Annotated in this window: 63 protein-coding genes and 1 pseudogene (2 of these 64 only partly in view); 21 read left to right on the top strand and 43 right to left on the bottom strand. The window is 46.8% G+C overall.

From position 1 onward, the window contains the following. The 4 genes from argS to speE all read right to left on the bottom strand — a co-directional run. Window positions 1-1,607, bottom strand: the 5' portion of a protein-coding gene (gene argS, locus RG959_RS04935) for an arginine--tRNA ligase (protein WP_342796186.1). 64 nt of this gene lie to the left of the window's left edge; the window shows 1,607 of its 1,671 coding nt (coding positions 1-1,607); its start codon is at window positions 1,605-1,607; the stop codon falls past the left edge of the window. After that, window positions 1,604-2,038: a YwiB family protein gene (locus tag RG959_RS04930; protein ID WP_342796185.1), complete on the bottom strand. Its 435-nt coding sequence runs from the start codon at window positions 2,036-2,038 to the stop codon at window positions 1,604-1,606. The genes argS and RG959_RS04930 overlap by 4 nt, the downstream gene beginning before the upstream one ends. A 161-nt stretch (window positions 2,039-2,199) precedes the next feature. Next, window positions 2,200-3,069, bottom strand: a complete 870-nt coding sequence (gene speB, locus RG959_RS04925) for an agmatinase (RefSeq protein WP_342796184.1) — start codon at window positions 3,067-3,069, stop codon at window positions 2,200-2,202. A 1-nt stretch (window position 3,070) separates the two neighbouring features. Next, a complete protein-coding gene (speE, locus tag RG959_RS04920; protein ID WP_251271543.1) occupies window positions 3,071-3,898 on the bottom strand; it encodes a polyamine aminopropyltransferase in 828 nt (275 codons plus the stop codon). A gap of 276 nt (window positions 3,899-4,174) precedes the next feature. On the opposite strand from speE, the gene RG959_RS04915 reads away from it, so the two are divergent. Beyond that, entirely contained in the window at window positions 4,175-6,097 is a 1,923-nt protein-coding gene (locus RG959_RS04915; protein WP_342796183.1) for a transglycosylase domain-containing protein, read from the top strand. 50 nt (window positions 6,098-6,147) lie between these two features. On the opposite strand, the gene RG959_RS04910 is transcribed toward RG959_RS04915, so the two are convergent. The 4 genes from RG959_RS04910 to RG959_RS04895 all read right to left on the bottom strand — a co-directional run bounded on the left by RG959_RS04910 (window position 6,148) and on the right by RG959_RS04895 (window position 9,000). Next, on the bottom strand, window positions 6,148-6,660 hold the full coding sequence (locus RG959_RS04910) for a YwhD family protein (RefSeq protein WP_342796182.1): 513 nt from the start codon (window positions 6,658-6,660) through the stop codon (window positions 6,148-6,150). A gap of 16 nt (window positions 6,661-6,676) precedes the next feature. After that, a complete protein-coding gene (locus RG959_RS04905; protein WP_342796181.1) occupies window positions 6,677-7,315 on the bottom strand; it encodes a site-2 protease family protein in 639 nt (212 codons plus the stop codon). A 13-nt stretch (window positions 7,316-7,328) separates the two neighbouring features. Continuing rightward, entirely contained in the window at window positions 7,329-8,669 is a 1,341-nt protein-coding gene (locus RG959_RS04900; RefSeq protein ID WP_285880076.1) for an HD domain-containing protein, read from the bottom strand. 106 nt (window positions 8,670-8,775) lie between these two features. After that, window positions 8,776-9,000 (bottom strand): YuzB family protein, encoded by a 225-nt coding sequence (locus RG959_RS04895; RefSeq protein WP_242232723.1) that lies wholly within the window; start codon window positions 8,998-9,000, stop codon window positions 8,776-8,778. A 137-nt stretch (window positions 9,001-9,137) separates the two neighbouring features. On the opposite strand from RG959_RS04895, the gene RG959_RS04890 reads away from it, so the two are divergent. Next, complete coding sequence (locus RG959_RS04890) at window positions 9,138-9,689, top strand: RsfA family transcriptional regulator (RefSeq protein WP_309089329.1); 552 nt, start codon at window positions 9,138-9,140, stop codon at window positions 9,687-9,689. A 2-nt stretch (window positions 9,690-9,691) separates the two neighbouring features. On the opposite strand, the gene lipL is transcribed toward RG959_RS04890, so the two are convergent. Next, window positions 9,692-10,522 carry an octanoyl-[GcvH]:protein N-octanoyltransferase gene (lipL, locus tag RG959_RS04885; protein ID WP_342796180.1) on the bottom strand — a complete coding sequence of 277 codons (831 nt, stop codon included), beginning with the start codon at window positions 10,520-10,522 and terminating at the stop codon, window positions 9,692-9,694. 111 nt (window positions 10,523-10,633) lie between these two features. Here lipL and hemQ point away from each other — a divergent pair, with 111 nt between their 5' ends. From hemQ to gerQ, 3 genes and pseudogenes are all read left to right on the top strand, one after another. Further along, entirely contained in the window at window positions 10,634-11,380 is a 747-nt protein-coding gene (hemQ, locus tag RG959_RS04880) for a hydrogen peroxide-dependent heme synthase (RefSeq protein ID WP_309089333.1), read from the top strand. A 162-nt stretch (window positions 11,381-11,542) separates the two neighbouring features. Beyond that, window positions 11,543-11,931: pseudogene (locus RG959_RS04875) on the top strand (cell wall hydrolase). 20 nt (window positions 11,932-11,951) lie between these two features. Next, entirely contained in the window at window positions 11,952-12,428 is a 477-nt protein-coding gene (gene gerQ, locus RG959_RS04870; protein ID WP_342796179.1) for a spore coat protein GerQ, read from the top strand. Between the two features lie 211 nt (window positions 12,429-12,639). Here the strand turns inward: gerQ and RG959_RS04865 are convergent, their stop codons facing one another. The 4 genes from RG959_RS04865 to RG959_RS04850 all read right to left on the bottom strand — a co-directional run bounded on the left by RG959_RS04865 (window position 12,640) and on the right by RG959_RS04850 (window position 14,333). Then, window positions 12,640-13,011 (bottom strand): DUF423 domain-containing protein, encoded by a 372-nt coding sequence (locus tag RG959_RS04865; RefSeq protein WP_251271527.1) that lies wholly within the window; start codon window positions 13,009-13,011, stop codon window positions 12,640-12,642. A 12-nt stretch (window positions 13,012-13,023) separates the two neighbouring features. After that, entirely contained in the window at window positions 13,024-13,302 is a 279-nt protein-coding gene (locus tag RG959_RS04860; RefSeq protein ID WP_251271525.1) for a YwdI family protein, read from the bottom strand. Next, entirely contained in the window at window positions 13,299-13,481 is a 183-nt protein-coding gene (locus tag RG959_RS04855) for a uracil-DNA glycosylase (protein WP_483298846.1), read from the bottom strand. Before RG959_RS04855 ends, RG959_RS04860 begins: the two co-directional genes overlap by 4 nt. Before the next feature lie 168 nt (window positions 13,482-13,649). Then, on the bottom strand, window positions 13,650-14,333 hold the full coding sequence (locus tag RG959_RS04850; RefSeq protein WP_342796178.1) for a uracil-DNA glycosylase: 684 nt from the start codon (window positions 14,331-14,333) through the stop codon (window positions 13,650-13,652). 101 nt (window positions 14,334-14,434) lie between these two features. On the opposite strand from RG959_RS04850, the gene RG959_RS04845 reads away from it, so the two are divergent. After that, window positions 14,435-14,806 carry a YflT domain-containing protein gene (locus RG959_RS04845; RefSeq protein WP_342796177.1) on the top strand — a complete coding sequence of 124 codons (372 nt, stop codon included), beginning with the start codon at window positions 14,435-14,437 and terminating at the stop codon, window positions 14,804-14,806. Between the two features lie 75 nt (window positions 14,807-14,881). Beyond that, complete coding sequence (pdxK, locus tag RG959_RS04840; protein WP_309089347.1) at window positions 14,882-15,679, top strand: pyridoxine/pyridoxal/pyridoxamine kinase; 798 nt, start codon at window positions 14,882-14,884, stop codon at window positions 15,677-15,679. A 40-nt stretch (window positions 15,680-15,719) separates the two neighbouring features. On the opposite strand, the gene RG959_RS04835 is transcribed toward pdxK, so the two are convergent. Next, window positions 15,720-16,271: a nitroreductase family protein gene (locus tag RG959_RS04835; RefSeq protein WP_342796176.1), complete on the bottom strand. Its 552-nt coding sequence runs from the start codon at window positions 16,269-16,271 to the stop codon at window positions 15,720-15,722. A 122-nt stretch (window positions 16,272-16,393) separates the two neighbouring features. On the opposite strand from RG959_RS04835, the gene RG959_RS04830 reads away from it, so the two are divergent. After that, the gene (locus RG959_RS04830) at window positions 16,394-16,741 is read left to right on the top strand and encodes a YojF family protein (protein WP_242232711.1); all 348 of its coding nucleotides are present in this window, start codon (window positions 16,394-16,396) and stop codon (window positions 16,739-16,741) included. A 17-nt stretch (window positions 16,742-16,758) separates the two neighbouring features. Continuing rightward, window positions 16,759-17,475 carry a bacillithiol biosynthesis deacetylase BshB2 gene (bshB2, locus tag RG959_RS04825; RefSeq protein ID WP_342796175.1) on the top strand — a complete coding sequence of 239 codons (717 nt, stop codon included), beginning with the start codon at window positions 16,759-16,761 and terminating at the stop codon, window positions 17,473-17,475. A gap of 33 nt (window positions 17,476-17,508) precedes the next feature. Here bshB2 and ilvA read toward each other — a convergent pair whose 3' ends face one another. Together ilvA and RG959_RS04815 are read right to left on the bottom strand one after the other, a co-directional pair. Continuing rightward, window positions 17,509-18,756: a threonine ammonia-lyase IlvA gene (gene ilvA, locus RG959_RS04820; protein ID WP_251271511.1), complete on the bottom strand. Its 1,248-nt coding sequence runs from the start codon at window positions 18,754-18,756 to the stop codon at window positions 17,509-17,511. 42 nt (window positions 18,757-18,798) lie between these two features. Further along, entirely contained in the window at window positions 18,799-19,671 is an 873-nt protein-coding gene (locus RG959_RS04815; protein WP_342796174.1) for an HAD family hydrolase, read from the bottom strand. 209 nt (window positions 19,672-19,880) lie between these two features. Between RG959_RS04815 and RG959_RS04810 the strand changes: the two genes are divergently transcribed. The 4 genes from RG959_RS04810 (at window position 19,881) to RG959_RS04795 (ending at window position 24,949) form a co-directional block, all read left to right on the top strand. Continuing rightward, the gene (locus RG959_RS04810) at window positions 19,881-21,218 is read left to right on the top strand and encodes a YjiH family protein (protein ID WP_342796173.1); all 1,338 of its coding nucleotides are present in this window, start codon (window positions 19,881-19,883) and stop codon (window positions 21,216-21,218) included. Window positions 21,219-21,294: 76 nt separating this feature from the next. Beyond that, complete coding sequence (locus tag RG959_RS04805) at window positions 21,295-22,389, top strand: AI-2E family transporter (protein WP_342796172.1); 1,095 nt, start codon at window positions 21,295-21,297, stop codon at window positions 22,387-22,389. 181 nt (window positions 22,390-22,570) lie between these two features. Next, window positions 22,571-23,926 (top strand): IS1182 family transposase, encoded by a 1,356-nt coding sequence (locus RG959_RS04800; RefSeq protein WP_342796171.1) that lies wholly within the window; start codon window positions 22,571-22,573, stop codon window positions 23,924-23,926. Between the two features lie 552 nt (window positions 23,927-24,478). After that, entirely contained in the window at window positions 24,479-24,949 is a 471-nt protein-coding gene (locus tag RG959_RS04795; protein ID WP_342796170.1) for a helix-turn-helix transcriptional regulator, read from the top strand. Window positions 24,950-24,952: 3 nt separating this feature from the next. On the opposite strand, the gene RG959_RS04790 is transcribed toward RG959_RS04795, so the two are convergent. Then, the gene (locus RG959_RS04790) at window positions 24,953-25,084 is read right to left on the bottom strand and encodes a hypothetical protein (protein ID WP_255821852.1); all 132 of its coding nucleotides are present in this window, start codon (window positions 25,082-25,084) and stop codon (window positions 24,953-24,955) included. 98 nt (window positions 25,085-25,182) lie between these two features. On the opposite strand from RG959_RS04790, the gene RG959_RS04785 reads away from it, so the two are divergent. Next, a complete protein-coding gene (locus RG959_RS04785) occupies window positions 25,183-25,986 on the top strand; it encodes an alpha/beta fold hydrolase (protein WP_342796169.1) in 804 nt (267 codons plus the stop codon). 75 nt (window positions 25,987-26,061) lie between these two features. Here RG959_RS04785 and RG959_RS04780 read toward each other — a convergent pair whose 3' ends face one another. Then, window positions 26,062-26,349 (bottom strand): hypothetical protein, encoded by a 288-nt coding sequence (locus RG959_RS04780; protein ID WP_242232703.1) that lies wholly within the window; start codon window positions 26,347-26,349, stop codon window positions 26,062-26,064. 113 nt (window positions 26,350-26,462) lie between these two features. Then, on the bottom strand, window positions 26,463-26,942 hold the full coding sequence (gene ybaK, locus RG959_RS04775) for a Cys-tRNA(Pro) deacylase (RefSeq protein ID WP_342796168.1): 480 nt from the start codon (window positions 26,940-26,942) through the stop codon (window positions 26,463-26,465). Window positions 26,943-27,006: 64 nt separating this feature from the next. Here ybaK and RG959_RS04770 point away from each other — a divergent pair, with 64 nt between their 5' ends. Both RG959_RS04770 and RG959_RS04765 read left to right on the top strand, forming a co-directional pair. Then, window positions 27,007-27,657: a LytTR family DNA-binding domain-containing protein gene (locus tag RG959_RS04770; RefSeq protein WP_251271497.1), complete on the top strand. Its 651-nt coding sequence runs from the start codon at window positions 27,007-27,009 to the stop codon at window positions 27,655-27,657. A gap of 144 nt (window positions 27,658-27,801) precedes the next feature. Further along, window positions 27,802-29,292: a succinyl-CoA:acetate CoA-transferase ScpC gene (locus RG959_RS04765; RefSeq protein WP_342796421.1), complete on the top strand. Its 1,491-nt coding sequence runs from the start codon at window positions 27,802-27,804 to the stop codon at window positions 29,290-29,292. A 395-nt stretch (window positions 29,293-29,687) separates the two neighbouring features. Here RG959_RS04765 and RG959_RS04760 read toward each other — a convergent pair whose 3' ends face one another. Both RG959_RS04760 and purU read right to left on the bottom strand, forming a co-directional pair. Beyond that, window positions 29,688-31,526: a cation:proton antiporter gene (locus RG959_RS04760; RefSeq protein WP_342796420.1), complete on the bottom strand. Its 1,839-nt coding sequence runs from the start codon at window positions 31,524-31,526 to the stop codon at window positions 29,688-29,690. Window positions 31,527-31,716: 190 nt separating this feature from the next. Beyond that, on the bottom strand, window positions 31,717-32,625 hold the full coding sequence (gene purU, locus RG959_RS04755) for a formyltetrahydrofolate deformylase (RefSeq protein WP_342796167.1): 909 nt from the start codon (window positions 32,623-32,625) through the stop codon (window positions 31,717-31,719). Between the two features lie 141 nt (window positions 32,626-32,766). Between purU and RG959_RS04750 the strand changes: the two genes are divergently transcribed. Beyond that, complete coding sequence (locus tag RG959_RS04750) at window positions 32,767-34,110, top strand: sodium-dependent transporter (RefSeq protein WP_342796166.1); 1,344 nt, start codon at window positions 32,767-32,769, stop codon at window positions 34,108-34,110. A gap of 82 nt (window positions 34,111-34,192) precedes the next feature. Here RG959_RS04750 and RG959_RS04745 read toward each other — a convergent pair whose 3' ends face one another. The 8 genes from RG959_RS04745 to RG959_RS04710 form a co-directional block, all read right to left on the bottom strand. Continuing rightward, on the bottom strand, window positions 34,193-35,080 hold the full coding sequence (locus RG959_RS04745; protein WP_342796165.1) for an SGNH/GDSL hydrolase family protein: 888 nt from the start codon (window positions 35,078-35,080) through the stop codon (window positions 34,193-34,195). A gap of 74 nt (window positions 35,081-35,154) precedes the next feature. Then, a complete protein-coding gene (locus RG959_RS04740) occupies window positions 35,155-35,667 on the bottom strand; it encodes a hypothetical protein (protein ID WP_342796164.1) in 513 nt (170 codons plus the stop codon). 195 nt (window positions 35,668-35,862) lie between these two features. Next, complete coding sequence (locus RG959_RS04735) at window positions 35,863-36,984, bottom strand: type II asparaginase (RefSeq protein WP_342796163.1); 1,122 nt, start codon at window positions 36,982-36,984, stop codon at window positions 35,863-35,865. Window positions 36,985-37,194: 210 nt separating this feature from the next. Next, entirely contained in the window at window positions 37,195-37,452 is a 258-nt protein-coding gene (locus RG959_RS04730; protein WP_251271488.1) for a hypothetical protein, read from the bottom strand. 16 nt (window positions 37,453-37,468) lie between these two features. Then, complete coding sequence (locus RG959_RS04725) at window positions 37,469-38,947, bottom strand: NCS1 family transporter (RefSeq protein ID WP_342796162.1); 1,479 nt, start codon at window positions 38,945-38,947, stop codon at window positions 37,469-37,471. Window positions 38,948-38,975: 28 nt separating this feature from the next. Further along, window positions 38,976-40,388 (bottom strand): dihydropyrimidinase, encoded by a 1,413-nt coding sequence (hydA, locus tag RG959_RS04720; RefSeq protein WP_342796161.1) that lies wholly within the window; start codon window positions 40,386-40,388, stop codon window positions 38,976-38,978. A 19-nt stretch (window positions 40,389-40,407) separates the two neighbouring features. Then, the gene (gene preA, locus RG959_RS04715) at window positions 40,408-41,670 is read right to left on the bottom strand and encodes an NAD-dependent dihydropyrimidine dehydrogenase subunit PreA (protein WP_342796160.1); all 1,263 of its coding nucleotides are present in this window, start codon (window positions 41,668-41,670) and stop codon (window positions 40,408-40,410) included. 15 nt (window positions 41,671-41,685) lie between these two features. Then, window positions 41,686-43,062 carry an NAD(P)-dependent oxidoreductase gene (locus tag RG959_RS04710; RefSeq protein ID WP_342796419.1) on the bottom strand — a complete coding sequence of 459 codons (1,377 nt, stop codon included), beginning with the start codon at window positions 43,060-43,062 and terminating at the stop codon, window positions 41,686-41,688. 174 nt (window positions 43,063-43,236) lie between these two features. Here RG959_RS04710 and RG959_RS04705 point away from each other — a divergent pair, with 174 nt between their 5' ends. Continuing rightward, on the top strand, window positions 43,237-43,728 hold the full coding sequence (locus tag RG959_RS04705) for a hypothetical protein (protein ID WP_342796159.1): 492 nt from the start codon (window positions 43,237-43,239) through the stop codon (window positions 43,726-43,728). A gap of 1 nt (window position 43,729) precedes the next feature. Further along, window positions 43,730-44,107, top strand: a complete 378-nt coding sequence (locus tag RG959_RS04700) for a hypothetical protein (RefSeq protein ID WP_342796158.1) — start codon at window positions 43,730-43,732, stop codon at window positions 44,105-44,107. 13 nt (window positions 44,108-44,120) lie between these two features. On the opposite strand, the gene RG959_RS04695 is transcribed toward RG959_RS04700, so the two are convergent. The 4 genes from RG959_RS04695 to RG959_RS04680 form a co-directional block, all read right to left on the bottom strand. Next, window positions 44,121-45,347 carry a Zn-dependent hydrolase gene (locus RG959_RS04695; RefSeq protein WP_342796157.1) on the bottom strand — a complete coding sequence of 409 codons (1,227 nt, stop codon included), beginning with the start codon at window positions 45,345-45,347 and terminating at the stop codon, window positions 44,121-44,123. A 150-nt stretch (window positions 45,348-45,497) separates the two neighbouring features. Then, window positions 45,498-46,328, bottom strand: coding sequence for a D-amino-acid transaminase (dat, locus tag RG959_RS04690; RefSeq protein WP_342796156.1), 831 nt, complete (start codon window positions 46,326-46,328; stop codon window positions 45,498-45,500). Window positions 46,329-46,366: 38 nt separating this feature from the next. Next, window positions 46,367-47,434, bottom strand: a complete 1,068-nt coding sequence (locus RG959_RS04685) for a class I SAM-dependent methyltransferase (RefSeq protein WP_342796155.1) — start codon at window positions 47,432-47,434, stop codon at window positions 46,367-46,369. 184 nt (window positions 47,435-47,618) lie between these two features. After that, window positions 47,619-47,741, bottom strand: a complete 123-nt coding sequence (locus tag RG959_RS04680) for a hypothetical protein (RefSeq protein ID WP_342796154.1) — start codon at window positions 47,739-47,741, stop codon at window positions 47,619-47,621. Window positions 47,742-47,854: 113 nt separating this feature from the next. On the opposite strand from RG959_RS04680, the gene RG959_RS04675 reads away from it, so the two are divergent. Further along, on the top strand, window positions 47,855-48,322 hold the full coding sequence (locus tag RG959_RS04675) for a GyrI-like domain-containing protein (protein ID WP_342796153.1): 468 nt from the start codon (window positions 47,855-47,857) through the stop codon (window positions 48,320-48,322). A gap of 392 nt (window positions 48,323-48,714) precedes the next feature. Here the strand turns inward: RG959_RS04675 and RG959_RS04670 are convergent, their stop codons facing one another. Beyond that, window positions 48,715-49,518: a ZIP family metal transporter gene (locus RG959_RS04670; protein WP_309091453.1), complete on the bottom strand. Its 804-nt coding sequence runs from the start codon at window positions 49,516-49,518 to the stop codon at window positions 48,715-48,717. A 190-nt stretch (window positions 49,519-49,708) separates the two neighbouring features. Here RG959_RS04670 and RG959_RS04665 point away from each other — a divergent pair, with 190 nt between their 5' ends. Then, window positions 49,709-50,584, top strand: a complete 876-nt coding sequence (locus tag RG959_RS04665; protein WP_342796152.1) for a cation diffusion facilitator family transporter — start codon at window positions 49,709-49,711, stop codon at window positions 50,582-50,584. 58 nt (window positions 50,585-50,642) lie between these two features. Here RG959_RS04665 and RG959_RS04660 read toward each other — a convergent pair whose 3' ends face one another. The 9 genes from RG959_RS04660 to RG959_RS04620 all read right to left on the bottom strand — a co-directional run. Beyond that, window positions 50,643-50,975 carry a bh protein gene (locus tag RG959_RS04660; RefSeq protein ID WP_242232675.1) on the bottom strand — a complete coding sequence of 111 codons (333 nt, stop codon included), beginning with the start codon at window positions 50,973-50,975 and terminating at the stop codon, window positions 50,643-50,645. A 128-nt stretch (window positions 50,976-51,103) separates the two neighbouring features. Then, window positions 51,104-52,393, bottom strand: a complete 1,290-nt coding sequence (locus RG959_RS04655; protein WP_251271464.1) for an NAD(P)H-dependent oxidoreductase — start codon at window positions 52,391-52,393, stop codon at window positions 51,104-51,106. Window positions 52,394-52,395: 2 nt separating this feature from the next. Then, a complete protein-coding gene (locus tag RG959_RS04650) occupies window positions 52,396-52,794 on the bottom strand; it encodes a PTS glucitol/sorbitol transporter subunit IIA (protein ID WP_342796151.1) in 399 nt (132 codons plus the stop codon). A 14-nt stretch (window positions 52,795-52,808) separates the two neighbouring features. Beyond that, window positions 52,809-53,846 carry a PTS glucitol/sorbitol transporter subunit IIB gene (srlE, locus tag RG959_RS04645; RefSeq protein WP_342796150.1) on the bottom strand — a complete coding sequence of 346 codons (1,038 nt, stop codon included), beginning with the start codon at window positions 53,844-53,846 and terminating at the stop codon, window positions 52,809-52,811. 21 nt (window positions 53,847-53,867) lie between these two features. Beyond that, the gene (srlA, locus tag RG959_RS04640; protein ID WP_342796149.1) at window positions 53,868-54,401 is read right to left on the bottom strand and encodes a PTS glucitol/sorbitol transporter subunit IIC; all 534 of its coding nucleotides are present in this window, start codon (window positions 54,399-54,401) and stop codon (window positions 53,868-53,870) included. A gap of 34 nt (window positions 54,402-54,435) precedes the next feature. Beyond that, entirely contained in the window at window positions 54,436-54,804 is a 369-nt protein-coding gene (locus RG959_RS04635) for a transcriptional regulator GutM (protein ID WP_342796148.1), read from the bottom strand. Between the two features lie 176 nt (window positions 54,805-54,980). Next, on the bottom strand, window positions 54,981-55,712 hold the full coding sequence (locus RG959_RS04630) for an SDR family NAD(P)-dependent oxidoreductase (protein WP_342796147.1): 732 nt from the start codon (window positions 55,710-55,712) through the stop codon (window positions 54,981-54,983). Continuing rightward, on the bottom strand, window positions 55,705-56,376 hold the full coding sequence (locus tag RG959_RS04625; RefSeq protein ID WP_342796146.1) for an SDR family NAD(P)-dependent oxidoreductase: 672 nt from the start codon (window positions 56,374-56,376) through the stop codon (window positions 55,705-55,707). The genes RG959_RS04630 and RG959_RS04625 overlap by 8 nt, the downstream gene beginning before the upstream one ends. 11 nt (window positions 56,377-56,387) lie before the next feature. Continuing rightward, window positions 56,388-56,405: the final stretch of a zinc-dependent dehydrogenase gene (locus tag RG959_RS04620; protein ID WP_342796145.1), read on the bottom strand. The gene runs 1,011 nt beyond the window's last position; 18 of the gene's 1,029 nt are visible here — the last part of the coding sequence; its start codon lies off the right edge, out of view — the gene reads right to left on this strand; its stop codon occupies window positions 56,388-56,390.

The following is a 56,405-nucleotide window of genomic DNA, read 5'->3' as shown; positions in this document are numbered from 1 at the left end:
GCCTGCACAAGAGCAAGGCGTGCTTTGGACGCTTCTTCATTTTCCTTGTCTACCACTTTATGTGCTCCGTAGAAGCTGTGGAAGCCTGCTGCAAGATCATGCACATAGTTTGTAATGCGGTGCGGAATGCGTTTGTCTGCTGCTTCGGCTACTACCTGCGGGAAGTCACCCAATTTCTTCAGCAGGTCTACTTCTTTTTCGGATGTTAACAGCGATACATTTGCTTCTGCCGATGCCGTTAAGCCTTGTTCAGCTGCCTGGCGCAGAATGCTGGAAATACGCGTGTATGCATACTGTGAGTAATAAACCGGGTTTTCATTAGACTGTGATACGGCAAGATCAAGGTCAAAGTCCATATGTGTATCGCCGCTGCGCATTGCAAAGAAGTAACGGACAGCATCCAGGCCAACTTCTTCTACCAGCTCACGCATCGTAACAGCTTTGCCTGTACGTTTGCTCATTTTCATTTTTTCGCCGTCTTTATACAGCTGCACCATTTGGATCACTTCTACTTCAAGCTGCTCCGGTTTCATGCCAAGTGCTTCAACGGCTGCTTTCATACGTGGAATGTAGCCATGGTGGTCGGCACCCCAGATGTTGATAACTTTATCGAATCCACGCTCAAATTTATCACGGTGGTACGCAATATCCGGCGTTAAGTATGTGTATGAACCGTCCTGTTTGCGAAGAACGCGGTCTTTATCATCGCCAAATGCTGTAGAACGGAACCAAAGTGCACCGTCTTCTTCGAATGTATGGCCATTTTGGTCAAGCGCTTTGAGCGCTTCATCAATTTTGCCGTTTTCGTATAAAGAGGTTTCGGAGAACCACACATCAAATTTCACACGGAAGTCCGCCAAGTCTTTTTGAAGCTTCGCCAGCTCCAGCTTTAAACCGTGAGCACGGAAAGCCTTGTAACGTTCATCTTCCGGCATATTGGCAAATTGATCGCCAAATTCTTCCGCCAGCTCTTTCCCGATATTGATAATATCCTTGCCATGGTAGCCGTCTTCCGGCATTTCTTTTTCAAGACCAAGCGCCTGAAAGTAACGGGCTTCAACAGACAGGGCCAGATTATGGATCTGGTTGCCGGCATCGTTAATATAATATTCACGCGTGACGTCATAACCAGCTGCATCCAATACGTTGCACAGCGAATCACCAACGGAAGCGCCGCGTGCGTGGCCCAGGTGCAAATCACCCGTTGGATTAGCAGAAACAAATTCCACTTGAATTTTTTCGCCTTTGCCGGCATTGGATCTTCCGTATTCGTCTCCCGCTTTCAGCACAGCCGGAACGAGATCCGTCAAGTAGCTGTTATTCATGTAAAAGTTAATAAATCCAGGTCCGGCGATATCAATTTTTTCAACGGAACTCTTTGACAGGTCCATGTTTTCCTGAATCGCTTCCGCAATTTGGCGTGGTGCTTTTTTGGCAATCCGCGCCAGCTGCATCGCCATATTTGTTGAATAATCACCGTGTGATTTATCTTTTGGTGTTTCAAGTAGGACAGCAGGAATTTCGCTCTCTGCGGCAAGTCCTGCTTTCAGGACAGCTTGTTTAATTTCTTCTTTGAGCTGTGCCTGCATTTGTTCTGCAATGTTCACAATTGTTCCTCCAGTTCATAGTGGATATTCATCTTATACGTGCCGACTGCATCGCCCTGCATAAGCAGGCTATATACTAACTCGGCTTGTCCGGTGCCCGCATCGTTCATGTTGTGGGTAAAGATTTTGGTGTCGGTTGTCAAAAGAAGCGTGCCGAACTGGCTTTCATATGAGCCGTTCAGCCGCTGCCCTTCTTCGAAAATCATCCGCATTTTCAAAGCACCGCTCCGCAAAATAAGCGCCCCTGCGTCTGCGAGCTTTACGATGGTGTGCACGACCCCCTCATCCTGCACTTCATCATATTTTAAAAATGTGGACCCATCTTTTTTAAAGAGCCGGCCAAACAGCGACAGCTCAAATGTTTCCTTTTCCCCTTCGTGCGCTACATCCGTCTTCACCCGGATTTTCACGGGCATCTGCTCATCTGCCACGCCGAATCACTTCCTTGTTGTAATGTGTGTTTATTTTAACACAGAAAGCGTGCTGGCTAAACGTCTGTTTTTGGCAGCCCATTCACCGTATCTGCCACACGTCATAAACAAGCCGCCTTACCACAAACAAAAAAGTGTCCGGCAAGAAGCCGGACACATGTTTAAAAGAAACCGAGCAGCATTTCCCGAATCAGCTTCGATGCTGTATTCGCTGTTTGTTCAGAGTTATCGTAGATCGGCGCTACCTCAACAAGATCGGCACCGATGACATTTACATCTGAGCCGGCAATGGCATGAATGGATGCTAAAAGCTCTTTCGATGTAATACCGCCAGCATCTACAGTTCCCGTACCTGGTGCATGAGCCGGATCAAGTACGTCGATGTCAATCGTTACATAAACCGGGCGCCCCGCAAGCGTCGGCAGAATTTCTTTCAGCGGCTCCAACACTTCAAATTTAGAAATGTGCATACCGTTTTCTTTTGCCCACTGGAATTCTTCCTTCATACCGGAACGAATACCAAATGAGTATACATTTTTAGGACCGATATGCTCGGCAATTTTGCGAATTGGCGTAGAGTGTGACAAAGGCTCACCTTCGTAATCTTCGCGCAGATCGGTATGCGCGTCAAAATGAATGATCGCCAAATCTTTATACTTTTTCGCCGCTGCTTTCATAACCGGCCATGATACCAAGTGCTCGCCGCCCATACCAAGCGGCTTTTTGCCGGCTTCAAGCAGTCCATCAATATATTCTTCAATGATGTCAAGGCTTCTTTGCGCGTTGCCAAATGGCAATGGAATGTCCCCTGCATCAAAATATGCGACTTCGTGCAGCTCACGATCTAAATAGGCACTGTATTCTTCAAGCCCGATCGATACTTCGCGAATGCGGGCCGGGCCGAAGCGCGAACCTGGACGGTAGCTTACCGTCCAGTCCATCGGCATGCCATACAGCACGACATCACTGTCTTCAAATGATGTTTGCGTTCCAATAAATACATTTCCTGAATATGCTTCGTCAAATCTCATCTTATGTTAAATCCTGCACGAATTTTGGCAGCGCAAATGCCGCTTTGTGTAGCTCTTTCGTATAGTATTTTGTTTCGATATCGTGGAAACGGCCCTCTTCCACTTGAAGCGGATCATGTTTTTTCGAACCAATTGTAAAGCACCAAAGGCCGCTCGGATATGTTGGGATATTGGCTGTGTACAGACGTGTAATTGGGAAAATTTCTTTTACATCTGCCTGCACCTGACGGATAAGCTCTGCTTTAAACCAAGGATTGTCACACTGCGCCACAAAAATACCGTCTTCTTTCAATGCTTTAGAAATGCCGGCATAAAAGCCTTTTGTAAACAAGTTAACAGCCGGGCCGACTGGTTCTGTTGAATCGACCATAATGACATCATACTCATTTTCAGACTCTGCGATATGCATAAAGCCGTCGCCTACTTTTACTTCAACGCGCGGATCATCCAGGTCGCCTGCGATGTCAGGCAGATATACCTTCGAATACTCGATGACTTTGCCGTCGATTTCAGCAAGCGTTGCTTTTTCAACAGATGGGTGCTTTAGCACTTCACGGATTACACCGCCGTCGCCGCCGCCAACAACCAATACATTTTTCGGGTTTGGATGTGTAAATAATGGTACGTGTGCCACCATTTCGTGATAAACAAACTCATCACGCTGGCTCGTCATAACCATGCCGTCCAAAAACAGCATGTTACCCCACTCTTCTGTTTCCACCATTTCTAAATATTGAAAATCCGTTTGTTCTGTATGCAAAGTACGTTTCACTTTCATCGTGATGCCGTAGCTGCCTGTCTGCTTTTCGGTATACCATAGTTCACTCATGATATTGCCTCCTTCTTAATGATAAGGATATTACTTTATTCTCTTGGAGAACAAAGGCTAAACCCATAGCATCCTGCTAGGACGCCTTTATGACCTGCATCCCGCAGGCCTCAAGAAAAAAGTATAGAACAATTTGACGAAAAATCATAGTGAATTTATATGAAGACGTTTAAAAATTCGCCATTTTTTTCATACTAATAAATAAGCAAGATACCTGGAACTGGACAAAATTTAAAATAGAGCTTTTTCATCTAAAGAAAAACGAGGTGATGCAGCATGAAAAAGTGGCTCATGGCGATACTTGTTTCAATCATCGGGGCCGTTATTGTCTTTTTTTACGCGTTGTATGCGGCCGGTCCCCCAGATATAACAGTGCCGCGTTCGACCCTTTTTTATGCGGCTGACGGAACAAAAGCCGCTGAAGCACATGGAGGAGAAAAGCGGTACTGGGTAAAGCTCGAAGACATCTCCCCTTATGTGATTGATGCGGTGATCTCCATTGAAGACAAGCAATTTTACAATCACTTTGGCCTGGACCCAAAGCGCATTGCCGGTGCCGCTTTGGCTGATATAAAAGCAGGGGCAAAAGTCCAGGGGGCAAGTACGATCACGCAGCAGTATGCGCGCAATATTTTTTTAACCCACGATAAAACGTGGACACGTAAAGCAAAAGAAGCCTGGCAGGCGCTTCGTCTTGAAGCGTTTTACTCAAAAGATGAGATTTTAGAAGGGTACTTGAATACCGTATATTTTGGCCATGGCGCTTACGGAATAGAAGCGGCCTCCCAATTTTATTACGGCAAGCCGGCCGCTGCCCTGAGTGTTTCCGAGGCAGCGCTTCTAGCCGGTATTCCAAAGGGGCCTTCGGTTTATTCTCCACTCATCTCACGAGAAAAATCTGAGCAGCGCCGCCGGCTTATTTTATCCGAAATGCATTTGTCTAAACATGAATATGAAAAAGCAGTAGCGGACGCCCCGCGGATCACCGGCGCTTTTGCCGATGACGAAAACAGTGCGCCTTACTTTATAGATGCCGTACGGGGTGAGCTTGAGTCACTTGGTTTTCGGGAGCAAAGCGGCTTGAAAGTGTATACAACCCTTCAGCCACGGCATCAAAAAGCAGCCGATCAAGCGATGACAGACGGCATTGCGAGCGGCGCTTCCATTCAATCCGCCCTTGTTTCCATTGATCCGGACACCCATTATGTAACCGCCCTGTCCGGCGGGCGCAACTATCGGGAAAGCCCTTTTAACCGGGCTGTTCAGGCGTTCAGGCAGCCAGGATCCTTAATAAAGCCTTTTTTGTATTATGAAGCGCTTGGGCATGGGATGACCCCTCTTACAAAAAGAAAAAGTGAGCCAACGACGTTTGAAGGAAATTATTCACCAAAAAATTTCAACAGCCAGTATGCAGAGCGTGCTGTGACAATGGCTGAAGCACTCGCCGTTTCCGACAATATTTATGCGGTCAAAACCAATATGCTGCTCGAACCGGAAACACTCGTGCAGACGATGGAAGAATTTGGGGTTACCTCCAAGCTTCAAGCCGTTCCCTCTCTTGCACTCGGTACCTCTGGGATGACCGTTCTTGAAACAGCGAATGCCTACGCAACCATTGCATCGGGAGGCACATTTGCGAAGCCTGTCTTTATTACAAAAGTGGAAAGTATGGACGGAGAAGTGCTGTACCAGTATGACAAGCAGCAGGAACAGCGGCTTGATAGAAACAAAATGGCCGTACTGACACGGCTGATGACGGGGATGTTCGATAAAACAATGAGTGATTATGCCTCACCAACGGGAACGGTGATCGCTTCTTCTCTGACACGGCCTTACGCCGGCAAATCCGGGTCCACTCCTTACGATTACTGGATGGCAGGCTTTACGCCTTCACTTGTATCCGTCGTGTGGACCGGCTATGACAATGGAGGGGAAATCACGAAAACCGAAGACCGGTCACGGGCAAAAGTGATCTGGGCAAAGTTTATGGAAGAAGCTCATAAAGGACAGAATCCAAAGGAATTTACCTGGCCGCGCGAGCTGGTTGAAGTTGAAGTAGATGTTAAAACGGGCACAGCCTGCAGCGGAGGGCACAAGCTTTTGTTTGAACCTGGCACCGAGCCGGAGACGAAATGTCCGAAGGATGAGGACCATACAGAAGATATGCGGTATCCCGAGCTGCCTGAATGGTTCCGATAATAAAAAACCCGGGAATTTTCCCGGGTTTTTCTGCGTTTCGTATAGGCTGTTTAAGCTTCTGACACGGTTAAACCGTTTTTTAGCTCATCCGAAGAAAGATGCCACATTTGCTCATTATGATTGATGAGGAAATCGCGCAGTATGGTTTTGGAACGATCATCCATCACATCTACAATAATGTGGCGCTTGAGCGATTTGTCCATCCGGTTAACATGCTCCGGAAGCGACTTGTACCCGCGCCGGATGTCGCGATTAATTGTCATTTCACATGCGGTTACCCCTGCATAATAAGGCCCTTCTTCTTTTCGGTCTACGGTTACCCAAACGAGCCAATAAGGTTTGGCATCCGGCACTTCTTCTTTTGTTTTTAAAAATTTAATGCCTTTTTCCACAGCACTCCGGGCATGCATCGCACCGATATCGATATGAGCTGATCCTTCTTCTACGTCAATAATGACCGGTGAAACCTCCTCTAAGCTGAGTGCACCTTTTCCAAATCCTTTATGCCCGTCGGTCGGATCATTTTTAATGATATTAAAGCCGACTTTCTTTTTTTGTTCCATTGTTTATTAGCCCTCCTTACAAGAATACGCTAAAAATAGCATTAAAGCCTGCTAAAACAGCTGAAGTCAGCTGGCTTAAAAATGGACTTACCGTATAATCTCCCAGCGGTGTAATTACTAAAATTAAAAACAGCAGTACACCATATTGTTCATACTGTGTCATTTTAACCCGCAGATTGGCCGGAGCCAAATCTTCTAAAATCCGGTAGCCATCCAGCGGCGGGAACGGAAGCAGGTTAAACACAAACAGAAGCACATTCAAATACATCATCATATATAACAGCTGAAAAACAAACTCATTCGCGTTTGCCCCGACCCCGTATAGAATGCCCATGGCAATAAACGCAATTAAAAAATTGCTGAGCGGTCCGGCAAGCGATACAAGCACGCCGGCCAGCTTCGGGTTTTTAAAATGGCGGCGGTTTACCGGCACCGGCCGCGCCCAGCCAAACCCGGCAATAAGGATAAAGATGGTGCCGATCGGGTCCAAATGATGCACCGGGTTCAACGTAAGGCGCCCTTGATTTTTGGCCGTATCATCCCCAAATTTATACGCCGTATACGCATGAGCAAATTCATGCACCGTAAAAGCCACCAGCAGCGAGACGATCACAAACGGCAGCTGTTCCAATTCAAATGCCAAAAATTGTTCCAATCCGTTGTCCCCTTTACTTTCGATATAGTTCTAATATACTTTTGATCTTCCGTTTAGCTGTTCGGTTTGAAGATTCATCCCGGAGCAGATCAATCGGGAAATAAAGCTTGTGATCTGTGCGCCGCTTGCCGGAGATCGCTTCGACGATGTCAGAGCGCCCGGATAATTCCTGCAGCGTTTCCCCGTCTTTCATCAATAGATAAATCGGCTGCCGTTCCGTTTCAATGCCCGGCCGGTAAAAGTCATACGGCAGGTCGGAGGAGGAATCATGAACGAGGTAATATTCCGGATCGATGCCTGCTTTTCGAAACAGCTCTTCCAGCTCCGCATATTTTTCCTGCTCGGCTTCCGGATCAAATTCTACGTATTTAAATAAATTCCGGTTCATAAACCGGCTGCATAAATCCTGCAAAATGGCATCATCTTCATCCTGCCAGACGTGAAAATAAAACATAATGACGGACTCATCCAAATTCACATATTCTTCAAGCGAGCATTCCCCGTCAAACAGGGAAATAAAGTGAACCGGCTTCTGTCGGAACGAATATCCCTGTTTATACAGCTGCTTTGCCCGCTGCAGGGTTTTAGAAAGCAGCACTTCGGCACTGCGCGTAACAGGATGGAAGTAAATCTGCCAGTACATTTGATAGCGGCTCATAATATAATCCTCTACCGCATGCATGCCGCTTAATTTAAACACAGCCTGCTCTTCGCGCGGACGAATCACCCGCAGAATGCGCTCCATATCAAAATGTCCGTAGCTTACACCCGTGTAATAGGCGTCACGCTGCAGATAATCCATACGGTCTGCGTCAATCTGGCTTGAAATCAAGCTGACTACCAGCTTATTCGGATATGTTTTGTTAATAACCGCTGCTACCTTTTCCGGGAAATCGTCGCTCACCCGCCGCAGCACCCGGTTAATATCCGTGTCACCGAGCACAATCTTTTTTGTATATTCTTCGTGATCGAGGCCAAACACTTTTTCAAATGAATGAGAAAAAGGCCCATGCCCGACATCATGCAGCAGTGCTGCGCAAAGGCTGACCAGCCGTTCTTCCGGGTTCCATTCTGATCTGCCCCGAAAAATGTCATCAACGATCCGGCGGACAATTTCATAGACACCGAGAGAATGATTAAACCGGCTGTGCTCCGCCCCATGAAAAGTAAAGTACGTCGTACCGAGCTGGCGAATTCGGCGCAGCCGCTGAAACTCTTTCGTGCCGATCAAATCCCAAATTACTACATCCCGCACATGAACATAGCGGTGAACCGGGTCTTTAAACACTTTCTCTTCTTTCAACTTCTGCTTCGCGTAGCTCACATGCGCGCCCCCCGTCTCTTTTTTGTTCATTATAACGGAAAAATCAATCATTATGGGAAAATTCGCATTGACAAATGCATATACTGCTAGCACATAGAAAAAAATCACCTTTTTTCGAAAGAAAAGGTGATTCACATTATGACTTTAATTTTTTCTGTATTTTCTCCATCAATTCATCTTCTGTCAATGCCGCAACTGGACGATTATTGACAAAAGCAAACGTTTTTTTTCGGCCAGGGCCGCAATAGGATTGGCATTTTACATCAATGGATGCATCCGGATCCAATTTTTCGAGCTTTGGAATCAGTGTTTTCAGATTCACTGCCTGGCAATCATCGCATACGCGAAATTCATTCGCCATATTAACTCTTCCTTTCCGTTCATTCATCCCGATATTTTACATGGAAAAAAGCATGTTTGCAAGCTTGCCGCGTATAAAAGAAATCCTATCTGGCAATCCTGTTCATAGAGACTATTTTCATAAGGAGAGATGATAAGATGAAAGTTCGTCAAGATGCCTGGTCAGAAGAAAACGATTTGCTGCTCGCCGAAACCGTTCTTCGTCACGTACGCGAAGGAAGCACGCAATTAAACGCATTTGAAGAAGTCGGCGACTTATTAAACCGCACGTCAGCTGCCTGCGGATTCCGCTGGAACGCTGTTGTGCGCACCCAGTACGAAAAAGCACTCAGCCTCGCTAAAAAGCAGCGCAAGCAGCGCAGCCGTACCATCGAGAAAAAGACCTTGTATACACCGCCGGCAGAAGGTTCGCTGGCGATCACAATGGCTGATGTGATTGGCTATTTGCAAAGTCTTGATTCTATCGATGCAGTTAAAGCAGAAAACGAGCGGCTGCGTGCCGAGAATGAGCAGCTGCAGTGCCGCTTGAATAAAATTGAACAGTCATCTGAAATTATGCAGGAAGACTATGAAACACTAATGAAAATCATGAACCGCGCCCGCAAGTTTGTCGCATTAGATGATGAAGAAGGCGCTGCGGTTACCTTTAAGATGGAACAAAACGGAAACCTGGAAAAAGTGGCAGAGTAATATTAAGCAAGGGCCCGGTCGTTTCGTTCGATTACACGCTGCAAATAACCGTCAAAGACATCTGCTTCAAATGACGTCATAGAGCCGCTTTCAAGCGGACCGCCAAGTTCTTGCAGCGACTTTAAAAATCGTATGATGACATCTTGGATGGTGAGCGGTTTTCTGATCAGCTCTTCAAGTGAAGCCATCACCTCGGGCTGAATATCAGGGTACACCCATTTTGTCTGAGCCTGCCGCTTGGCTGATTCGTAAAAAGAACGGACAGCTGCGGCACGCTCTGAGCCGCTTCCATTTACACACAAGTAGATTTGAACGGCTACACCTTTTTTCAAGCGGCGCTGCGAAATGCCAGCGAATTTCTTGCCGCCAATGCTAAGATCATAGCTTCCTGGACAGTAGGATCCAACAATTTCATAGGCATCGATATCGGCCTCCGGAAACATATGGCGAACGAGTGTATACATCGCTTCATAGCCGCGGTCAATATCGATGCCTTTTTCCGTGTCCGGCACCAAAAGCGATAAGTTCAGTACACCTTCGTCCAAAAGCACCGCAAGCCCGCCTGAATTGCGGACAATGACCCGATAGCCCTCGTTCTCAAGCACCTCCACCCCTTCTTTTAAATAAGGCAGCTTTGTATCTTGAATGCCAAGCACAATGGTGTCATGATGCACCCAGGCACGGGCCGTTGCAGGGCTTTGCCCGGCGCCGATCGCTGTTGCAAGGGCGTCATCAGTAGCAAATGAATGAATAGGGTTAAATCCTGGCCCGTAAGCGGATTGGTCGATAAACCGCCAAAGCGGACGGCGCAGAAGCGCTTCTGATTGATCCATAACGATTCTCCTTCACAAAATGTTCTTCTTTTACTGTAGCCTTCTGGCGGGAGTCGTTCAAGCTTTTTATGATATAGTAAGTAGGACTATACTACATAGGAGATGAAGAACATGAGTGAAGCAGCAAAAACGCTGGACGGCTGGTATTGCCTGCACGATTTCCGCTCGGTTGACTGGGCAGCATGGAAAATGCTGTCAAGCAGTGAACGAGAAGGTGCTCTGGCCGAATTCCGCAAATTCTTATATAAACTGGAAGAAACACAGGAAATGAAAGCTGGGAGCCACTCCTTCTACAGCATTATTGGCCAAAAAGCTGATTTTATGCTGATGATTCTGCGCCCGACAATGGCAGAGCTAAATGTAATTGAAACAGAATTCAACAAGCTGAAAATTGCCGAGTTTACCATCCCGGCGTATTCCTATGTATCCGTTGTCGAACTAAGCAACTACCTGTCTTCTGATGAAGATCCGTACCAAAATCCACAAATTCGCGCTCGTTTGTATCCGGAGCTTCCTAAAACAGAGTATGTATGCTTCTATCCAATGGATAAACGCCGCCAAGGCGAAGATAACTGGTACATGCTGCCAATGAAAGACCGCGGCAATTTAATGCGCAGCCACGGTATGATTGGCCGCCAGTATGCCGGCCTCGTGAAACAGATTATTACTGGTTCGGTTGGATTTGATGATTACGAATGGGGTGTCACGCTTTATGCGGATGATGTACTTCAGTTTAAAAAGCTCATCTATGAGATGCGCTTTGATGAAGTAAGTGCCCGCTACGGCGAATTCGGTTCTTTCTTTGTCGGCCATTTGCTGACAGACGAAAAGTTTACACAAATGATGCATATCCAATAACCTTTTCAGACGGTGTCTTTCAGGCATCGTTTTTTTATGTGCATTTTTTGCCGGCACTCCCCTTTTATTGTACGGCACATAATGGTTAGAGTTTATGGATTCAGGCCTAAGCCCAGCACCGACTTTACGCACTTTGCATAAAGTAAATCGGGAGGTGTTGATGTGGCTGTTGTTGCTCATACGGAAGAGGATGTAAAACTTCTGGCACGCTTGGCATGCTGATGGTTGGCAATGCCGGCGTAAACCGGACACGGTCTGACTGTCTTGATTTCAAAGATATCCGCACAATCCGCCAAATGGTTTTTCAGTCACCCGGCGGCTTTGAAGCAACACAGAAAGGCTATTTTTATCAAGGTGCCCGCCAGCAGGACATCGACCTGGCACGAAAAGTGTTAAGAGGCGGCCGCTATCATCCGGCTTCCAATGCCCTTTGGTTTTTTGAGCCAGCCGGCGGATGCCCTGCCCAGTGGTTTAACCAGCCGAATACCGGCCGATATAAATCCCACTGCTTTTTTAGTCCGCTTCGTTCTGTTTGTCCATCTGTTTACTAAATAAGGAGGCGTTTTTTTTCATGAATCCATTTCAGTATGTACCGGCCCAGGGACCGATGAATCAGGGAAGCATGAATCAAGGAAGTATGAACCAAACCGGGCCGCAGACACTGCCTCCAGTAGGTATGGGCCAAGGCCAAGGTATGGGCCAGGGCATGGGCATGGGTCAGGGTATGGGTCAAGGCATGGGACCGGGTATGGGCCAGGGCATGGGGCCTGGTGGACCTGGCGGAGGAGCCGGCCTGCCGCAAGTTGAAGAATCCTACATTGAAAATATTTTCCGTTTAAACCGCGGCAAAATGGTGACCGTGTATACAACGTTTGAAAACAATAAAGAATGGAATGCTAAAGTGTTCCGCGGCCGCATTGAAGCAGCCGGGCGTGACCATCTTATTTTAAGCAGTCCTTCAACCAACCAGCGCTTTTTAATTCCGCTTCTTTACCTTGATTATGCTGTCTTTGATGGAGAAATTGCTTACGAGTACCCGTTTAGTTAAAAAAGAGCGGCATGGAGGCCGCTCTTGTGAGCATGTAGACAAAGCAAGAAAACAGGCTGATTGAAAACGTCTGCTCTTCAAGGAGGGCCGCCTGCCCGGAAGCAAAGTGACCTCTTGGGTGAAGGTCATGAGCATTTACAGCCGGCAAGTGATGCCGAAAGCAGGCGATTGAGGACAGCTTGAAAAGAGCGGCATGGAGGCCGCTCTTTTCCTACATATTTTTAACGGCCGCTACAATAAGCAGTACCCAGGCAGCAAGAAATGCCACGCCGCCAATCGGCGTAATCGCACCAAGCTTACTGATGCCTGTAAGAACTAACACAAATAAGCTGCCGGAAAACAGCATGATTCCTGCAAACATAAGCCAGCCTGACCAGTTCAGTGCAGAGCTGCCCGCAAACTGCCCCATTAAAAAGCCGACGATTATTAAACCGAGCGCATGAAACATTTGGTATTGAACCGCTGTTTTCCAAATGTCTAAGTACTTCGCTTCTACTTTTCCTTCAAGCCCGTGGGAGCCAAAGGCGCCAAGCGCAACCGCTAAAAAGGCATGGATCGCCCCTAAAATAATAAATAATTTCATGAATCTGCTCCTTTAAAAATCAAAAATTGAATCGCCATTTGAACCGTCTTCTGTCGCGATCCGCTCTTTCTGGCCAACAATCTGCACAGGCTCCTGGACTGGCGGCGGCATGACGGCTGGCACAACAGAAGCCTGCTTCGGCGCAGGCATGTCCATTCCAGCTCCAATAAGCAAGTCGCACATCGACTTGATCGCATAAATATGCCGTTCCATTTCTCCTGGACCGGCGTTTCTTGCCGCAGCTATTTCCTGCTCCATTTTCTGTAGCACTTTCTCATGGGATACATTCACTTTTTAACACCTTCTTTCGGAGAAAATTGAAAACATGGATGGCCTGATGACCGTTTTACAACCATAGACGGCATCTGCTTTGTTTTAAATCCAAATGCCCGGCAGCCACGAGGAGCCTGCGCATCCCATGTGACAAAAAAATGCCGGCATTTCATACAATTCGGTTCCGCTGTCAACACGTCCCTTCCCCGTTTCACGTGAAACATCAGGCCGCTGGAAATATACGCACGTTTTTTTAAAGCAGATAACCTGAAAAAGGCTGGGCTGCATAGTGCAAAGCTTTGCTTATAAAAGAACAGACGCTTCCAGACAGCCTGCTTTTTTGCTTTCTTTGTTCTTTGAACAATTTATACGTTTGAATCGAGGCACCAATTAATCGGGCTTTCCCCTATAGAAGCGAGCGCTTCATTTGCCTTGGAGAATGGCCGGCTTCCGAAAAATCCGCGTGATGCTGATAATGGACTTGGATGAGGCGATTCAATAATAACATGCCTGTTTATGTCGATTAAGGCTTTTTTGCTTTGTGCCGGTCTTCCCCAAAGTAAAAATACAACCGGCTTCTCCCGCTCGCTGATAAGTCTGATTACCTGATCCGTAAACGTTTCCCATCCCTTGTTCCGATGAGAATTTGCTTTTCCCTCTCGAACAGTTAAAACAGTGTTTAACAGCAGAACACCTTCATCTGCCCATTGTTTTAAATATCCATGATTCGGAACTTCACATCCAATATCTTCCTTCAATTCCTTATACATATTTTTTAAAGATGGCGGCGGTTTAATGCCAGGCTGAACCGAAAAGCTTAAGCCGTGCGCCTGGTTCGGTCCATGATACGGGTCCTGGCCAAGAATGACGACCTTTACATTTTGGTACGGCGTAAAATGAAGGGCATTAAAAATATCATCCATATCAGGATGAATCACCTGTGTACTGTATTCTTCTTTTAAGAATGACCGCAGCTCCTGGTAATAAGGTTTTTCAAATTCACCTTCAAGCAGCGGTGCCCAGTCATTTGTTAAGATTTTTTTATTCATGCGGCTCACCTCCTTCTTCATTATAAAGGAATGAGCCGCTGTTTAAAAATAAAGCGGGCGGGTATAAGAAAGCGAACGTGAAAATACGAGGAGGTCTTTCTGTGTATACCGCAAAAATTGTTCGAAACCATACAGAAGCGGCCAGTGCCGTAACGGCTTTTTCACAAAATGGATTTCCCAAAGAAGCGATTTATGTGTTTGCCCGCGATAAAGCTGAATCTAAACAGTTAACCGACGCGACCAACAGCGGCTCAGTCGGCTTCAAGGAGCAGGGCTTGGCCGACACAGTCGGCAATGTATTTAAAAACCGCGGGGACGAGCTGCGTTCGAAGCTCCACAGCCTCGGAATGAGCGAATCCGAAGCAGCCGAGTATGAAGAACAGCTTGACCGGGGGCTTATTGCCGTCGTTGCGACAGATAAAAATCCGGAGGACCGAAGTTCGGCCAATTCCAACGATCAAAGCGTCCTTTAAAAAGGGCGTTTTTTCTTGTACATTTCCCTTTTGTTTCTTAAACTAAAAGAAGTGTTAAAAAGGAGGAATTGCATCATGAAAAAAACATTAACCATTGCAGGATCAGATACAAGCGGCGGCGCTGGCATCCAAGCCGACTTGAAAACCTTCCAGGAGCACGGCACATATGGCATGACAGCCCTCACAACAATTGTCACAATGGACCCCGATAACGGCTGGAACCACGGTGTGTTTCCACTAGCGATCGACACGCTTCAGGCTCAGTTAAAAACAGCCATGTCCACTGGCATTGATGCGCTGAAAACAGGAATGCTTGCTACGCCTGAAATTATCGAAACGGCAGCAGCTTCTATTAAAGAGAACGATATTCAAAAAGTCGTCATCGACCCGGTTATGGTCTGCAAGGGCGAAGACGAAGTACTAAATCCGGAAGCAGCCGAAGCAACACGCGACTCTCTTCTTCCGCTTGCGACCGTTGTCACACCAAACTTATTTGAAGCATGGCAGCTTTCTGGTGTCGGTCCAATCCGCACGATCGATGATATGAAAGAAGCGGCTCAAAAAATTCATGCACTTGGCGCAAAAAACGTAGTGGTTAAAGGCGGCAAGCAGCTGCAAAGCGAAAAAGCGGTTGACCTTTTCTACGATGGTAGTGAATTTGAGCTGCTAGAAGGTGAAAAGCATAACACCACATACAATCATGGTGCAGGCTGCACGTTTGCGGCTGCTATTACGGCCAACCTGGCAAACGGACAGGACGTAAAAACAGCAGTCCATAATGCGAAGGATTTCGTAAATGCGGCGATTAAACACGGCTGGAAACTGAACGAGTATGTCGGTCCTGTTATGCACGGTGCTTACAACCATAAATAACACATAAGAAAATCCCGCCTGCTTGGACGGGATTTTCTTTTTATTTAAAATACGTAATTTTCTCTTGAACCGGCATCCGTTCTTTTGCTTGCGGCAATTCGTCGTAATAGCCGAATTGCAGCAAGGCCAAAATCCGCTCGCCCGGCTTTACACCAAGCGCTTCACGAAACTTTGGCGCATCCAGCCAGGCTGGTGTTTTCCAGCATGTGCCGATGCCCTGCTCCCAGGCAAGCAGCTGGGCGTTTTGAATAAGGGCGCTTGCAGCCGAGAAATCTTCCAGCCGTTCTTTTTGGCGCGGATCCTCTGGCACAATGACAAATACAAAAGCGCCAGGCAGTGCGAAGCCGGCTGCTTTTTTCCTTAGCTCTTCCTCCGGAAGCATATTCCATTTTGGGATCGTACATTCTTTCAGCGTCTCCCGCATCGCTTGGAGTCCCTCTTCAGCTGCAACAACAAACCGCCATGGCTCGCGGCAGCCATGATTCGGCGCCCACACTGCGTCCTCTAATACAGCCGTAACATCGGAAAGCGCTACAGGCTTGCCGTTAAACTTCTTGATGGAACGACGTTCACGAATAATATTTTTCAGCATATGTACCACCTCTATCTATTAGATTTCTTTTTTTATCATACTGAAAAAGCGGGATTTTCGCCATTCGAACTATTTTTTAGTACAATAGGGCAAGAACGAAATTCGACGGGAGGGCAACGGACATGGAACCGATTTTACCTGAAAAGGTACAGGAGCTTATTAATACGTTTGCCGGCCAGGAAGTATACCTTCACATGGAAACGACAAACGGTGCTTATGCATCACATTTTAATGAAAAGTTTTTCTCTGCGGGTGCGTATATCCGCAATGCGAAGCTTACATATGAACACGGCAAAATTGTCGGCGATGGGCCGTTTCGTGTTGGGCTGAAGCTTGCAATTGGCTGGGTCTACGCAGAAGGATTAACTCATTATGGGTTTGATGAAAATGGGCACTTACTGATGGCTGGACATGATTTTGATGGAAAACTGGCAGTCGCTCTGCAGCTGGGCACGACGCCGTTTAAGTAACGAAAGGACTGAAGACGATGACCAAAACAATGGAAATTGAACAGGAGCGCCACGTCCTTGTCATCTTTCCTCACCCGGATGATGAGGCATTTGGTGTATCCGGTACGATCGCTGTTCATACTGGACGAAAAACACCGGTCACTTATGCCTGCTTAACACTCGGCGAAATGGGCCGCAATCTTGGCAATCCTCCTTTTGCTAATCGCGAGTCTCTTCCAGATGTCCGCAAGGCCGAGCTGCAAAAAGCAGCCGAAGCTATCGGCATTCAAGATTTGCGCATGATGGGCCTTCGTGATAAAACGTTAGAGTTTGAAGATGATCAAAAAATGATGAACCTCGTCACGGATTTGATTGATGAGCTGAATCCTTCCCTGGTTATTACATTTTATCCGGGCTACTCTGTTCACCCGGACCATGAAGCAACCGCACGTGCGGTTGTACGGGCGGTGCGCGCGATGGAAGAGAGCAAACGGCCGAAGCTTCACTGTGTGGCCTTTGCGAATAACACGCTTGAAGAAATCGGGCCGGCTGATATCCGTTACGACATCCGGCACGTGTATGATAAAAAACTAGAAGCCATGAAAGCTCATATTTCCCAGACCATCTGGATGCTGAAAGATCTGGAAGCAAGCGTCGCCGAAGAAGGAAGCGAGCTGCATGACCGGTTTAACTACGAGCATTTCTGGACATACACATTCGATGAAAAAGACAAAGTAACCGAAATAAAAAGCTGATCTGCGTTTGCAGATCAGCTTTTTAATGCTCGTTTAAATAAGCAGGTTAAACAAGAGAGGATCACTATTGATTTCCATATAAGGGAAGCCATTTTCCTCCATCCGCTTAACAAGCGGTGCATAGTCTTCTTTATGTTTCAGCTCAATACCAACTAGAACAGGTCCTTCATCACGATTGGTGCGCTTTGTATATTCAAAGCGGGTAATATCATCGTGTTCTCCCAGCACCTGAGCCATAAACTTGCGGAGTGCCCCGGCACGCTGCGGGAACGTGACGATAAAGTAATGCTTTAACCCTTCATAAATGAGCGAACGTTCTTTGATCTCCTGCATGCGCTCAATATCGTTATTGCCGCCGCTGATCACACAAACCACGTTCTTTCCTTTGATCTCGTCTTTATAAAAATCAAGGGCAGCAACAGACAGCGCTCCTGCCGGCTCTGCTACGACTGCATTTTCATTATACAGCTGCAAGATCGTCGTGCACACTTTGCCTTCCGGAATCACGGAAATACCGTCGAGCACATCCATGCAAATATCCATTGTCAGGTCACCGACTTGTTTAACGGCCGCCCCGTCGACAAACGGATCGATCGTGTCCAGACGGGTTACCTGTCCGCTGTTCAAGGAAGCTTTCATGCCAGCTGCTCCCGCCGGTTCAACGCCAATCAGCTTCGTGGATGGGCTGATGCCTTTTAAATATGAGCCGACACCGGCTGCAAGGCCGCCACCGCCAATGGAACAAAACATGTAATCAATAGGTTCTTGCATATCGTTCAAGATTTCAACCGCCACGGTTCCCTGCCCGGCAATCGTCCGGTAATCATCGAACGGATGAACAAACATTTTTTCTTCTTCTGTGCAGTAGGCCATTGCTGCAGCATACGAATCATCGAACGTATCTCCTGTCAGCACAACCGATACTTTATCTCCACCGAACCGTTTCACCTGCGATACTTTTTGACGCGGTGTTGTGGACGGCATAAAGATCTTCCCTTCAATGCCGAGGGCAAGGCAGGAATACGCAACGCCCTGCGCATGGTTGCCGGCACTTGCGCATACTACGCCTTTTGCCCGCTCTTCTTCCGTCAAGCTCCGGATAAAGTTATACGCGCCACGCAGCTTAAAGGAGCGGACAATCTGTAAATCTTCACGTTTTAAATACACGTTACAGCCGTAACGGGCTGATAAAAGTTCATTTTTTTGAAGCGGTGTCTTGGTAACCACGTCTTTAAGCACCTGGTTTGCCACGACGATTTCTTCTACTGATACTTTAGACACGGTGAATTCTCCTTCTTATTGCGAATTGTATGAATTATTTTATCATTTGACCGCACTTCGTTCCAGTGCATCTTCAATCGCCTTGGCCACTCCGCTTTCTTCATTGCGGGACGTCTCAAACCGGGCTGCTTTTTTAATATTGGCGTCTGCGTTACCCATCGCATATGAATATCCGACTCTTTCAAGCATAGACAGGTCATTATAGTTGTCTCCCACAGCGAGCGCATCTTCGAGCGAGAGTCCTTTAGAAGTCAGGTAATTCTCAAGCGTAATGCCTTTTTGCGCCTGGTCATTAGTAATTTCAAGGTTTTCATTCCCAGATGAGCTGACAGCTATTCCGTCAATCCCATCGAGACGGTCCGCCGCCCGCTGCAGCAGCTCGCGGTCTGTTGAAAACACGAAAAACTTATAAATGTGCTGGCTCGTGTCACGAATGATTTCTTCGTAATCATTCACTTGTTTAGCAAGGCCGTGCTCGATCCGCAGCTTAGCGCGTTCGCGAATGTCTTCTACATTTGCGTCTGGATGTGCGGAAAGAACAATATCAATCAACAGCTCTACCGCTTTTTCTGCATCATCTGTGTACGTTGCTTGATTCGTATACACTTCAAAATAAACGCCGACATCTTTTAAGCGGCGGTATAAATCGTATGCCAAATCATCTTCAATCGCCGTAAATTGAACGATTTCGCCCCTTGCATCCCGCACTTCCGCTCCGTTCACTGCAATAATCGGACACTCGATCCCGGTTCCTTCTAGTGCAAAGCGGGCTTCTTTGTAAGAACGCCCTGTTGCAACAATGACTTCGATCCCAAGCTCCTGCGCTCTTTTCATGGCGGCTCGGTTTTCTTCACTCACTTCCATGTTCCCGTTTAATAGCGTTCCGTCCATATCTGTTGCGATGCTTGTAATCATTCGGGTCACCTTCTTTTTCATTTCATTCTTTCCTATTTTAACATGAAAATAGTTCGGAATCCGGAAAAATACCGGGAGTATACAGCGCCAGAGTTGTAAGCGCAATCAAAATTCTGTATTTTATGAATATGTGCTGAAACGTAGATTTTCAAAAGCGAATGAATTAAAATTGCACATGTTGAATCTTTATACAAAGAAAGGGTTTATATATGCGTAGATCTCGTTCCCTTTTGCGGTTTGTTCTTCCATCTGCAATTGGGATTTTATTGTTTATGACTCCCGTGCCGATGGAAGATGGCATGACCATTCCGATTGCTGTTTTGTCATCCTGGCTTCAGGATGCTCTCGGAGATGCCATTCCTAGTATTGTAATGGTGCTGATTGTGCTGTCTGCTCTGTTAACACTCGTTGTGAAACTCGTTCGTCCGGCGTTTGTAAGGCATTCTGCTTTCTTGACCGCTCTTTTTGATATTTCGCCGTTTTGGCTGATTGTCCGCCTGGCCGGCGCTGTGTTTGCGGTGTTGACTTATTTTCGTCTTGGTTCTCAAGCCATCTGGTCAGATGCAACAGGTGGAACGCTTTTGTTCAGCCTGCTGCCTGTTCTGTTTGCCGTCTTTTTATTTGCCGGCATCCTTTTGCCTCTTTTGCTTAATTTTGGCTTGCTTGAATTTGTCGGCTATTCCTTAACGAAAGTGATGCGGCCGCTCTTTTTGCTGCCTGGACGCTCTTCAGTAGACGCACTTGCTTCATGGCTTGGCGACGGGACGATTGGCGTTTTGCTGACAAGCAAGCAGTATGAAGAAGGATTTTACACAAAAAAAGAAGCGGCCATTATTGGAACCATGTTTTCAGTCGTCTCTATTACTTTTTGTCTTGTCGTCATCGGCCAGGTGGGCCTGGACCAGTATTTTGTTCCTTTTTACTTAACCGTTGTTTTAGCCGGAATTGCCTGCGCGATTATTATGCCGCGGATTCCGCCGCTTTCAAGAAAGCCCGATACCTTTGTAGATGGAACACCGCGTCGTGCTGATGATGAATCGATTCCATCCGGGTATACCTCTTTGTCATATGGATATGAACAGGCTGTGAAGCGGGCCGGTCAAAGCAAGCTGTCCGAAACCGCGATTGATGGGGTGAAAAATGTGCTGGATATGTGGCTCGGTGTTATCCCGATTGTCATGGCGATCGGTACAACAGCTTTGGTTATTGCGGAATCAACGCCCGTTTTTCAATGGCTTGGCCTGCCGTTTATTCCTCTGCTTGAGCTTTTAAACATTCCATTCGCCAAAGAAGCATCTGAAACGATTATGATCGGGTTTGCCGATATGTTTCTGCCAGCAATATTAGGCGAAAGCATCCAAAGCGAGCTGACACGGTTTGTAGTTGCAGCTCTATCTGTCTCACAGCTTATCTATATGTCAGAGGTAGGCGGACTGCTTCTCGGGACAAAAATTCCCGTTTCCTTTAAAGATTTGTTTCTTATCTTCATTATCCGCACGCTGATCTCTTTGCCGATTATTGCAGGAATTGCGCACCTTTATTTTTAAAAAGCCGGAACTTACCGGCTTTTTTTTCGTATAATCGGGTAATGATATATGTTGCCTAGAAAGGAAGTGTCTCTTTTTGACAAACAAACTTTGGTTTCAAACAGGAATTGGTATTTTACTGGCGATGCTGATTATTTTTATGTTTCAGCAAATTCATGATGTCTTTAATCCTCTTATTATTATCGCCAAAACAATTTTTCTGCCTCTTTTAATTGGCGGGGTGCTTTTTTATTTAACGAGGCCGCTCCTCCACTTACTTGAAGCAAGAAAGCTGCCGCGCTGGGCTTCTATTACATTCGTGCTTGTTGTGGTCGTGGCCGTATTCTGGCTGATTTACGCGATGATCGCGCCCGTTATCGGTGAACAGGCCGGTTCTTTAGCAAAAAACACACCGCAAATGATCGAGGAAGGCGAAAAATGGGTGGATTACCTGCTCAGTCACCGGGATGACCTGCCGCCTCAAGCGCAGGAATCTGTTGAAAGTACGATCAGCAATGTTTCTAACAATCTAAATGAATGGACTGTTGGATTCGGCTCCTGGCTGTTAACGTTTCTTCAAAACTTTTTCCAAGCCTTGTTCCTTTTAATCCTGGCGCCATTCTTTCTTGTATACATGCTGAAGGATCATGAAAAGTTTGTACCGTTTGTTGCCGGCTTTTTCAGCGGAGAACGAAGAACATGGATCCGCAAAACACTGCATGACTTGGATGTGACGCTTCGCTCTTACATTCAAGGACAGCTGTTGGTCAGCTTCCTTGTCGGTGTGATGCTCCTAATTGGGTACTTAATTATCGATTTGAATTATGCCCTGCTACTGGCGCTGTTCGGCATGATGACAAATGTGATTCCGTTCCTCGGCCCTTACTTGGCCGTTGTGCCAGCTATGTTTATCGCTCTTCTGCAGGAGCCGCAGATGGCCTTGTACGTAGCGATTATTATGCTCGTTGCCCAGCAGATTGAAAGCAACTTTATTTCACCAAATGTAATGGGCAAAGCGCTTGATGTTCATCCGCTTACCGTTATTACGGTTATTTTGGCGGCAGGAAACATCGCCGGCATCTGGGGCGTTATTCTAGCCATTCCGTTTTACGGCGTTGTCAAAACGATTCTGTCTAACCTTTATCAAAAAAGAACAGAAATCCGTGAAGCTGCTGGAAAAGAAATCGATTAATACAACACAACTGTCTCTTCGGAGGCAGTTTTTATTTTTAGCATGCGGACCGGATAATAAAAAGAAAACCCCTTTTTAAACGAAAGGGGTTCAGACTGTAGACAAAGTCTTTATTTTGAAGATGATGTCTACAAGCTTTTTTTGTACAATAAAAACATCAAAATCTTGTGGGGGAATTTGTATGTTATCAAAACGGCCAGAAAACCGCCGGAATCAAATGGAAGTTGTCGCGCTTGACCAGCTTGTGCCGGCTGACCATCTGGTCCGCAAAATTGAGGCGGCGATCGATTTCGACTTTATTTATCCGCTGGTGGAAGATATGTATTCTGCCGATAACGGGCGGCCAAGCGTCGATCCTGTTGTCCTGATCAAAATGGTGCTGGTTCAGTACCTGTTTGGCATCCGCTCTATGCGCCAAACAATTAAGGAGATTGAAACCAACGTGGCGTACCGGTGGTTTCTTGGGTATGGATTTTCGGAGAAAATTCCCCATTTCTCTACCTTCGGTAAAAACTATGTCCGACGTTTTAAAGACACCGACCTATTTGAGCAGATTTTTTACCGGATTCTGAAAGAAGCGATGGAGAAAGGGTTCGTTGATCCATCCATTGCTTTTATTGATTCCACACATGTCAAAGCGAGTGCGAATAAAAAGAAGTTTAATAAAAAAGTGGTGCGTGTTGAAGCACGTAGCTACCAGGCGCAGCTTGAGGAAGAAATCAATGTTGATCGTGAGGAATATGGAAAAAAGCCGTTTCCCCCACAGGAAAAGGAAGAAATGAAGGAAATCAAGGCGAGCACGACTGATCCAGACAGCGGCTACTATGTGAAAGATGAGCGGGAGAAAAATTTTGCCTACTCCTTTCACACAGCCTGTGATGCTAATGGGTTTGTTCTTGCCTCCTGTGTGACAGCTGCCAATGTCCATGATAGCCGTGTGTTTACAGATGTTCTCGATAAAGTAATGGAAAAAGTGGCGAAGCCTGATGCTGTAGCTGCCGACGCTGGATACAAAACGCTTTTTATCGCGAAGTACATAACGGAACTCGAGATCCGTCCGGTTCTTCCTTATTCAAGGCCCCGCACTCCAAAAGGATATTTAAAGAAAAGAGACTTCGCCTACGATGAGCACTATGACTGCTATATCTGCCCGGAGGAACAAGTGCTTTCTTATCGGACGACTACCCGTGAAGGGTACAGGCAGTATGCTTCTGATCCCAAGCAGTGCCGAGACTGTCCGCTCCTTTCTATGTGCACACAAAGCCAGAATCATACAAAGCTGATCCACAGGCACGTGTGGGAGGGCTATTTGGAAGAAGCTGACCACCTGCGCCATACGGCGCAGAATAAAAAAGACTATGCAAGGCGCAAAGAAACGATTGAGCGTGTGTTTGCGGATGCAACAGAAAAGCATGGCATGCGATGGACAACCCTCAGGGGACTGGGGAAATTATCCATGCAGGCGATGCTTACTTTCGCTGCCATGAATCTTAAAAAGCTGGCCAGCTGGTCATGGAAACCAGTGCAGCCAGCTTGAATAGGGCTGTGAAAATGAATAAAAAAGACAAAGCGGCCTCAAATCGGAGATTTGAGAACCACTTTGTCTACAGTCTGAACCCCTTTTTAAACGAAAGGGGTTCAGACTGTAGACAAATTACATGAATGGAATGGAATGGATCGGCGGCGTCCAGGCAGCTCCGCCTTCCATGGGGCAGGGCGCCGAGCCCATAGGAGTCTGCGCCGCCCTCCCGCCGCCAAGTGGCTTGCGACAAGATGGTATAGAGCTCATAAGGTCGTATCTTTCTGTTTAAAAAAGAAAATTTTTATTCGGTCCTTGCTTATGGTTCTTCAACACCAATTAGCGAAGACTCCTGTGGGAAGTACAGTGAGTCGGGAGACCCCGCAGGCGCAGCCGAGGAGGCTCCCGCACTGCCTTAGGATGCGCGAAGTCCGGCAGGCTTCACTTACCGGCTCTTTTTTAATAGCGAAAGACTTTGTCTACACACTAACCCCTTTTTGAACAAAAGGGGTTTTCTTTTTTACTTCTGTGCGAACCAAGTGTAAAATTACACGTAAGGAGTGATGTTCGGTGAATAAAGAAGCGATAACAGCTATAGTTTCTTCTAAATTAAAGCTGATCCGCACAGAACGCGGATACACACAGGATAAAATGGCCGATGTAATCGGCTTGTCTAAAAAAACACTTGTGCAAATTGAAAAAGAACGCTCCACTGCCGGCTGGACAACAGCGGCAGCGGTATGTGCGCTGTTTCGGAACAGCGATATCCTTCAGTCTGCGCTTGGCGGTGACCCGGTTGAAATAGCCGAGCTTGCTGCGCACAAAACGATCTCACGGCCAAATGGCCAGGAAAAAACAATGGGCGGCCGCGTTTGGTGGCGTGAGTTAGACAGTCAAAAAGGCATCCGTCTTCAGCAAAATGTCATCAGCGGCCACTACCGCGTGCTGGATGCCGAAGATTACCGGCTTTTCAGCACGTACGATGCAGTCGAAGCAGAAGAGCATTTCCAGAATCACGTGAAAAGAACCGGGGACGAATAACCGTTATTCGTCCTGCTCTTCACAATCGAAGCAAAACAGCTCTCCTTGTTCTTTTACCCCATTTAAAAATCCGTCCAGACAATAAATATCCTTGCCGCATACGATACATTGACCGACCCATTCTTTCAGGACCATCTCCCCCTTTAAATTCCATTATATCCCGCTATGTATCTTTCTGTCGAAATTATATATAATAAGGATTACTACTTTTGAAGGAAGCGAAGTGACCGTTTATGCGGAAGTATGGACTGTTTTTAGCAGCGGCTCTTTTAATTTACGCCAGCTTTTTAACGCTTGAAAAAAGCGATCATGCAGTGTCAGACAGCCAATTCACCGACCCGGTTTTGTTCGTTCATGGCTTTAAAGGAACCGCGCGCTCTTTTAATACGATGATTGCCCGGTTTGAGGAAAGAGGCTGGGGAGAGCGGGCACTGACCATGAATGTCACGCGTACTGGCAGGCTTCTCGTCCGGGAAAGTCCTTTTTCTACAGAACGGCCTGCACTTATTCAATTAATTATGGAAAACAACCGGGCTTCCTTTGAGGATACATCACGTGCAGTAGCTGCGGCTATGCAGGTGATGAAGAAGGAATACGGTATTGAACATATAAAGGTAGTCGGCCATTCAATGGGCGGCATTGTATCGGTAAAATTCTTGCAGGATTTATATGACCCTGCGCTTCATCCGGCAGTTGACCAATTAGTCACGATTGGCAGCCCCTTTAACGGCGTAGCCGGCGGACGATGGTTTACACAAAACGAAGGTGAGGCGGTATACGACCTTATGCCCGGTTCGCCGGCTCTTGCTCAAATCACTGCCAACCATGCTCAGTTTCCAAAGGAAACACAAGTATTAAACATTGCCGGAACCGGTGATCAGGTAACGCTGCTTCAAAGTGCACTCAGCTTAAAAGCCATTGTTCCAAAAGACCAATATCAGCTTGACATCCTCTATGACACAACCGTTGATCATAGCGGCCTGCATGAAACACCTTTGGTCGACGAGAAGATCGGTGCTTTTTTTCATTATCAGTAAAGCAGCCTCTGCCAGGCTGCTTTTTTTATAAAAAAAACGGCTTCCCTCACAGGGAAACCGATGTATTTATCTATATTATCCTTTAAATATATCGCTGTGTGCTTCACGGATACGCGCTAACACGGCATCTACAGTAGCCTCAGCGTTTACGGGATATTCTTTCACTCGAGTAACGGAGCACGCGTCTCCTGTCTGGCACAATATTTTTACACATTCCGCTGTTTCTTCTTCGAGTTCATGCCATCCGCCCTCTTTGAAAAATGCACCTGACTTGGCCATTTTTTCATACTGTACAACATAGTTCTCTTTTACTTCTTCGGCAAAATAGCTTTTCACATCAAGAAGATTTTCAACGACCATCATGGTTATGGGTCAACTCCTGTTTCTTTGATGGCACTAGTATACGACGTTTTTTTTCGAAAAAGAACCGGCATTCGCATAAAAATCTCGTTATATACAATTTGGTAACACTTCGTTCACGAATTGTTCACAATTTTACAGAAGAAAGCGTTTACTACCCCTGCCAGATCTCGAGGAGACAATTCTATTTGCGCTCCGATCCGACCCGCACTCACGACAATAGACTCAAATTCTTCCGCCTGTATATCTATAAAAGTTGGATAAAGCTTTTTCATTCCTACCGGCGAACAGCCTCCCCGTATGTACCCCGTTTGTTTCTGAATCTCTTTTACGGGAAGCATATCAACTTTTTTCTCACCTGCTGCGCGTGCCGCCCGCTTTAAATCAAGCTCCGCTTCGACCGGCACGACAAACACGAACAAGCCGCCTGTCCCTTCGGTAACCAGTGTTTTAAAAACGCGCCCCGGTTCAATGCCAATCTTATGGGCAACGGACACCCCGTCTATCTTCCCGTCTTTGTTATCGTATTCGTGCATCCCATACTCAATGCCTGCTGCATCAAGCAGCCGCATTGCATTTGTTTTTCCTTTTGCCACCGTGCTTCCCCCTTTTTCTATGGTACACTTATTGTACTATAGTCAATGTGAAGAGGTGGAGCAAATGGACCAACTGACCGTTTCCGGCTTAATGGAAGTGATGAAAGAATTTTTTCCGCCGAATACGTCTGTTGCCGTGTCAAATCACGAAACATTTATTTATTACCAGCCGAGCCGCCTGATTGATTTGCATATTCGGGTAGGCGACCCGATCAAGCCGGGCAGTGTTACCCAGCAGGCTATCGAAGAAAAGCATCAAGTGTCTACGTATATTGACAGTGATGTATATGGTATTCCCTACTATGCGATGAGTGTGCCGATTTTTAATAATCATGTGCTCACTGGTGCCGTCACAACCATCCATCCGGCCAAGCCATCGCCTATTTCACGCAATCTACTAACGATCAAGGCGGAAGACCGGTGGTATCCTATTCCGTACAGTGACGTTATGTATTTAGAATCTGAAGGACGTAAAACCCGCGTGCAGGCCCGGACAGGCAGCGGCTATCATAAACTTAATTTAACGGAGCTTGAATTTATGCTGCCGGATGATGCTTTTATCCGTGTGCACCGCTCTTATATTGTAAATGTGAACTTTATTCAGGAAATTCAGCCGGACTCGCATTCAACTTTTTTGCTGATTATGAAAGACCGCACTAAAATTCCCGTCACCCAGACGTATACGAGTGCTTTCCGCAAATCGCTCAATTATTAACAAACTTGCTTCATGACGCGAAATTTCTCCTTCGCGTCTTTTTTGCGGTTTTTTGTTACAAAGAAAATGAAAGCCCTTTCAAAATTTGCTACACTTACCAAAACAACCTGGGGGGGTCGAATCACAGTGAAGGAACGTATTCGCATGGAGGAATTAAGAAACAGGATTGTGAGCGCCGATGAAGCGGCATCCTGGATTGAAGACGGGATGACATTGGGGTTAAGCGGATTTACACGAGCCGGGGATGCAAAAGCCGTACCGATGTCTCTTATAGAACGAGCTAAGACGGACCCATTTAAAGTCAATATTTTTACCGGTGCCTCTCTCGGCTTTGACTTAGATAAAATGATGGCAGAAGCCGGGATTATTCATAAACGCCTGCCCTTTCAGGCAGACCCAGTTATGCGAAAAGAAATCAATGAAGGGCATCTGCTTTTTGTGGACCAGCATTTATCCCATACGGCCGAATCCATCCGCAGCGGGATTCTCGGACCAGTCGATTATGCCATTGTGGAAGCAGTCGCTATTACAGAAGACGGACTCATTATCCCGGCAACTTCTGTCGGCAATTCATCTATATTTGTTGATAGAGCGGAAAATGTCATTGTGGAGCTGAATACCGCCCAGCCGGCAGAACTCGAAGGCCTTCACGATATTTTTAATCCGAACGATCCGGGAAAACGCGGACCAATCAGGCTAACATCGGTAGACGAGCGTATTGGGGAAATCGGTATTCGAGTTGATCCAGCAAAAATTAAAGGGATCGTTTTAACAAATGCCCAGGACTCACCCTCTACGATTGTGCCGCCAGATGCGGAGACAGCACAAATGGCAGACCATTTAATTGCCTTTTTCCGTGAGGAAGTAAAAGCGGGACGCCTGACCAATGAACTCGCTCCTCTTCAGTCTGGCATTGGCTCGGTTGCCAATGCAGTAATGCACGGATTGATTGGATCGGAATTCGAAAACTTGGAAGTGTACTCAGAGGTGCTGCAAGATGCCGTATTCGATTTGTTTGACTGTGGTAAAATCCGCTTTGCTTCCGGCTGTTCAATCACTCTTTCAGAAGAAAAAATGCAAGATGTTTATTCAAACTTAGCAAGGTATCGGGATAAGCTTGTCCTTCGTCCACAGGAAATCTCTAATCATCCCGAGCTGATCCGCCGGCTTGGCTTGTTATCGATTAATACGGCTCTTGAAGCAGACATTTATGGAAATGTAAACTCTACCCATGTACTCGGCACAAAGATGATGAATGGCATTGGCGGATCGGGCGATTTTGCCCGCAACTGCCGGACTGCTATTTTTGTAACAAAATCAACCGCGAAAGGCGGCGCGGTTTCCAGTATCGTTCCGTTTGTTTCACACGTGGATCATACAGAACATGATGTGGATGTGATCGTTACAGAGCAAGGCTATGCCGACTTGCGCGGTCTCGCCCCGCGTGAACGTGTGCTCGTTATCATTAAAAATTGTGCCCATCCAGCTTATAAAGAGCAGCTGAGACGTTATTATGAGGAAGCACTATCGCGCGGCGGCCAGACACCGCACGTGCTTGAAAAAGCGCTTTCCTGGCATACCCGCCTCGCCGAGACAGGCTCGATGCTTGAACAAAGTTCTCTGTCCCTTTCGTAACGTCTGTCCAGCCGCTTTGGAAAACGACTTCCAAACTCCTGTCTCAAAACGATTTTCTTTAAAAGCGGCGTGACGTTAACTATATATTTTTCCTCAAGGAGCTGTTTTTAACGCAGCTCCTCTTTTCATTATAAGTGGGACAAATACAGCTTATTCTTACGCTAAAACGGCCCGTTTTTTCTCCTGTTTAAAAATTCTACTTCACGTTAAAAATTTGCTGCTTTGTGTCAAAAAAATACGGTTTTGTGTGTTTTATAATGAAAGCACTTTCAAAATATTTTATACTTATACACATGAAGCCGCTTGAAGCGGCTCAATGTATAAAATACAATTCCATACTCTCTCTGATTTACTGTCAGAAAAAAGCGGCCCCGGTGAAGGCCGCTTTTTTCGTCCTACTGACCGCGGCGCTGCTCCGCGATTTTTTCTTTTGCTTTCGCTATTTCCTTTACAGGCGGCATTAAACTTACTACGATATCTCCCGCTTCTCCCCGAGGCGAGGCGTCGCGTGTGTAAAAAGCCAGCTTGCCGGAAGGCTTTACCAGGAACAAAAGCAGCGTATTTTCGTCCAGCTCTTTTAAATAGCTGTCGTAGCCGAAGCGTTCCGTCAGCTCTGTTTTTCGAAAAACGTAATCAGCCGCCCGGGATGTTAACGCCTGATAATGGGCAGATGAATCAAACAGCACTTTTCCACCCACCGTTTTATTGAATTCTTTCGCTGTTTCTGTCCGCTCTGGTCCTGAAGCAATTTGATACAAATTCACACGGCCCATCTCCGGAACAAAGGTAGAGCAGACAAGTGCGTTATACGCCTCATCGCTCGTTGCAGCAATCATGTACTCATACGGCGTCAGTTCAAGATGATATTCGGTGCTTTCCGATAAAATTTCACCGTGGTAAACCGGCAGATTAGCCTGCCGTGCCGCGTGAAGCCGTTGCCATGAGTCGTCCGCCACGAGCACGGGAATATTTAAATCCTGCAATGTTTTACCGAGCTTTGCCGTAAAGGTATTGCCGCCAACAAGCAGGACACCCGGCTTATCGGTTGAAGCCAAATGAAGCTTTCTAGCCAGCCAGCCGATTGAAAAGCCATGAGCTACAACAGTAGAAAACACAAGGGCAAACGTGAGCGGTGTCAGCAGTGCAGCATCCTCATACCCCGCTTCAAAAAGCGACTGGGCAAAGTAGCCGGACACCGTGAGTGCCACAATGCCGCGCGGCGCAATCCAGCCGACCAGCGTTTTTTCCCCATTTGTCATATCCGTCCCGATTGTAGAAAGCCAAATCGACAACGGGCGAACGACAAACAGCATGATCAGTACAAAAGCAATAATACGAAAATCAAAAATCTGCATCAGCGTTTCTCTTGTCAGGGACGCTGTCAGCATAATAAAAATGGTCGAAATAAGCAGGATAGAAATGTTTTCCTTGAAATGGCGCATGTCTTTAATAGAAGAAATGTGCATGTTCGCCATTACCATCCCCATCGCCGTTACCGCAAGCAGCCCCGTTTCATGCATCGTTTCATCAGCAATCGTAAAGCAGGCGATCACGACAACAAATACGGACGGCGACTTTAAGTATTCCGGCACACGCCCCTTTTCAAGCGCTTTGCCAAGACCAAGGCCAAACACTACGCCCAATATAACCGCAAAAGCGGAGCCGAACAAGAAATTAATAAACGTAGCGGCTGTCTCTTCTCCTGTAAAAAACTTAATAAGTTCAAATGCAAACAGTGCAAGAAGAGCGCCAAACGGGTCTACAACGATCCCTTCCCATTTCAATATGGCGGACGTGCGCGGCTTCAGCTTCGCCTGGCGCAGAAGCGGAAGAATAACAGTCGGGCCTGTGACAATAAACAAACCGCCAATCACAAACGAAACGGCCAGGGACAGCCCGGCTACATAATGCGCAGCCAGCGAGCCGGCGATCCAGGCGATAAAAGCGCCTAATGTTACGATCCTGCGAATCGGCTGTCGAACCGTTTTAACCTCGCGGAAATCAAGATTTAAGCTGCCTTCAAATAAAATAATGGCAACCGCAGCGGAGACAATAGGACCAAACAAATCGCCAAACACATCTTTCGGGTTAAACCAGCCGGCCAGCGGGCCAATTAAAAGACCTGCCACCGACATGACCACAATCGCCGGAAGCCTATAGCGCCAAGCTGTCCATTGAGACGCGATTCCAACGACCAGCGTGATCATTATATAAAACAACAGAGAATCAAACATCACATCTCCCTTTCTTCCCATGTTTCTGTCCATACTACCGTGTTTGTTCCCATATTTCACGTCTGAGAAACTGGGCATACCCTCATCTGCTAAAAATAAAAAAAATCGAAATATTTCTTATTCACTGACTGCAATCCTGATTGTACGCATGTAAATGTAAAAAAGCTGCCCTGAACAGGACAGCTTTTTCTTATTGAAACACAATCGTTTTGTTGCCGTGCACGATAATGCGGTCTTCTAAATGCCACTTAACTGCCCGTGCCAGAACACGCCGTTCAATCGAGCGGCCGATTTTTTTCAAGTCCGCCACGTGATCGCGGTGATCTACACGTTCAATATCCTGTTCAATGATTGGTCCTTCATCCAAATCATTGGTTACATAGTGAGACGTCGCACCGATCAGCTTCACGCCACGGTTGTACGCACGCTCGTACGGACGCGCACCGATAAACGCCGGCAGAAACGAGTGATGAATGTTAATAATTTTGTTCGGATACTTCTCTACAAATTCTGGTGTTAAAATTTGCATGTAACGTGCCAGCACGATGACATCGACATTATGCTCTTCAATCAAGCGTGACTGTTCCTCTTCCACCTGCCGGCGAATGTCTTTGTTTGCCGGGATGTGATAGAACGGAATACCGAGCGATTCAACCATCCCCCGAGCTTCTTCGTGGTTTCCAGCTACGAAGGCGATATCCGTCGGCAGATCGCCGCTTTGCCATTCCCATAAAAGCTCCAGCAGGGCATGCGGTTCTTTTGAAACAAAAATGGCTGTTTTCTTCCGCTCGCTTCCGTACGCAAAGCGGAACTCCATACTAAAGTTCTCCGCAAGTGACGAAAATTCTTTTTCCATAGCATCCCGCTTGTCCGTTAGTCCTTCGCAGTCAAATTCGAGCCGGATAAAAAAAGTGCCGCCTTGCGGATCACTCGTATACTGGCTTGACTCAATAATATTCGCACCCTGCTCAAACAAAAATTTTGACAGAGTAGCGACAATCCCCGGTCCATCTGGACACTTTACAAGCAGGCGGCCCCGGTTTTCAGGACGGCTCTGTCCACTCGGTACGTTTTCGGGTGAATTTATATTTGCATTCATCATGTACACTCCAGTTTTTCAGTTTAATTTCAATTTCCTCATTATATACGATTCCGCCTGCTTTGAAAATATATTCAGCCGTTCGCCTGGATTCGTGCTATAGTAAAATAACAAAATGACTTGTTATTGGAGGCAAAGCAATTGGAGAAACAAGAACAATGGTCGTCGAAGCTCGGTTTTATTTTGTCCTCAGCCGGCGCGGCGATTGGACTTGGGGCGATTTGGAAATTCCCTTATGTAACCGGTCAAAGCGGCGGCGGTGCTTTTTTGCTTTTATTCGTTATTTTCACTCTTTTAATCGGGCTTCCTATGCTGATTTCAGAGTTTATTATTGGACGCGGTTCCGGCCGGGAAGCGGTTGGTGCTTATAAAAAATTAGCGCCGGGTTCTTTTTGGACACTCACAGGTAAAATTGGCGTAGTCGGCTGCTTTTTACTGCTTTCTTTTTACAGCGTAGTCGGCGGCTGGGTACTCATTTATACCATCCGTGCTCTTTATGGCGGCGTCATCGGCAGCGGTGATCCGGGCGCCATATTTGGCGCGATGACCGAAAACGGATGGCTGACGATTGGCGGCCACGCTCTTTTTATGCTGCTGAATATTATTGTCATTGCAGCCGGCGTCCAAAAAGGTATCGAGTTTGCCAGCAAATATATGATGCCTCTTTTATTTATTTTCTTCATTATTTTAGTGATCCGTTCCTTAACACTCGACGGAGCAATGGAAGGCGTGGCATTTTTCCTGCAGCCGGACTTTTCGAAAATTAATGCAGAAGCCGTCTTATATGCCCTTGGACATTCCTTTTTCTCACTGGCTGTCGGATTTTCCTGCATGGTCACCTACAGCTCGTATTTAGGTAAAGATGTGAGTATTCCGTCGTCTGCTGGTTCTGTGGCGATTATGAATATTTTTGTTTCCGTTTTAGCGGGACTTGCCATCTTCCCGGCCGTTTTTGCATTCGGCTTAGAGCCGACAGCTGGGCCAGGACTTCTGTTTGTCGTACTGCCGGCTGTTTTTTCGCAAATGCCTTTTGGTGAATTGTTCTTATTTATGTTTTTACTGCTGTTTTTGTTTGCAACGCTTACTTCTTCGTTCAGCCTGCTTGAAATTATCACCGCGGCTTTTACGAAAGGCGAAGCAGCATCACGTAAAAAGATTTCACTTCTCTCCGGTATCATTGTTTTTCTGGCGGGTATTCCTGCGGCTCTGTCCTTTAGTGCGTTCGCCGATATTTCCTACTTCGGCCGCAACATTTTTAATATGACCGATTATCTCGTCAGCAATATCCTGCTGCCGCTCGGCAACCTGCTGATTGCACTGTTTATTGCCTGGCGGATGGATCAGGTGATTGTAAAAAGTGAGTACGAACTCAATGCCGGCCGCTTTGGCTCTACGTATGCGTACTGGCTGCCGCTTATGCGCTGGATTGTGCCGATTACAATTGCGGTCGTATTTGTTTATACGATGAGCCAATTAAAAATGTAACCCAAAAAGCGTTCACGAACCCAAAACGGATTCGTGAACGCTTTTTTATTTTTCTTCTATTCGTTACATACCTATTCATGCTTTAAAGTGAGGCGGCATATACTTCTTCCCTTGTACATCCTTGTACAGCCGCTGTTTGATCCGTTTCTTCCGCTGCCTTTTTTTCCTGCTTCGGTTCACGTTCCAGCATCTTTTGCCGCTGTTTGATTAAATCAGCCAGCGGGATTGGCTTCGGCAGCTGCCCTAAAACGGAGGAAGGCAGCTTTGTACCAGGAGCATATACAGCTAAAAAGGCATTCGCCATTTGTAAATATCCTGCGCCGTTTGGATGCACATCGCCCGGGTTCGGTACATACTCCACTCCGTCCAGTCCAAAACGATCCGCTACCGGAACAAAGACGACACCCGCCCTCTCTGCTTCTTGTTTAATGATCTGGTTCAGCAGGTTCAGCTGCTCACTAACGGCCGGCTTGTGCTGGTCGAACACATGAGGATACGGGAAATAATAACCCATTGCATAAATATCCGCATGTGGGTTCAATGCTTTAATTTTCTTAAGCAGCACTGCATAGTTTTCCCTCACGCCATTTAAGGCGAAAGCAGCCGTTACTGCGTTAAAGGTAAGCAGACCGCGCTTTGGGTCATTTTGAATAAGCGGCAGCAGGTCATTCGCACCCGCTGAAATGGTAATGAGGTCAGCCGACTGAATGGCCTTTTTCCCCGCTGCACTTTCCACCTGGCTGATCACCTGACTTACTGTGTAGCCGGGAATCGCCAGCTCCTTTGAATAAGAATCCGGCCGGATCGCAAGCGCAATCATATCTGCATACCCTGCTCCAATTTCCCGGTTCGGCGTCTGGCCCGCCGCAAGCGAATCACCAATCGCTATATAATGGATGGCCGCCGCCTGTCCAGGGCCGGCGATACTGCCGAAAACAAAAAAGAACAACAGCAAAGCCCGTCTGATCATACGCGCCACTTCCTTTACTCATTCTTCTCCTTATTGTATCAAAAGAATGAGCTTTTACGCTTGAACAAACTGTTTTATGCACCAGTCATTGTAAATGTAAAAGCGAGATCAATGCCGTGGATCTGTTTTTCTTGAAAATAAGCAACATAATAAATAACCGTATCGTCCACATGATACACAATTCCGTCAAAAGAGTGAGCCAGAAGATAGTCTTTGGTAATCCGGCCAATCCATGCATGAACATGTTCCGGGCGAACAGCAGGCACCGCTCTTTCGGCATATTTCCACTCAAGTGCATCCCGCCTAAGATCTGTTTCTGTGTACCGGCAGTTGATGACCATAGGCCGATCCAGCTGGATGTCCTGCTTCAGCACGGCCGCCCGGCTGCTTCCTTCGGTTTCCGCGTGACAAAATGCGTAGTGGGCAGCAAGCTTTGCATCGCTGATTAAATAAAGACCAGGACCAAAAATAGACCGCGCTTGAACGCCGTCTTCAAACTGCCGCCTTTCCATCCGCTCGTAACATTGAGTGGCGATTACGCGTTTCGCTTCTCCAAGACTCACTCCACGATAACCCATTCTTTTCATTCTCCCAGCCTCCATTTCACGCTTTATTGACCGGCAGGCAAACGTTGCAAGGTAAAATCGAGTTCAGCTTACCATATTCGCCCAAATAGATTTCAGTTATTGGCAGAAAATCTCACCTTAAAATGAACGGAAAACAATAAAAACCTGCCGCTCTTTCGTTTTGAAAGAGCGGCAGGTTTTTATTTGAATTTTGTTTTAGTATTTATCGAAATACTGCTGGATTTTCTTCGGATCGCTCGTTTTTGTTAAAGTTAACATTAACAAAATACGGGCTTTTTGCGGATTTAAAGAATCGGCAGAAACAAGGCCGTCTTTGTCGTCTGAAGGGCTGTGTGTGACAACTCCGCTGCCTGTGCGTGTAGAGCGGACAACTGCTACTCCTTCTTCTGCCGCATCTTTTACTCCTTCTCTTGCGATACCCGACATGGACCCATTACCAGAACCCGCTACAACAAGTCCTTTGGCTCCCGCTTCCACAGCGGCATCATACAAATATCTTCCTTCATTTTGGTAAGAATATAAGATATCTACTTGAGGAAGCTTTTCAATTTTTGAAATATCAAAAGCAGTCTGTGTAGTATGCTTCTTATTTAAGATGGAGCTGAAATAAACACTTTCACCTGCAAAACCGCCTAAATAGCCCTGCTCTACGGATTTAAATGTATCGAGAGCTGTTGTGTTTGTTTTTGTTATGTAACGCGCTGCACCAATTCGGTCGTTAAACGCGACCATAACGCCCTTTTTCTTCGCATATGGATTCGCTGCCAGTTTCACAGCATTATATAAATTCATCGGCCCGTCAGCGCTAATGGCTGTAGCCGGACGCATCGCACCGACCACCACGACCGGCTTTGTGCTTTTCACGACCAAATTAAGAAAATAAGCTGTTTCTTCTAATGTATCTGTCCCGTGTGTGACGACAATTCCGTCCACATCATCGGACGCAAGCAGCGTATTAATACGCTTGCCAAGCTTTAGTAAAATATCGTTGTTAATTTCCGGACTGCCGACGTTGACAATCTGCTCTCCGCTCACATCAGCCAGCTTTTTCATTTCCGGAACTGCTTTGATCAAGGTTTCCACACCGAGTTCCCCGGCATTATAATCCGTTGTATCCATATTACTCGCAGAAGAGCCTGCGATCGTACCGCCGGTTGCTAAAATTTTCACGTTTGGCAGATCGGTGTCCGCACTCTTAACCGTTGTAGAAGCAGTTGTTGTGGCTGCCTGTACGGATAAACCCGTATAAACCCCTGCTCCTGGAGCTAATAAACAAACAGACATAACAGATGCACCTATCATTTTTTTAAGCTTCATCAAACCGTCTCCTTCCGCTGCTACGAATATATTGTACAATTTTCACTATATACGCTTTACACGTTTAATCTTCATTTAGTGTAACATTTTCTAACATCAATTTTATTTGTGTTTTCGTTTTTCAAACAGAAAACAGCCTTTATCCGTATAAGTAAAACGGATAAAGGCTGTTTTGAGATCTTTTACTGCTGATCTTCCATGAGAAAGCGGTCAGGATCCGGCTGCACCCGCTTCTTCGTATGTGCCTCCGTATGAGTTTTTACTTCCCCTTTTCGCTTCGACAATGAGCGTTCCAATGTATTTGCGTGCATCAGCTGTTAAAAGGTGTAGTTCCTTTCGTTCAATATGCCGTTCAAACTCGATAAAATCCCCTTCAAGCGTTTCTCTTACCGCGATAATCCGATAGCCGTCATCGATAAGTGCATCGATGGCTTCCTTTTCTTTTATAAACCCTTTGTAATCGGACATTCTCCCTCACCCCTTTTTACAATTTTTCAATCGCAGCCGGCGGCAGTTCATCAGCTGCCGTTTCGCTTTCTGGTGGAATGGTCCAATCACGGCCGACCGTCACGCCAAGGTATTTATCGTCACTTGGGTCTTCCAGCTCAGCTTGCTTGTATGAGCGGAACCACCAAAACTTCGCTAATACATAATATGCAGCGGCGCCGACCGCAAAGCCGACAAAAAACGAATAGGTTGAAAAGATGACGGCAAGCGTGCCGCCTATTACCCAGGAAATAATGCCAGCCCAGTTCACGCCGTAATGATAGCGGTACTGTCCTTTCATTTCATACAAGTCCGGCACATTCACACGGCGTTTGCGGATCAAATAATAGTCTGCAAACAAAATGCCGACAATGGCGGCAAGCACCCCGCCGACAACAAGCAGAAACGGCATTAAAACGTTAAATAAATTCCACGGCTGGGTGACCATGCCGATCACGCCTGCTGCGATTACACCCGCACAAAACGGTACTTTCGGGCCGCCAATGTTTGAAAACACAGTAGCAGCCGGGACAAGATTGGCCGCTGTATTCGTGGACCACTGGGCAAAAACGATAAGCAGCAGCAAAACGGCCAGCACAAGCCCGCTGGATGTTTCCTGTAAGGCGGCAACCGGATCATAGTTGCCGACTGCAATAAAAGCAACACCGCCAATCGCTACCACAAAGGTTTGCGTAAGCGGCATGGCAATTAAACTGCCGACCAGCACACTTTTGTTGCGTTTGATCCAGTTCCGCTCAAATTGCGGCGCTTTAATAAAACGGGAAATCGAAGAAATATCGGCCGCCAGCGTCGACCAATACCCCATGTTTCCAAGAACCACGACCATAAAGGCATTAAACAGCAAACCGCCGGCAAGCGGGTTTTCCACCCAGGACCAAACATTTTTATCAGCCGCCGCCGCCTGATCGGCCAGTGTGACATACATCCAGAGTGAAATTAAAATAATAATAGGCGCAGCTAAATCTGCAAATTTTTCAATTGATTTGATCCCAATAATTGTATTGGCGACCTGCACCGCCACAAAAGCTAAAAAGCAGACGAACCAGTTGTCAAAGCCAAATATCACATTTAAAATACCGTTGATCGCCATAGCGCCGAAATACGTGTTGATTCCGAACCACATGGATGCGGCAATACCGCGGATCGCTGATGGGATATGTGTTCCGATTGTTCCAAACGGCGCCCGCATATAAACAGGAAAAGACAGCCCATGCTCGATCCCGATATCTGCAATAATGGAAATAAACAGGCCAATCAGCACACAGCCGATAAAAGAGGCGGCAAGCACCCATGAAAGCGGCATTTGTTCCACCGCCGCTCCGCCGATGGCAAAAGCAGCCAGCACAACCGCCATCCCAATCCACATAAGCGCAAAACCAAACGTCCCAATTTTACGGTCACGGTGAGCAATCGGCAGTAAATCCGGCGATTTTAAATAACGGCTGGGCTCTTTCATTTATGATTCCTCCTCTTTCGTTGGATGATTATTGGGCAATGATAGCCTGACGCGCCTGCGTACTGTTATAGCGGCTTCTTTTAAGGTACTGTCCGCTTCCCGGCTTGCCGGTAAATTCTCCTTCCCGAATGACAAATTCACCACGTGAGAGTACGGAGACGGGCTCACCTGTTACTTTCATTCCTTCAAAAGCGCTGTAATCGACGTTCATATGATGGGTTTCGGCAGAGATCACCCGCTCTTTATTTGGATCAAAGATGACGATATCCGCATCGCTGCCGACCGCAATCGTGCCTTTTTGCGGGAACAGGCCGAATAGTTTTGCTGAACGGGTCGACACGAGATCAACAAACTGGTGAATGGAAATGCGTCCTTTTTTCACCCCTTCCGAAAACAGCAGGCTGAATCGGTCCTCAATGATCGGGCCGCCGTTTGGAATTTTTGAGAAGTTGTCCCGTCCGAGATCCTTCTGCCCATTAAAGTTAAAAGAACATTGGTCAGAGCCGATCGTTTGCAGCTGGCCATTTTTCAGTGCGTCCCACAGTACATCCTGGTTCCACTTTTCACGGAGAGGCGGTGACCAGACGTATTTAGCGCCTTCAAAATCCGGCTTTTCTAAATCATGTTGATCGAGCAGCAAATATTGCGGACATGTTTCGCCCCAAACTTGGAAGCCTTTTTGACGTGCCTCTGCAATTTTATGGGCAGCTTCCGCGCACGACACATGTACAACGTACAGCTGGGAATTTGCCAGGCCGGCCAGCACGGTTGCACGTCCGGTTGCTTCTCCTTCTACTTCCGGCGGGCGTGTAAGCGCGTGGTAAATCGGTTCCGTGTGCCCTTTTTCCAGGGCGTCGTTTATGAGGTAATCGATCACATCACCGTTTTCCGCATGAACCATCACGAGAGCACCATGCTCCTTTGCTGTAAGCAGCGTACGGAATAGCGTTGCGTCATCCGCCTGGAAAACATTTTTATACGCCATAAACACTTTAAACGATGTAATGCCTTCTTTTTCAATCACCTCCGGAATCTCCGCCAGCACCGCGTCATTGACTTCTCCGATCATCAAGTGGAAGCCGTAGTCAATGACGGCTTTATCCTTTGATTTCTCATGCCACGTACGGATCGCTTTTTGCAATGGCTCCCCTTTGTTTGTCAGACAGAAGTCAATGATGGTCGTTGTGCCGCCGAATGCCGCTGCCATCGTCCCCGTTTCAAAATCATCTGCTGTGACTGTGCCGCCAAACGGCATGTCCAGATGTGTATGAGGATCAACACCGCCTGGGAACAGGTAAGCACCTTTTGCATCAATCACTTCATCTGCCGCTTCCTCCAGCGCAGCACCAATTTGGGTGATTTTGCCGTTTTCAATGAGCAGATCCGCTTCGTATTGATCCACTGCCGTTACAATGACGCCGTTTTTAATGATTTTTTTCATGCTTATCCGCTCCTTTTCTTTAGGCAATTGGCTGTTTAATAGCCGCCTGGCGTTCGTTCCATGTCATTGGCGGGCCGCTTGGAACTTCCATCATGTCGATGGCGCCGTCCACCGGGCAGACAATGGAGCAAAGATTGCAGCCGACACAGTCTTCCTCACGAACCTGCAAATATTTGCTGCCATCTGAAGACGTCAGCATCTCGATACATTGATGTGCTGTATCTTCGCAGGCGATATGGCATTTATTACAGTTGATGCATGTATTGCGGTTGATATGGGCGACCACTTTGTAATTTAAATCAAGATTGCCCCAGTCGGAATAACGCGGAACGGTCCGGCCCATTAACTCTTCAACAGAAGCAAGTCCTTTGCTGTCGAGATAATTGCTTAAGCCGTCGATCATATCTTCGACAATGCTAAACCCGTGGTGCATTGCCGCTGTACATACCTGAACGCTGCCAGCGCCCATTAAGATAAACTCGGCCGCATCTTTCCATGTGCCAATGCCGCCAATGCCCGAGATCGGAACGTTAATTTCCGGGTTGCGTGCGCATTCCGCCACCATATTTAAAGCAATTGGCTTTACGGCCGGGCCGCAGTAGCCGCCGTGCGCTCCTTTTCCTGCCACATGTGGAACCGTATTCCATGAATCCAGATCCACACCGGCGAGGCTGTTGATCGTATTAATCATGCTGATCGCATCCGCCCCGCCCTGTACAGCCGCCCAGGCAGTAGCCGTAATATCGGTAATGTTTGGTGTCAGCTTGACGATAACCGGTGTGCGGGCGGCTTCCTTGGCCCACATCGTCTGCTTTTCTACCAGCTCCGGCACTTGTCCGGACGCCGCACCCATGCCGCGCTCTGCCATGCCATGCGGGCAGCCAAAGTTTAATTCGAGCCCATCCACACCGGCCGCTTCTACTTTTTTCACAATTTCATTCCACTTTTCCTGCTTCGGTTCAACCATCAAGGAAGCGATGACAGCATGATTTGGAAAGCGTTTTTTCGTTTCGTAAATTTCTTTTAAATTCACTTCAAGCGGCCGGTCTGTAATGAGCTCTATATTGTTAAAACCTGCGACACGCTGGCCGTTAAAGTGCAGCGCCGCAAACCGGGAGGATGTATTAATAATCGGGTCACCGAGCGTTTTCCATACGGCGCCGCCCCAGCCGGCTTCAAACGCCCGCTGCACCTGATAGCCGGAATTGGTTGGCGGTGCGGATGCCAGCCAAAACGGGTTAGGTGATTGAATCCCCGCAAAGTTTATACGTAAGTCTCCCATCTAAATCTCCTCCTTTTAAGATGTTTGCGCCATGCCAGAGCCGACAAGCTGTTTGTAAATCGAGTAAGCCGCCCGTTTTCCCTGTTCTGCTGCTGTAACGACCATCGCATCCCCCTGCCCATCACCAAAAATCACATCTCCTGCCGCATACACTTTCGGATTAGAGGTCTGGAGTGTGTCCAGGTCCACTTTCACGGTGCCCCATTTATGAGTTAACCCAAACGCTTCAATCAAGCCGGTATAACGCTTCTGCCCAATCGCACGAATGACCGCGTCCGCTTCGACGGTAAACTCGGAACCCTCAACCGGTACGGGCCGGCGGCGGCCGGATTCATCAGCAGCGCCAAGCTCCATTCGGATACACGTTACGCCTTTTACCGCCCCCTTCTCATCCTGTACAATTCCAACCGGCTGTGTAAGCCAGCGGAACTCCACTCCTTCCTGCTTGGCAAATTCGTACTCAAATTCATAAGCGGTCATTTCGGCTTCAGTTCGCCGATACAGCATTTTCACATCGGCGGCACCGAGCCGGACCGAGCATGTCGCTGCATCAATCGCCGTGTTGCCAGCACCAATGACGACTACCTTCTTTCCGATCAAATGGGTATCCACCGGCGGTATTTTCGTCGATTCTACAAATTCAATCGCATCGTAAACGCCTTTGGCCCCTTCTCCCTGGATGCCGATAGGCGGAACACTGGCCATTCCAACCGCGAGCACCACAGCATCATAGCTCTCCAAAATGTCGTCCGGACTGATATCGCGGCCGACAATGGTGTTTGTACGAATGGTAACGCCCAGGCTCTCCACCTGCTCGACCTCCCACATGGATACGCGCTGCGGAAGACGGAAGGATACGATGCCATGAGTATCAAGGCCGCCCGCTTTTTCTTTCGCTTCGAAAATGGTAACTTCAAATCCAAGGCGCGCCAGTTCACGCGCTGCGGACAGCCCCGCCGGACCGCCGCCGATAATCGCGGCCGACTTTCCATTTTTCTCTCCCGCCTTAAACAGCTGCGCGTGATTATGTATCGCCCAGTTAGTGGCATGCCGCTGAAGGTTGCCGATCATAATTGGCTGTGACGCGTAGTTAAGGACACAGGCACCTTCACACAATTCTTCTGTCGGACAAACACGCGCACAGCTTGCCCCGACCGGATTGGCTTCCATAATCACTTTGGCCGACCCTTTCAAATTGTCTGAAGCAATTTTTTTAATAAACGACGGAATGTTAATCGAGGTTGGACAAGCTGTAATACAAGGTGCGTCATAGCAATACAAGCAGCGATTTGCTTCATCCATTGCTTCCTTGGCCGTTAAATCGGGTTCAATTTCGAGAAAATTTTGAGACAGGTCTGTTAGTGAAACAGAACGGTTCTTCATTCGATTCATGTGCATCGTTCGTTCCCCCTTGCATATTTTCTGTCTATTGATTATTTATTGATTGCATCTTAAAATATTTATACAGCAAACAAAAAACGCACACATCATTTTTGGTATATTTTCTGACAAACGAACTTTAGTTAGTGTAGGATGAAGAGAATACCAACGGAAGAAGTGACACATGTGAACAGGAACGAATTGGAGCAGCGAATCAACGAATATGAGTCCCAGCTTGAACAGCTTCGCGGCCAGCTGGCGGCTGTTTCCGAGCAGGAAGAAGAGCGTAAACAGTTCGTCTCATCCAAAGAAATCATCGAGCTCATCCGGCAGCACACGGGCCGTGAATTAAATATGTCTACAATCAAAAGATGGGCAGATGAAGGCTATCTTGGCGAGGTGCTGGATGAAAAGCAGGCATTCCCGGCGCTCCGCACAAAACAGGGCAAGAAGCGGTTTATCTATCCGAAAGAGAGTGTGTATCATTTCTTGTTTGAAAAAGGCTATTTGTCCCCTGCTTTTGAGGTGCTGGACCAGGTATGGATCGGATCGGAGCGTGCGATGGTGATAGATTCCGTTCTTCAACAAGGGGAGTTTCATTACACAGTGCAGATAGAATCAACCTTTACTATACAAAAAGGGGTTAAAGAATCCTGCTTGCGAGGGGGAGAGGTGTAACGTGAAGGCTAAAATTTCCATTCAAAATACACGAGACAACCAGGAAAAAGCGCGACTTATCCGGGATGAAAACCGTAACAGCGGGCATTCGCTGGCCATTTCTTTTTCAGAAGATGCCAAAGAGATCTTTTTTGAGGGCAGTATGATCCAAGTGCCGGACAGTGTTCCTTTTGGCGACATTACTGTGCTTGAAGGACAGGTAAAAAAACGTGAAGGCGGCTTTGATGTGCAGCAGGCCGACAAAGGAAAAACCGTCAACCTGCACTTAGATGCCGGCCTTGTTGCGGAGCTGAATGAAATTCGCCAGCATGTGATGAGCAAAACCCAGCATGACATCATTTTAGAAATCTTTAAAAAAGGGCTCGATCATTATAAATGATCGAGCCCTTTTTTCAGATCAAAGTAAGGACCGTTTCAAGCAGCACATTCACGCCTCTTTCACAGTCTTCCCAGGACGTTAATTCGTCTTCATTGTGGCTTTTCCCATTTACGCTCGGCACAAAAATCATCGCCGACGGAATGTAAGAAGCCATGAACTGCGCATCATGCCCTGCTCCGCTCACCATCCGCTTATAAGAAAAACCGAGTGAAGCAGCCGACTGCTCAAAAGCATCGCAGAGCGCCGGCTCAAACCAGACCGTCTCACGTCCCCACAATTTTTGAACTTTCACATTGCATGCTGCTCTTTCGGCAGACCCCTGCATCTCCCGAATGATGTCCTCTACTTTTTGGATCTTTTCTACGGAAGTATGCCGTGCTTCCAATGAAAAAACCACTTTGTTCGGAATGACTGTGTGAATGTTCGGCGACACGTTCATCCGTCCAATCGTATAAACGAGGTCATCACCAAGCGCAGCCAGCTTTTCTCTCGCTTCTTTGATTAAATCCACCGCCGCAAACAAGGCATCGTTGCGCATCGACATCGGCGTGGTGCCAGCGTGGTTCGATTCACCTGCTACTTCAATTTCATAACAGACCATACCGAGCACACACTCAACGATGCCAATCGACAGCTTCTCTCTTTCTAAAATCGGTCCCTGCTCAATATGTAATTCCAAGAAAGCTGCCGCTTCTTTCATCCTGTTTTCCACTTTGCCTTCATAACCAATCGATCGCAATGCTTCTCCAAACGTGATGCCTTCTACATCTTTTTTGGCCATCATTTCTTCTTTGTTAAACTTTCCGGAAAGCACACCGGAGGACATCATCGACGGTTCAAAGCGGGCACCTTCTTCATTGGTCACATTCATGACGACAACCGGCACACTTGGCTTTACGCCGTTTTCTGTTAAAGTCCGCATGACTTCAAGCCCCGCCGCTACACCAAGCACACCGTCAAAGCGTCCACCTTTTTTAACAGAGTCAAGGTGAGAACCCATGACAACCGGCGGTTTGTTTTCACGGCCCGGGAGCATCCCATACATGTTGCCCATATCATCCACCGATAAGGAAAGACCTATCTCTTCACAGCATGCGCGAAAATAATTGCGTACAAGGCGATCTTCTTCCGATAAAGCAAGCCGTGTCACACCGTTTCGAGCTGTCCGCCCAAACCCGGCAAACGTATCAAGTGATTCCTGCAGGCGCGCACCATTAATCTTTAGTTTTTGATCATTCATATTGCACCCTCCTTTAAAAATATTTTTAAAAAATAATGCAATCAATAAATCATGTTTTTTATTATGACACAGATAGAGAAAATTGAATAGATTGTTTATAGAAAATTCTGAACAAAAGTAAAAAAAGCCCTCTGTTAAAGGGCCTTTGTTTTAAACTCGTTTCATAAACGCTTCATAAATTTTTTTCGTTATGTTGCCTGGCTTTCCGCTGCCAATCTTTTGATCGTCCGCATTTGTAACCGGCACAATCTCAATCCCGGTACTCGTTAAAAATACTTCATCCGCTTTCAAAACAGCATCGGGTGCAAATGTCTCCTCTTTTACCGGAATGCCAAGCTCTGCAGCGATATCAATCACAGCCATGCGCGTAATACCATGCAAAATATGCTTTGTCGCAGGCGGAGTAATTAATTCTCCTTCTTTGACGAGAAATAAATTAGAGCTTGATCCTTCTGTTACCACACCATCGCGGACGAACACTGCCTCAAATGCACCAGCTTCAAACGCTTCCTGCTTCGCCAGGAGATTCGGCAAAAGATTGAGCGTTTTAATCCAGCAGTTTTGCCAGCGTTCGTCAGGCAGAAGCTTGATGCTGGCGCCATTTTCCCGCAGCGTTTCATCCATTGCCCGGAACGGCTTGACCGTCATGGAAATCGACGCGGGCACATTCGGAAACAAGTGGTTGCGCGGAGCAATGCCGCGTGTGGCCTGCATGTATATATCGCAATCAGACAGCTCGCTTCTCTTGATCAAGCCGGCTGTAATCTCTTCAATGTCTTCGCGTGAATGATCTAGATTCAGCTTGATCGCTTCAGCACTTTTAAAAAAGCGGTCCAGGTGCTCCTTCATCATAAAAGGACGTCCGCTGTAAACACGAATATATTCATACACTCCGTCACCAAATTGATGTCCGCGTTCATCAATCGGCAGCACGGGATCATCTGAGTTTATGATTTTCCCGTTCAAGTACCCAATTGCCATTTTATCCGCCTCACTTTAGTTTGTTTCCTTCATTATATCTATTTTTTTGAAAAATTTACACAATACCAGCTTCCTTCGCGCACGACCGTTTTAATCGATTTTAGCTGGAGTCCCGCTTCCTCTGCATCCCGGATAAGTTCATCCTTTTTTGGCAGCGGGTATAAATTTTCATGCGCTTCCATAAATGAATTAAACGCAGCTGAAAAGCGCTGTCCGCCTCGTTCCAGATAAAGGGGGGTAATAATAATAACGGTCCCGTTTTGGCTGATCAGCTTTGAGACACGCGCGAGCAGCTCTTTTCGCGCATCCTGTGAATAGTAATGAAGAAGGTTATTCATCATGATCACATCAAAAAAACGGCTTGGCACTTCCCATGTATTGATATCTGCATAATAAAACTTTACTTTTTCCCCCAGGCTCTTCTTCCGGATTTTTTGGCGTGCTTCCTCAATGCATTCTTTACTGATGTCCACCCCAACGAAAGTTCCTTGTTTTATTTTATCGGCCAGTTTCATTAAATAGCCGCCCGTTCCGCAGCCAATATCCAGCACCCAGCGCGGTTTTTGTGCATTTATCTCCGACAGTACATGTCCAAATGCTCTTTTTTCAATTAAAGCGGAGGTGGCCGCAACTGTTTTGCCAAAATCCTCTCCGTTAAACCGCCCTTTTTGATTGGATGTGATCATTTGGGGATAGTTCATCAGGGAAGGCATATGCATTTCAAATAATTCTTTGAGCAGCTCACCAACCGAGTGATCACTTTCCTGTGAAAAAAACTTCAGCATTTTTTTAGAAGGAATAAGCCGGCCGCCGGCCTGTTTTAAATGACCCAGTACGATTCCTGTATCGGCCCAGGAACTCAGAAGCGTTTCTTCATAGCCGTAGTCTTCTGCAAGCGATTGGAGTGTCGCGCCGCCTGCAAGTTTATGAAACAAATCAAGCCGGTAGCCGACATATGCCTGCCATGTCGGCAAAAAGGGTTCATTTTTCTTCAGCCAGTTTCGTGCTTCCCACATTTTTCGATATTCAGCAATCATGTTACTTCCCCCCATTTTCCCATGGATAATCATCATCGTCTGTACATGGATGCTCTGCGCCGTTTGCACAAAGCGGCCCACTTCCCTTCATCTCGTTGTATTCTTCTTTTTAATAAGGAGTATCGTGCGTATCTGTAAATCAGGAAGAGGAAAAAATCCAGGAAAAGAATGGCCGCATACAATCATTTCGCCTTCTGTTATGCTTTCAGGCTGGGGAAATGTGGTGGTCAGAAGGCAGTGGTTGTATGCCGTTTCAGTCCATCGAAGGCGCAGCGTCTCTTTCGGCAGCAATCATGTCGACGCCGCTTTGTGCAAGCGACATACCGAATAAAAGGCCGGATACACCACCGCCTGAAATACATATATTTGTTTTCACAAGGGGCCTTCCCTGTATAACTTTTGTTCATCGTTTTTACAATTGCTATTCCCTTAAGAAACGGTGTGAAAACATTTAAAAGCGGGAAAAGAAGGGAAAAAGGAGCTGAGATCATGAATCCGAAACTTGTAGATGTACGTGCAATCACGGTAGTGGGATTTGAAATGAGCGGTACAGAAGAAGAAATTGCTGCTATGCGCCCTGAATGGAAAAAACGGTTTTTAGAAACAGCCAGCCAAATTCCCTCTCAGACAGACGGCTACTTAATGGACATTTGCTTGAAGCGAGCTGGCCAGTTGTATACGCACTGCATCGCCATGGAAGTGAGCCATATCGACATTATTCCGTCCGGCATGTCGAGTTTAACGATTCCGGCTGGTTCCTATGCCTTACTTGAGCTTGACGGACAAGAGAGAGATGTGAAAAACGGATTTCGGTCTATTTTGGCATGGGCACGCGAGCATCATATACGGCTTGATCCTAATGAATTTCGGATTCATGTAACCATACACGGTGAACAACATCATTTATACTGGCGGCTGGCGAATAAACGCAGCGAAGCAGTTGAAGAAGCAGTTTAAATTGTTTGGAAGGAATTCTAACAGACTCGCTGACAATCCTTCTCCGCAAGTTCATACTGAACGTATGAACTTGCTCGGACGAGGAGGAATCACCGTTGACAGACGAAAATGTGGAACGAAAACCTTCTATTTATTTGCCCGGCTTAAGCCTGATTATTTTTTATGAGCTAAAAAGAAAAAAAACAGCGCCTGTTCTCCACTGAGAATAGGGCTGTTTTTTCTTTTATCGGTATCAGGTACGGGCCTGATCCAGCTCCAGGCACCATAAGCGCGAAGGCTCACAAGATGTGAGTCACAAAGGCATTGCAGCAGGATGCTGCGTTTTAGCCTTTACTCTTTATAGTCAGCTCCTTATGCTTGTCGCTGATAACCAGGTACCTTCCGCTTTCTTATTATCCGAGCGCGACATCGAGCACCATCATCAGGGCAAAGCCGACCATAACACCCATTGTGGCAAGGTCTGTGTTGCGCGAGGATTCTGCTTCCGGAATCAGCTCTTCGACCACGACAAAAATCATGGCTCCTGCAGCAAAAGCAAGGGCGTATGGCAAAATAGGCTGAATAAATAGGACCGCCGCCGCTCCAATAACAGCTGAAATCGGCTCAACGAGCGCCGAAGCCTGCCCGTAGTTAAATGCTTTCATCCGTGACATTCCTTCTCCGCGAAGCGGTACTGACACCGCCGCTCCTTCCGGCATATTCTGAATGCCGATTCCAAAAGCAAGCGCCAGAGCAGCCGCTATAGTGGCTCCATCCATATTCAGCGAAGCCGCTCCAAATGCCACACCAATGGCAAGTCCTTCTGGAATATTATGAAGCGTAATCGCTAAAAATAAGAGCGTCGTTTTTTTCAATTGTGTAGACGGGCCTTCTCCTTTTTCCCGCCCGATGTGCACATGCGGCACAACGACATCAAGCAGACGAATAAAAACGCCGCCCAGCAAAAAGCCGATTACTGGCGGCAGCCAGGCAATCTGTCCGCTTTTTTCGCTGAATTCAATGGCTGGTGCCAGCAGCGACCAAAAAGAAGCGGCAATCATCACACCCGCTGCAAATCCTAACATCATTTTCATGATGGATTCTTTAATATTACGAAAGAAAAACACGACCGCTGCACCAAGCGCTGTCATTCCCCAGCTGATCATGCCGCCGGCTAACGCCTGCAGCGCGGGGTGCAGGCTGCTGAATGTTTCCATTGTTTTCACCACCTATTTGTTATTCTTTTTTTCTTTTCCCCATTGTTTTGTAATTGACTCTCTTTTTTGCAAAAAAGAACAATTGTAGGACATGGGCAACTTGTTAAGCCAGCGGCAATCATGTTGCCGTAGACCCAACCGAATGAGGGCTGGTATAGTATAAACACTAACTTTTCTGGAGGAACCACAGGTGGAAACAGCATACGAAGATTTAAAAAAAGGAGAACGCGGTGCATGGATCAGCATCGCAGCCTACTTATTCCTTTCCGCAGTAAAGCTGACCGTCGGCTGGATCGGCAATTCTGCAGCGCTGAAAGCAGATGGTTTAAATAACTCAACGGATATTATCGCTTCCGTCGCTATTTTGATCGGCCTGCGCATTGCCCGTAAACCGCCGGATGAAAATCACCGGTATGGCCACTTTCGTGCAGAAACGGTTGCTTCTCTTTTAGCCGCTTTTATTATGGCATCCGTTGCCATTCAAGTCTTGCTTTCAGCAGGACAATCCCTGTTTGAGGCGAATCATGAAACACCTGATATGTTCACCGCCTGGACAGCTCTGGGTGCTGCACTGGTAATGTATGGCGTTTACCGCTACAACAGGCGGCTTGCCAAAAAAATTAACAGCCAATCTATTTTAGCGGCTGCCCAGGATAACCGTTCAGATGCTCTGGTCAGCGTAGGAGCCTTTATCGGGATTATCGGATCGCGCCTGGGTCTTGGCTGGCTTGATACGCTCACTGCTTTTGTAGTCGGCCTTATTATTTTAAAAACCGCCTGGGATATTTTTTCTGACGCATCTCTTGCCCTGACGGATGCATTTGACCTTAATGAATTAAAAGGGATGCAGAAAACTGTTGAAAAAGTACCGGGTGTCCGCGGTGTGCCGAGCATTAAAGCCCGCTCGCACGGAAACATTACGCTTGTAGACGTTGTTCTTCTTGTAGACCCGGGTTTAAACGTAATCGAAAGCCATGATATTACCGAGTATGTAGAGGAAGCCCTGCTGCAGGAGCATGGCATCCGCTTGACCCATATTCATATCGAACCAGACGGCCACAAATAAGTGTGTCGTCTTTTTTGAGCACAAAAAAAGCGGCTGCTTCAGAAGCACACCGCCTGCGTTAAGAATGTTTAGACTGTTTGAGTACTTTTCTCGTTTCGTTAACATATTTGATGAGTCTGTATGGCTTGCTGATCACCCGCAACGGCATACCGGAAACAAACTTGCTTAAGTCCTGCTTATATTCCTGTGTCATTCGTGAAGGCTTTGTTGAAATACGGTCGTACATTTCTTTATATAATTCTTTTTTTGCATCGATTTTCATGCCAGTCAGCCGATGGCATTCCTCACATTCAATGCTTTGAATTTTATTGTTCACATACACAACCCGATGAATGGTTTCATCATGACAACGCGTGCAATAAAGGCCGGCTTCCATTTCGGAAATTTTCACTAAGCCTCACTCCTTCACACCTATTTCTTTCCCTCTTTATTATATGCCAATCAGCGGGACCGGTAAACCAAGCTGTTCAAAACAATTGAAGGGATGCCCCGATATACGGCAGCATCCCCTTTCGTTCCTTAAAAGCTCTGTGCTTGAAGCGAGCGCAGCTTCCAAATCGTTGACTCCCGCTCCTGTTCGATATCATCATACGTTAAAATGTCGCCTTTTTTCACTGCACGTTTTACGACCACATTCGGATCTACAAGTCCGATTGGGAAAGCATTGGCGGCTTTGGATTCTTCCTGGCTGTACAGCGTGCCGTATACCGTAAATCCGCCGATGCCGTCAAGGCGGTCACCTGGCTGCAGATCTTTTTTCGCTGTTGCGACAGTTTCTGCCTGCAGGCCATGCCAAGGTGCGATGGTGGCTGACTGGTTTAAATATGCCCGAGCCACTGAAAGCGGCGTTTCTAAGCTCGTTAAGTGGTAAGGACGGAACAGAATATAATTTGGTCCCGGGCCCATTTTTAAGTACTGCATTTCATGGTTTACTTCTTCTTTTTCGGAAGAAATGATGGCAAAGACGCCCGGCGCAACGCCATTTACATAGTCGACAATCTTTTTGCTTTTTAAAATGCCGCCTTCTTCCTGCAGACGGAAAATATCCGGCAGCTCTTTCACCGTGCCTTCCGGGCCATGCATGCCTGGTTTATCCGGTAAAAATCCTGTTGCATTTGCGACCGCGTTCATTTCAACCATTGTTTTCGTTCCATCCTGGAAGGAAGCGAGCATTTTCGGGCTTGAGCCTTTTTCTTTTGCTTCTGCTGCCGCTGAATCCGGATTTGCTTCATAGTTTAATGGGTTGTTTTTTCCTTTTCCAAGAGCAACGATGTCAAAGCCAAGCGCATCGGCAAAGTCATACAGCTCCATAATACAGCCTGGCTCATCACCAGCAGATCCTGTATAAACAACGCTGCTTGCTTCTGCCATTTGATGAAGCAATGGACCGACTGTAATATCAGCTTCTACATTCAGCATAACGATATGCTTTTTGTTCATAATCGTTTTCCAGGCAATTTCAGCACCAAGGTTCGGGATGCCTGTTGCATCTACAATAACATCAATGCCCGGCAGCGCGATCACCATAGACACATCGGTAGTGGCCACCACTTTGTTTTCTCTTAATGCTTTTTCTGCTGTTTCGATTTCTGTTGTGGTAACGATATGCTGCGGCTCCACACCGGCTGTCATGTACGCATTTTGAATAATATCTGTTTTCAAGTCGGCTGTTGCGGCTACACGCATGCCCTTCATGCTTTCAATTTGCGAAATCATGCCGCGTCCCATTTGGCCGCAGCCGATCAAGCCGACTTTAATTTCCTTTCCTTCTTTCTCAAGCTGCATCAGTTTTCGGTTAAGTCCCAACATGTTTAGGCCCCCTCAGGCTTTTGAAATGTAATCGTTGTTGATATCGAGATGACCGGCATATCTTTATCCTCTACACAAAGTGTTCCTGGCAGATCTGCATGATCCGCTCCGTTAAACGTAATTGTGCAGTGGCCAAGCTCTGCAACCGTCTCGTTTACTTTGTCCCCTACAAACGTCACCTTGTACGCCTGATCGCCAAAAGTCAGAATATCGCCCGCTTCAATCACGCCTTCAAGCGGCGCAATGCTGTGCACAACCGCGATGTCGCGCAGGTCTTTCGGTGCGCTTTCATTGAAAATAATCAGCATTTTTTCTTCCGCAAACATCTCCACGTCTGCACCAAGCTCTGTAACAGTTGACTGATAAATCGTTTTCATTTTTACGCCTCCAAGTACACTCAAAGTGACCCCTCCTATTATTCGTATAAGCCAAAGCTAAAGAAGTATGCAATCACGACCGCAAGCGGCCCTGTAATTAAACGTGACATTAAAACAGCCGGCACCCCAACTTCTACTGTTTCCGGTTTTGCTTCCCCAAGTGTTAAGCCTACTGGCACAAAATCTGCGCCTACCTGCGGGTTAATCGCAAACAGGGCCGGAAGAGCGAGGCTTGGCGGGATATTCCCTTTGCCGATTTCCACCCCGACGAGTACACCAACGACCTGGGCAATAACGGCACCCGGCCCGAGCAGCGGCGACAGGATCGGCACGGCACAAATCACCGACAGAACGAGAAGCCCGAAGATATTGCCGGCAAGCGGCGATACAAAGTTGGCAATAACATCACCGATACCTGTGTACAGGATAATCCCGATCAAGGTGCTGACAAGCGCCATAAATGGGATGATGTTTTTCAATACCTGCTCAATCGTTTCCCGTGCTGCCTGGTACAGCACCCCGATCACGCCGCCCATCGAACGGCCCAGCTTTTCGATAATGTTCTGCTTGCGCGGTTCGCCGCTGCTGGTTTTCATCTGCGCGACTTTTTCACGCGCTTCTGCTTTCAGCTGCTGGGCATTTTTCGGATGAGCTGCCGCAGTAACGGACGGTGCTGCTGTTCCATCTGCCGGCTGAATGTCCGGCTCTCTGACACCTGAAACAAAGTTGTCTTCTTTAATAAATTTCATTAATGGGCCGGATGGAGATGTGGGCGTCAGGTTGATCGTCAGCACACCCATCTTCGGATACACACCGCAGCGTGCGGTTCCGCCGCAGTCGATGAGAACGCATGCCATTCCCTCTTTTTCAATCGACGTTTTAAAGCCGTCAACCGCCTGTGCACCGGTTAAATCTGCAATGCGCTGGGCAACCGGGTGAATGCCTCCGCCTGTAACGGATACGACATACTTTTTCTGCTCATCCGGCTGGATGACAAGCGGCCCTCCCCATCCGTTGCTGCCTTTGGTAATTTTGACTGCTTTATATGCTGGATTTACTGCTTGATTTTCAGACATGTGCTTCTCCTCCTCTCTTCGTTAGTCCGTTACGGAAATACCCTGACGTTTCATCATTGTAATAGTAATACGTTCTGTTAAAATCCCGCGGATTAAAATAACAATCATGCCGACAAGGAAAAACCGGATTGCCAGTGGTCCTGTTGAAAGGCCAAGCGTCGTAATTCCCTGGGCAATTCCCATGTACACGAACAGCTCCGCCGCATTCGCATGCGGGAAAAGCCCCGTAATCGGATGGACGAGTGAAACAGCTGAATCATAGAAAGCTGGTTTCTGACGCTCTGGCAGGAACTTCCCGAATGTATAAGCCATCGGGTTTGTTAAAAAGAAGACGGCCAGGAGTGGAAACAGCGTATAGCGTAAAATAATATTTTTCGTTGTTTTACGGGCGAAGCGGTCAATCCGCTCTTCTCCGATAATTTTAATTAAAGCGTTTACAGCAAGAATCAAACAAATGAGTGTTGGAATGATACCGGTAAACATGCCCATAAAGGTTTCTCCGCCTTTTTGGAACATCCCGATAAATCCTTCTGCAAATTTTACCAAAAAGTCCATCTTACATTCCCTCCTCTTTCTTGTATAATGAAAATTAAATGGTCACAGCTGTATTCATTTGCTGTTTGATTTTATCAGTGGCCATTTTGAGCGACTTTTCCCATTGTTCATCATGCAGTACGGAAATATGCTGACCTATAAACCGCTTACATTTTTTGAATTTAGCAAAAACCGTGACACCGCTCATGACCCGGCATTCTTCAACAATCCCTTGTTCATTTGTAACAAGAATCAGCACGGTACCGGAACCAAGTTTCTTTTTCTCAACACCAACACCTAAGTAACCGCTTTCTCTTCTGCTCATATGTTGAATCGTCATTCGATAATGCTTCATCTGACGCATTGTCAAATAAATTTGAAGCAGCCATAAAACGACAAACCCCGCAAGAAGATAACCCCACATTGAAGATCACTCCTTTACATTTGTTCTTATGTGTTACCTTTGTAATGATTGTAGTCCATCCCATGAATTAAAGTCAACAGTAATTCACGGATTTTCTGAAAAAATTTTCAGATAAAAGGAAACAAGCTATTTTTACAACGGTTCAACCCTGTTGCAAAAATAGCTTGTTTCCTTTTTTATTGGTTTCCTTGATACGTTCTTCCGCCATCAAGAAGAAAGATTTGGCCATGAATATAATCCGCTTGAGTTGAGCTAAGATACTGCACCAGTTCAGAAATATCGGCCGGCCTGCCCAGTCTTCCGATCGGAATTTTACTCCTGACCGTTTGTTTTAACTCGTCCGTTGGATAAAGTGAATCTAGCATTTGTGATTCAATGACTCTCGGGGCGATCACATTAATATTGATTTGGTGTTCTCCAAGCTCTTTCACAAGCGATCTCATAAGGCCAAATGCACCGCCTTTTGAGGCGTAATATTGAATGCCTCCTCCTGATCCTGTAATAGCAGAACCAGAGCCGATAATAACGATTTTTCCTTTTTTTCTGCTGATCATATGCGGCACGGCGGCTTTGATGCTGAAAAACAGACCATGTAAATTAACGGCCATTGTTTTTTGCCATAAAGCCCAGTCTATTTTTTCCAGCTTCCCTTTTTTCGTTATGCCTGCCGAAAACACAAGCGTATCGATGCTTCCTATCTTATTGATAACTTGCTCGATCATTTCCGAAACACTGTCCCATGAGCTGACATCTGCTTGAAATCCATGTATTCGATTTTGCTGGGTCATGTCTGTTAGAGCTGACTGGTCAATATCCGCCACAGCTGTACAGCATCCTTTTTCGGCAAAGTCTAAAGCAATCTGACGTCCAATGCCTGCAGCACCTCCAATGATGAGTACATTATCCAACGCTTTTCCCTCCATCAACGAGAATTGATTCGCCGCTTATATAGCCTCCGTAGTCTGAACAAAGCAGCAGTGTCATGGCAACTGTTGAAGAAATGACCTGCTCATTTTCTTTTTCTCCCTTTGCCAACAGAGCAGGTGCTATGCCGCTGACACGTACATTTTGCTCTTTATACTCACGGGCCAGGCCGCGCGTCATTGATTGTAACGTACTGCTTATTGCGGCAAAAGGAGGACCTCCTTCACCTGTCACCGCTGCGGATGATGAAATATTGATCACAATGCCACCGTGTGCTGTTGCCATGTGAGGCATGATTTCCCGGCACGTCAGAAAAGTCACATCCACATGATCCTGGAACAAAGACAGCCATTCTTCTGGATCTGTCTCCAAAAGAGACCGGGCTGGAGGGGCTGGAAAAGAATGAATTAAAATATCAATCTTTTTATCTTTTTCCAAAATACATTCTGCCAATTTTTTCACTTTGTTCGGCTGGCGAACATCTGCTGCAATAACTTTGCTGGAGGGGCTCATCACGGTTTCTTTTTCTTGAAAAACTTGATGCCATACTTTGGCACCTGCTTCAGCCAGTGCTTCACAAAGAGCTTGATTGATTGGACTGATTCCTCCAATCAGCAGTACCGTTTTTTCTTGCAATGTAATATTCATAACACTTCTCCTTATGAAGGGGTAATGAG

This window comes from Domibacillus sp. 8LH (assembly GCF_038806185.1).
In the GTDB taxonomy this organism is placed as follows: domain Bacteria; phylum Bacillota; class Bacilli; order Bacillales; family Domibacillaceae; genus Domibacillus; species Domibacillus indicus_A.
This window is presented reverse-complemented; position numbering and strand designations above follow the sequence as displayed.

Bases quoted from the DNA above. Each gene is read 5' to 3' on its own strand.
- speB (WP_342796184.1), bottom strand. From the start codon at position 3,069: ATGAGATTTGACGAAGCATATTCAGGAAATGTATTTATTGGAACGCAA.
- speE (WP_251271543.1), bottom strand. From the start codon at position 3,898: ATGAGTGAACTATGGTATACCGAAAAGCAGACAGGCAGCTACGGCATC.
- RG959_RS04915 (WP_342796183.1), top strand. From the start codon at position 4,175: ATGAAAAAGTGGCTCATGGCGATACTTGTTTCAATCATCGGGGCCGTT.
- RG959_RS04910 (WP_342796182.1), bottom strand. From the start codon at position 6,660: ATGGAACAAAAAAAGAAAGTCGGCTTTAATATCATTAAAAATGATCCG.
- RG959_RS04900 (WP_285880076.1), bottom strand. From the start codon at position 8,669: ATGAACAAAAAAGAGACGGGGGGCGCGCATGTGAGCTACGCGAAGCAG.
- RG959_RS04895 (WP_242232723.1), bottom strand. From the start codon at position 9,000: ATGGCGAATGAATTTCGCGTATGCGATGATTGCCAGGCAGTGAATCTG.
- RG959_RS04890 (WP_309089329.1), top strand. From the start codon at position 9,138: ATGAAAGTTCGTCAAGATGCCTGGTCAGAAGAAAACGATTTGCTGCTC.
- lipL (WP_342796180.1), bottom strand. From the start codon at position 10,522: ATGGATCAATCAGAAGCGCTTCTGCGCCGTCCGCTTTGGCGGTTTATC.
- hemQ (WP_309089333.1), top strand. From the start codon at position 10,634: ATGAGTGAAGCAGCAAAAACGCTGGACGGCTGGTATTGCCTGCACGAT.
- gerQ (WP_342796179.1), top strand. From the start codon at position 11,952: ATGAATCCATTTCAGTATGTACCGGCCCAGGGACCGATGAATCAGGGA.
- RG959_RS04865 (WP_251271527.1), bottom strand. From the start codon at position 13,011: ATGAAATTATTTATTATTTTAGGGGCGATCCATGCCTTTTTAGCGGTT.
- RG959_RS04850 (WP_342796178.1), bottom strand. From the start codon at position 14,333: ATGAATAAAAAAATCTTAACAAATGACTGGGCACCGCTGCTTGAAGGT.
- pdxK (WP_309089347.1), top strand. From the start codon at position 14,882: ATGAAAAAAACATTAACCATTGCAGGATCAGATACAAGCGGCGGCGCT.
- RG959_RS04835 (WP_342796176.1), bottom strand. From the start codon at position 16,271: ATGCTGAAAAATATTATTCGTGAACGTCGTTCCATCAAGAAGTTTAAC.
- RG959_RS04830 (WP_242232711.1), top strand. From the start codon at position 16,394: ATGGAACCGATTTTACCTGAAAAGGTACAGGAGCTTATTAATACGTTT.
- bshB2 (WP_342796175.1), top strand. From the start codon at position 16,759: ATGACCAAAACAATGGAAATTGAACAGGAGCGCCACGTCCTTGTCATC.
- RG959_RS04815 (WP_342796174.1), bottom strand. From the start codon at position 19,671: ATGATTACAAGCATCGCAACAGATATGGACGGAACGCTATTAAACGGG.
- RG959_RS04810 (WP_342796173.1), top strand. From the start codon at position 19,881: ATGCGTAGATCTCGTTCCCTTTTGCGGTTTGTTCTTCCATCTGCAATT.
- RG959_RS04800 (WP_342796171.1), top strand. From the start codon at position 22,571: ATGTTATCAAAACGGCCAGAAAACCGCCGGAATCAAATGGAAGTTGTC.
- RG959_RS04790 (WP_255821852.1), bottom strand. From the start codon at position 25,084: ATGGTCCTGAAAGAATGGGTCGGTCAATGTATCGTATGCGGCAAGGAT.
- RG959_RS04785 (WP_342796169.1), top strand. From the start codon at position 25,183: ATGCGGAAGTATGGACTGTTTTTAGCAGCGGCTCTTTTAATTTACGCC.
- RG959_RS04780 (WP_242232703.1), bottom strand. From the start codon at position 26,349: ATGATGGTCGTTGAAAATCTTCTTGATGTGAAAAGCTATTTTGCCGAA.
- RG959_RS04770 (WP_251271497.1), top strand. From the start codon at position 27,007: ATGGACCAACTGACCGTTTCCGGCTTAATGGAAGTGATGAAAGAATTT.
- RG959_RS04765 (WP_342796421.1), top strand. From the start codon at position 27,802: ATGGAGGAATTAAGAAACAGGATTGTGAGCGCCGATGAAGCGGCATCC.
- RG959_RS04760 (WP_342796420.1), bottom strand. From the start codon at position 31,526: ATGTTTGATTCTCTGTTGTTTTATATAATGATCACGCTGGTCGTTGGA.
- purU (WP_342796167.1), bottom strand. From the start codon at position 32,625: ATGAATGCAAATATAAATTCACCCGAAAACGTACCGAGTGGACAGAGC.
- RG959_RS04745 (WP_342796165.1), bottom strand. From the start codon at position 35,080: ATGATCAGACGGGCTTTGCTGTTGTTCTTTTTTGTTTTCGGCAGTATC.
- RG959_RS04740 (WP_342796164.1), bottom strand. From the start codon at position 35,667: ATGAAAAGAATGGGTTATCGTGGAGTGAGTCTTGGAGAAGCGAAACGC.
- RG959_RS04735 (WP_342796163.1), bottom strand. From the start codon at position 36,984: ATGAAGCTTAAAAAAATGATAGGTGCATCTGTTATGTCTGTTTGTTTA.
- RG959_RS04730 (WP_251271488.1), bottom strand. From the start codon at position 37,452: ATGTCCGATTACAAAGGGTTTATAAAAGAAAAGGAAGCCATCGATGCA.
- RG959_RS04725 (WP_342796162.1), bottom strand. From the start codon at position 38,947: ATGAAAGAGCCCAGCCGTTATTTAAAATCGCCGGATTTACTGCCGATT.
- hydA (WP_342796161.1), bottom strand. From the start codon at position 40,388: ATGAAAAAAATCATTAAAAACGGCGTCATTGTAACGGCAGTGGATCAA.
- preA (WP_342796160.1), bottom strand. From the start codon at position 41,670: ATGGGAGACTTACGTATAAACTTTGCGGGGATTCAATCACCTAACCCG.
- RG959_RS04710 (WP_342796419.1), bottom strand. From the start codon at position 43,062: ATGAATCGAATGAAGAACCGTTCTGTTTCACTAACAGACCTGTCTCAA.
- RG959_RS04695 (WP_342796157.1), bottom strand. From the start codon at position 45,347: ATGAATGATCAAAAACTAAAGATTAATGGTGCGCGCCTGCAGGAATCA.
- dat (WP_342796156.1), bottom strand. From the start codon at position 46,328: ATGGCAATTGGGTACTTGAACGGGAAAATCATAAACTCAGATGATCCC.
- RG959_RS04675 (WP_342796153.1), top strand. From the start codon at position 47,855: ATGAATCCGAAACTTGTAGATGTACGTGCAATCACGGTAGTGGGATTT.
- RG959_RS04670 (WP_309091453.1), bottom strand. From the start codon at position 49,518: ATGGAAACATTCAGCAGCCTGCACCCCGCGCTGCAGGCGTTAGCCGGC.
- RG959_RS04655 (WP_251271464.1), bottom strand. From the start codon at position 52,393: ATGTTGGGACTTAACCGAAAACTGATGCAGCTTGAGAAAGAAGGAAAG.
- srlE (WP_342796150.1), bottom strand. From the start codon at position 53,846: ATGTCTGAAAATCAAGCAGTAAATCCAGCATATAAAGCAGTCAAAATT.
- srlA (WP_342796149.1), bottom strand. From the start codon at position 54,401: ATGGACTTTTTGGTAAAATTTGCAGAAGGATTTATCGGGATGTTCCAA.
- RG959_RS04635 (WP_342796148.1), bottom strand. From the start codon at position 54,804: ATGTGGGGTTATCTTCTTGCGGGGTTTGTCGTTTTATGGCTGCTTCAA.
- RG959_RS04625 (WP_342796146.1), bottom strand. From the start codon at position 56,376: ATGAATATTACATTGCAAGAAAAAACGGTACTGCTGATTGGAGGAATC.